The organism is Streptomyces sp. NRRL S-244 (assembly GCF_000717915.1).
In the GTDB taxonomy this organism is placed as follows: domain Bacteria; phylum Actinomycetota; class Actinomycetes; order Streptomycetales; family Streptomycetaceae; genus Streptomyces.
Genome location: NZ_JOCX01000005.1, coordinates 224315 through 281741, shown reverse-complemented (window position 1 = coordinate 281741; position 57427 = coordinate 224315). Strand labels below are relative to the sequence as shown.

51 protein-coding genes (2 of these 51 cut by a window edge) are annotated in these 57427 nt (G+C 71.2%); 26 read left to right on the top strand and 25 right to left on the bottom strand.

From position 1 onward, the window contains the following. Positions 1–386 carry the final stretch of a tetratricopeptide repeat protein gene (locus IF02_RS0108875; RefSeq protein ID WP_030155042.1) on the top strand. It extends 2902 nt beyond the left edge of the window, so only the last 386 of its 3288 coding nucleotides appear in the window; the start codon falls outside the window, past its left edge; the stop codon is at positions 384–386. 163 nt (positions 387–549) lie between these two features. Here IF02_RS0108875 and IF02_RS0108870 read toward each other — a convergent pair whose 3' ends face one another. Beyond that, positions 550–783: a hypothetical protein gene (locus tag IF02_RS0108870; protein WP_030155040.1), complete on the bottom strand. Its 234-nt coding sequence runs from the start codon at positions 781–783 to the stop codon at positions 550–552. Positions 784–785: 2 nt separating this feature from the next. Next, positions 786–1667, bottom strand: a complete 882-nt coding sequence (gene mca / locus IF02_RS0108865; RefSeq protein ID WP_037835805.1) for a mycothiol conjugate amidase Mca — start codon at positions 1665–1667, stop codon at positions 786–788. Between the two features lie 133 nt (positions 1668–1800). Between mca and IF02_RS0108860 the strand changes: the two genes are divergently transcribed. Next, a complete protein-coding gene (locus tag IF02_RS0108860; RefSeq protein WP_030155037.1) occupies positions 1801–2229 on the top strand; it encodes a DUF4307 domain-containing protein in 429 nt (142 codons plus the stop codon). Positions 2230–2365: 136 nt separating this feature from the next. Continuing rightward, positions 2366–2863, top strand: coding sequence for a transcription elongation factor GreA (gene greA, locus IF02_RS0108855; RefSeq protein WP_030155035.1), 498 nt, complete (start codon positions 2366–2368; stop codon positions 2861–2863). A 112-nt stretch (positions 2864–2975) separates the two neighbouring features. Here greA and IF02_RS0108850 read toward each other — a convergent pair whose 3' ends face one another. The 4 genes from IF02_RS0108850 to ilvA form a co-directional block, all read right to left on the bottom strand. Further along, positions 2976–3830 (bottom strand): ABC transporter permease, encoded by an 855-nt coding sequence (locus tag IF02_RS0108850; RefSeq protein WP_030155033.1) that lies wholly within the window; start codon positions 3828–3830, stop codon positions 2976–2978. Further along, positions 3827–4792 (bottom strand): daunorubicin resistance protein DrrA family ABC transporter ATP-binding protein, encoded by a 966-nt coding sequence (locus tag IF02_RS0108845; protein ID WP_030155031.1) that lies wholly within the window; start codon positions 4790–4792, stop codon positions 3827–3829. Before IF02_RS0108845 ends, IF02_RS0108850 begins: the two co-directional genes overlap by 4 nt. A gap of 182 nt (positions 4793–4974) precedes the next feature. Then, positions 4975–5481 (bottom strand): hypothetical protein, encoded by a 507-nt coding sequence (locus IF02_RS0108840; protein WP_030155030.1) that lies wholly within the window; start codon positions 5479–5481, stop codon positions 4975–4977. Between the two features lie 92 nt (positions 5482–5573). Further along, the gene (gene ilvA / locus IF02_RS0108835; protein WP_030155028.1) at positions 5574–6809 is read right to left on the bottom strand and encodes a threonine ammonia-lyase; all 1236 of its coding nucleotides are present in this window, start codon (positions 6807–6809) and stop codon (positions 5574–5576) included. A 298-nt stretch (positions 6810–7107) separates the two neighbouring features. On the opposite strand from ilvA, the gene IF02_RS0108830 reads away from it, so the two are divergent. The 3 genes from IF02_RS0108830 to IF02_RS0108820 all read left to right on the top strand — a co-directional run bounded on the left by IF02_RS0108830 (position 7108) and on the right by IF02_RS0108820 (position 8376). After that, on the top strand, positions 7108–7629 hold the full coding sequence (locus IF02_RS0108830; RefSeq protein ID WP_051696008.1) for a MarR family winged helix-turn-helix transcriptional regulator: 522 nt from the start codon (positions 7108–7110) through the stop codon (positions 7627–7629). A 70-nt stretch (positions 7630–7699) separates the two neighbouring features. Beyond that, on the top strand, positions 7700–8128 hold the full coding sequence (locus IF02_RS0108825; protein WP_030155025.1) for a sigma factor-like helix-turn-helix DNA-binding protein: 429 nt from the start codon (positions 7700–7702) through the stop codon (positions 8126–8128). Beyond that, the gene (locus tag IF02_RS0108820; protein WP_030155024.1) at positions 8125–8376 is read left to right on the top strand and encodes a hypothetical protein; all 252 of its coding nucleotides are present in this window, start codon (positions 8125–8127) and stop codon (positions 8374–8376) included. The genes IF02_RS0108825 and IF02_RS0108820 overlap by 4 nt, the downstream gene beginning before the upstream one ends. Positions 8377–8410: 34 nt before the next feature. Here IF02_RS0108820 and IF02_RS0108815 read toward each other — a convergent pair whose 3' ends face one another. After that, positions 8411–9568 (bottom strand): cystathionine gamma-synthase, encoded by a 1158-nt coding sequence (locus IF02_RS0108815; protein WP_030155023.1) that lies wholly within the window; start codon positions 9566–9568, stop codon positions 8411–8413. A gap of 82 nt (positions 9569–9650) precedes the next feature. Here IF02_RS0108815 and IF02_RS0108810 point away from each other — a divergent pair, with 82 nt between their 5' ends. The 6 genes from IF02_RS0108810 (at position 9651) to IF02_RS35900 (ending at position 14984) form a co-directional block, all read left to right on the top strand. Continuing rightward, on the top strand, positions 9651–10757 hold the full coding sequence (locus tag IF02_RS0108810) for a hypothetical protein (protein ID WP_030155022.1): 1107 nt from the start codon (positions 9651–9653) through the stop codon (positions 10755–10757). 192 nt (positions 10758–10949) lie between these two features. Further along, entirely contained in the window at positions 10950–12545 is a 1596-nt protein-coding gene (locus IF02_RS0108805) for a M48 family metalloprotease (protein ID WP_030155021.1), read from the top strand. Beyond that, positions 12545–13639 (top strand): hypothetical protein, encoded by a 1095-nt coding sequence (locus tag IF02_RS0108800; RefSeq protein ID WP_037835801.1) that lies wholly within the window; start codon positions 12545–12547, stop codon positions 13637–13639. The genes IF02_RS0108805 and IF02_RS0108800 overlap by 1 nt, the downstream gene beginning before the upstream one ends. An 88-nt stretch (positions 13640–13727) precedes the next feature. After that, complete coding sequence (msrA, locus tag IF02_RS0108795) at positions 13728–14393, top strand: peptide-methionine (S)-S-oxide reductase MsrA (RefSeq protein ID WP_030155018.1); 666 nt, start codon at positions 13728–13730, stop codon at positions 14391–14393. A 106-nt stretch (positions 14394–14499) separates the two neighbouring features. Then, the gene (locus tag IF02_RS0108790; protein WP_030155017.1) at positions 14500–14853 is read left to right on the top strand and encodes a DUF6247 family protein; all 354 of its coding nucleotides are present in this window, start codon (positions 14500–14502) and stop codon (positions 14851–14853) included. Beyond that, positions 14850–14984, top strand: coding sequence for a hypothetical protein (locus IF02_RS35900; RefSeq protein WP_267880914.1), 135 nt, complete (start codon positions 14850–14852; stop codon positions 14982–14984). Before IF02_RS0108790 ends, IF02_RS35900 begins: the two co-directional genes overlap by 4 nt. Positions 14985–14993: 9 nt before the next feature. On the opposite strand, the gene IF02_RS0108780 is transcribed toward IF02_RS35900, so the two are convergent. After that, positions 14994–16049 carry an NAD(P)-dependent alcohol dehydrogenase gene (locus IF02_RS0108780; protein WP_030155015.1) on the bottom strand — a complete coding sequence of 352 codons (1056 nt, stop codon included), beginning with the start codon at positions 16047–16049 and terminating at the stop codon, positions 14994–14996. A 166-nt stretch (positions 16050–16215) separates the two neighbouring features. On the opposite strand from IF02_RS0108780, the gene IF02_RS0108775 reads away from it, so the two are divergent. Then, a complete protein-coding gene (locus tag IF02_RS0108775) occupies positions 16216–17154 on the top strand; it encodes a helix-turn-helix transcriptional regulator (protein ID WP_051696004.1) in 939 nt (312 codons plus the stop codon). 75 nt (positions 17155–17229) lie between these two features. On the opposite strand, the gene IF02_RS0108770 is transcribed toward IF02_RS0108775, so the two are convergent. Beyond that, a complete protein-coding gene (locus IF02_RS0108770) occupies positions 17230–18504 on the bottom strand; it encodes a L,D-transpeptidase (protein WP_030155012.1) in 1275 nt (424 codons plus the stop codon). 147 nt (positions 18505–18651) lie between these two features. Next, on the bottom strand, positions 18652–18939 hold the full coding sequence (locus IF02_RS35410; RefSeq protein ID WP_234318131.1) for a hypothetical protein: 288 nt from the start codon (positions 18937–18939) through the stop codon (positions 18652–18654). 164 nt (positions 18940–19103) lie between these two features. Here IF02_RS35410 and IF02_RS0108760 point away from each other — a divergent pair, with 164 nt between their 5' ends. Then, entirely contained in the window at positions 19104–19478 is a 375-nt protein-coding gene (locus tag IF02_RS0108760; RefSeq protein ID WP_030155009.1) for a hypothetical protein, read from the top strand. Between the two features lie 81 nt (positions 19479–19559). Here the strand turns inward: IF02_RS0108760 and hutH are convergent, their stop codons facing one another. The 5 genes from hutH to IF02_RS0108735 all read right to left on the bottom strand — a co-directional run bounded on the left by hutH (position 19560) and on the right by IF02_RS0108735 (position 25437). After that, positions 19560–21101: a histidine ammonia-lyase gene (gene hutH, locus IF02_RS0108755; protein ID WP_030155007.1), complete on the bottom strand. Its 1542-nt coding sequence runs from the start codon at positions 21099–21101 to the stop codon at positions 19560–19562. Between the two features lie 99 nt (positions 21102–21200). Next, entirely contained in the window at positions 21201–22325 is a 1125-nt protein-coding gene (locus IF02_RS0108750) for a GGDEF domain-containing protein (protein WP_030155005.1), read from the bottom strand. Positions 22326–22426: 101 nt separating this feature from the next. Continuing rightward, positions 22427–23218, bottom strand: a complete 792-nt coding sequence (locus tag IF02_RS0108745) for an enoyl-CoA hydratase/isomerase family protein (protein ID WP_030155003.1) — start codon at positions 23216–23218, stop codon at positions 22427–22429. Between the two features lie 24 nt (positions 23219–23242). Then, positions 23243–24427, bottom strand: coding sequence for an adenylate/guanylate cyclase domain-containing protein (locus IF02_RS0108740; RefSeq protein WP_030155001.1), 1185 nt, complete (start codon positions 24425–24427; stop codon positions 23243–23245). A 143-nt stretch (positions 24428–24570) separates the two neighbouring features. Next, positions 24571–25437 carry a biotin--[acetyl-CoA-carboxylase] ligase gene (locus tag IF02_RS0108735; protein ID WP_030155000.1) on the bottom strand — a complete coding sequence of 289 codons (867 nt, stop codon included), beginning with the start codon at positions 25435–25437 and terminating at the stop codon, positions 24571–24573. Positions 25438–25568: 131 nt separating this feature from the next. On the opposite strand from IF02_RS0108735, the gene IF02_RS0108730 reads away from it, so the two are divergent. From IF02_RS0108730 to IF02_RS0108715, 4 genes are all read left to right on the top strand, one after another. Next, the gene (locus IF02_RS0108730; RefSeq protein WP_030154998.1) at positions 25569–27164 is read left to right on the top strand and encodes an acyl-CoA carboxylase subunit beta; all 1596 of its coding nucleotides are present in this window, start codon (positions 25569–25571) and stop codon (positions 27162–27164) included. A 27-nt stretch (positions 27165–27191) separates the two neighbouring features. Further along, positions 27192–27404 (top strand): acyl-CoA carboxylase epsilon subunit, encoded by a 213-nt coding sequence (locus IF02_RS0108725; RefSeq protein ID WP_030154996.1) that lies wholly within the window; start codon positions 27192–27194, stop codon positions 27402–27404. A 110-nt stretch (positions 27405–27514) separates the two neighbouring features. Next, the gene (mmpB, locus tag IF02_RS35895; RefSeq protein ID WP_099889787.1) at positions 27515–27646 is read left to right on the top strand and encodes a morphogenic membrane protein MmpB; all 132 of its coding nucleotides are present in this window, start codon (positions 27515–27517) and stop codon (positions 27644–27646) included. Positions 27647–27697: 51 nt separating this feature from the next. Beyond that, on the top strand, positions 27698–28315 hold the full coding sequence (locus IF02_RS0108715; protein WP_106977249.1) for a nucleoside triphosphate pyrophosphatase: 618 nt from the start codon (positions 27698–27700) through the stop codon (positions 28313–28315). Here IF02_RS0108715 and IF02_RS0108710 read toward each other — a convergent pair. Next, positions 28296–28784, bottom strand: coding sequence for a hypothetical protein (locus IF02_RS0108710; RefSeq protein WP_030154992.1), 489 nt, complete (start codon positions 28782–28784; stop codon positions 28296–28298). The genes IF02_RS0108715 and IF02_RS0108710 overlap by 20 nt on opposite strands. A 413-nt stretch (positions 28785–29197) precedes the next feature. On the opposite strand from IF02_RS0108710, the gene IF02_RS0108705 reads away from it, so the two are divergent. Next, a complete protein-coding gene (locus tag IF02_RS0108705; protein WP_030154990.1) occupies positions 29198–30952 on the top strand; it encodes an acetyl/propionyl/methylcrotonyl-CoA carboxylase subunit alpha in 1755 nt (584 codons plus the stop codon). Between the two features lie 81 nt (positions 30953–31033). Here the strand turns inward: IF02_RS0108705 and IF02_RS0108700 are convergent, their stop codons facing one another. Beyond that, positions 31034–36031, bottom strand: a complete 4998-nt coding sequence (locus IF02_RS0108700) for an FG-GAP-like repeat-containing protein (RefSeq protein WP_158708471.1) — start codon at positions 36029–36031, stop codon at positions 31034–31036. Between the two features lie 473 nt (positions 36032–36504). On the opposite strand from IF02_RS0108700, the gene IF02_RS0108695 reads away from it, so the two are divergent. Further along, positions 36505–43671 carry an RHS repeat-associated core domain-containing protein gene (locus IF02_RS0108695; protein ID WP_051695993.1) on the top strand — a complete coding sequence of 2389 codons (7167 nt, stop codon included), beginning with the start codon at positions 36505–36507 and terminating at the stop codon, positions 43669–43671. An 8-nt stretch (positions 43672–43679) separates the two neighbouring features. After that, positions 43680–44015: a hypothetical protein gene (locus tag IF02_RS33040; protein ID WP_051695991.1), complete on the top strand. Its 336-nt coding sequence runs from the start codon at positions 43680–43682 to the stop codon at positions 44013–44015. 113 nt (positions 44016–44128) lie between these two features. Here the strand turns inward: IF02_RS33040 and IF02_RS0108685 are convergent, their stop codons facing one another. Then, positions 44129–45085: a DeoR/GlpR family DNA-binding transcription regulator gene (locus IF02_RS0108685; RefSeq protein ID WP_078621961.1), complete on the bottom strand. Its 957-nt coding sequence runs from the start codon at positions 45083–45085 to the stop codon at positions 44129–44131. A gap of 174 nt (positions 45086–45259) precedes the next feature. Beyond that, positions 45260–46699 carry an NAD(P)H-quinone dehydrogenase gene (locus IF02_RS0108680; RefSeq protein WP_030154980.1) on the bottom strand — a complete coding sequence of 480 codons (1440 nt, stop codon included), beginning with the start codon at positions 46697–46699 and terminating at the stop codon, positions 45260–45262. 185 nt (positions 46700–46884) lie between these two features. Here IF02_RS0108680 and IF02_RS0108675 point away from each other — a divergent pair, with 185 nt between their 5' ends. From IF02_RS0108675 to IF02_RS0108665, 3 genes are all read left to right on the top strand, one after another. Continuing rightward, positions 46885–47322, top strand: coding sequence for a gamma-glutamylcyclotransferase (locus IF02_RS0108675; protein ID WP_030154978.1), 438 nt, complete (start codon positions 46885–46887; stop codon positions 47320–47322). A gap of 120 nt (positions 47323–47442) precedes the next feature. Next, positions 47443–48249, top strand: a complete 807-nt coding sequence (locus IF02_RS0108670; RefSeq protein WP_030154976.1) for a purine-nucleoside phosphorylase — start codon at positions 47443–47445, stop codon at positions 48247–48249. Positions 48250–48290: 41 nt separating this feature from the next. Beyond that, positions 48291–49937 (top strand): phospho-sugar mutase, encoded by a 1647-nt coding sequence (locus IF02_RS0108665; RefSeq protein ID WP_030154974.1) that lies wholly within the window; start codon positions 48291–48293, stop codon positions 49935–49937. Between the two features lie 352 nt (positions 49938–50289). On the opposite strand, the gene IF02_RS0108660 is transcribed toward IF02_RS0108665, so the two are convergent. Genes IF02_RS0108660 through afsQ1 form a run of 3 tightly spaced genes read right to left on the bottom strand, consistent with a single transcriptional unit; the run spans position 50290 to position 53049 of the window. Continuing rightward, complete coding sequence (locus IF02_RS0108660) at positions 50290–50904, bottom strand: hypothetical protein (RefSeq protein WP_030154973.1); 615 nt, start codon at positions 50902–50904, stop codon at positions 50290–50292. Beyond that, a complete protein-coding gene (locus tag IF02_RS0108655) occupies positions 50888–52318 on the bottom strand; it encodes a sensor histidine kinase (RefSeq protein WP_234318136.1) in 1431 nt (476 codons plus the stop codon). The genes IF02_RS0108660 and IF02_RS0108655 overlap by 17 nt, the downstream gene beginning before the upstream one ends. A gap of 53 nt (positions 52319–52371) precedes the next feature. Next, entirely contained in the window at positions 52372–53049 is a 678-nt protein-coding gene (gene afsQ1, locus IF02_RS0108650; RefSeq protein ID WP_180291024.1) for a two-component system response regulator AfsQ1, read from the bottom strand. 233 nt (positions 53050–53282) lie between these two features. Here afsQ1 and IF02_RS0108645 point away from each other — a divergent pair, with 233 nt between their 5' ends. Next, positions 53283–53987 carry a SigE family RNA polymerase sigma factor gene (locus tag IF02_RS0108645; protein WP_030154968.1) on the top strand — a complete coding sequence of 235 codons (705 nt, stop codon included), beginning with the start codon at positions 53283–53285 and terminating at the stop codon, positions 53985–53987. A 151-nt stretch (positions 53988–54138) separates the two neighbouring features. Here IF02_RS0108645 and IF02_RS0108640 read toward each other — a convergent pair whose 3' ends face one another. Then, entirely contained in the window at positions 54139–54837 is a 699-nt protein-coding gene (locus IF02_RS0108640) for a uridine kinase family protein (protein WP_078621970.1), read from the bottom strand. Positions 54838–54891: 54 nt separating this feature from the next. Between IF02_RS0108640 and IF02_RS0108635 the strand changes: the two genes are divergently transcribed. After that, positions 54892–55239 (top strand): hypothetical protein, encoded by a 348-nt coding sequence (locus IF02_RS0108635; protein ID WP_030154964.1) that lies wholly within the window; start codon positions 54892–54894, stop codon positions 55237–55239. A gap of 70 nt (positions 55240–55309) precedes the next feature. Here the strand turns inward: IF02_RS0108635 and IF02_RS0108630 are convergent, their stop codons facing one another. Both IF02_RS0108630 and IF02_RS0108625 read right to left on the bottom strand, forming a co-directional pair. Beyond that, positions 55310–56206: an aldehyde dehydrogenase family protein gene (locus IF02_RS0108630; RefSeq protein WP_030154963.1), complete on the bottom strand. Its 897-nt coding sequence runs from the start codon at positions 56204–56206 to the stop codon at positions 55310–55312. Then, a protein-coding gene (locus IF02_RS0108625) for an aldehyde dehydrogenase family protein (protein ID WP_030154962.1) crosses the window boundary here: on the bottom strand, positions 56199–57427 show its 3' portion. It continues 208 nt past the right edge of the window; 1229 of the gene's 1437 nt are visible here — the last part of the coding sequence; its start codon lies off the right edge, out of view; its stop codon occupies positions 56199–56201. Before IF02_RS0108625 ends, IF02_RS0108630 begins: the two co-directional genes overlap by 8 nt.

Here is a 57427-nt window from a genome sequence, read left to right as displayed (position 1 = left end):
GCCTGGAGCTGGCGGTGGTGGACGCGGGCAACGGGCGGGTGTCGCAGGCGCTGGGCCTGTGCGAGGAGGCGGCCCGGCTGTTCATCTCGTACGGGGACCGGCGCGGGGAGGACTGGGCCCGCTTCCTGCGCTGCACGCTGCTTCCGTACGCGCTCCCGGGCGCGGGCGTGGAGGAGGCCCGGGCGGAGCTGGCCCGGCTGGCCGCGGCGCCGCACGCGATGCGGGACGGGCGGCTGGAGGACGGCCTGGACACCTACGCGGTGGTGCTGGGGCGCGGGGTGGATCCGGCGGAGGGCTGGCAGGCGTGGCGGCTCGGGCTGGTCCCGAACCTGCACTCGCGGGAGATCATGGGCGTCCCGATGCCACCCGCCTCGCCGGCGGCATGACCGCCGCCCGCCTGACCGCCGACCGCCTGGCCGCTGACCGGCCGGCCGCGTAGGCCGTACGCGCAGCACGGCACGGCACGCCCCGGCCGCGGACACGCGCAGTCGCCGCCCTCCCGCAACATCGGCACGGGAGGGCGGCGGCCCACAGCCGAAGGACCGGCTCCTACGGGGCCCGGTCCGCCGCCGGGGCGGCGGCGGGCGCCGCTCCGGCCTCCGGGGCCTCCTGGAAGTCGACCCGGCCCATGTGCCGGCTCATCGACTTCATCAGGCCCCACACCGCCAGGGCCAGGGCCGCGAACACGATGAAGCCCAGGACTCCGGGGGTCACCTTGTTCTTGTCGAAGGTGTCACCCGCCAGCGGAAGGAGCTCGGTCAGTGCTGCCTGCGTAGCGCTCATAGCTACGCATTCTCCCGGATGCCCTCGAAGAGGTCGGACTCGGGGAGGGAAGTGTCGACGAGCGACTTCGCGAGCTCGTACTCCTCCGTGGGCCAGACCTCCTTCTGGATCTCCATCGGCACGCGGAACCAGCCGCCGTCCGGATCGATCTGCGTGGCGTGCGCGATGAGCGCCTTGTCTCGGATCTCGAAGAACTCCGCGCACGGCACGTGCGTGGTCAGGGTCCGCTCGGAGCGCGCGAACTCCTTCCAGCGCTCCAGCCACTCCCCGTACGGGGACTCCAGGCCGCGCGAGAGCAGCGCCTCGTGCAGGGCGACGGTGCGCGGCTTGTTGAAGCCCTGGTTGTAGTAGAGCTTCTGCGGCTGGTACGCCGGGCCGAACTCGGCCTCCGGGTACTTCTCGGTGTCCGCGGCGCCCTCGAAGGCCACCATCGAGATCTTGTGGGTCATGATGTGGTCGGGGTGCGGGTAGCCGCCGTTCTCGTCGTACGTGGTGATGACCTGCGGCCGGAAGGCGCGGATCTTCTTCACCAGGCGGCCGGCCGCCTCGTCCACGTCCTCCAGGGCGAAGCAGCCCTCGGGGAGCGGGGGCAGCGGGTCGCCCTCCGGCAGGCCGGAGTCGACGTAGCCCAGCCACTCCTGGTCGATGCCGAGGATCTGGCGCGCCTCGTCCATCTCCTTGGCGCGGACCTCGTGGATGTTCTCCTCGATGTACTTGTCACCCTGGAGCTTGGGGTTGAGGATCGAGCCGCGCTCGCCCCCCGTGCAGGTCACCACCAGCACGGGAACCCCCTCGGACACGTACTTGGCCATGGTGGCCGCGCCCTTGCTCGACTCGTCGTCGGGGTGGGCATGGACGGCCATCAGTCGAAGCTGCTCGGTCAAGACAGGATCCTCTTTGAGTCGTCAGGGCGTTCGCCTCCTATAGTGACCGAATCGGGGGGTGGAAAAATTCCGGGGCTGCCCCTGGGATCGACTGGGGTCGACGGCACACACGCCCTCCCGAAAGGAACGATCAATGAGCGCGGTACGCGAGGGGCTGCCCGAGGGTCGCTACGGCCGATCGGCGGACGAGCGTGCGGACCGCAAGCTCAAGATCGTCGGGTCGGTGCTGGGCGTCGGGCTGCTGGGCCTGGTCGGGTGGATCGGCTGGGACTACGTCGCAGGCCAGAGCGTCAGCGCCGAGGTGATCAAGTTCCAGGTGGTCTCCGACACCGAGGTGAAAGTGCACCTGGAGGTGCGCAAGGACGCCGGGGTCACCGGGGTGTGCACCCTCAGCTCCCAGAACGAGGAGCACGCCGAGGTGGGCCGCGCGGACTTCACCTTCGGGCAGAAGGACACGCGCGTGGACGAGATGCTCTCGCTGAAGACCACCGGCCGGGCCACGATGATCGAACTCGTGGGCTGCCAGGCGGCGGGCCAGGGCACCACGCCGACGGCAGGCTGACCTCTTTCCTGCTCACGGGCCCGATGACACACTTCATACACATGGTGTCCTCCCCCTTTTCTTCCCGAATTGTTAGGCTCGTGGTTTCGCCCGCCGCTGGCGGACAAGTAGTCCCCTGTACCGACGAGGAGCACCCGTGACCCAGACGAGCGAGAGCGTCACCTGGCTGACCCAGGCGGCGTACGACCAGCTGAAGGCCGAGCTGGACTACCTCTCTGGTCCCGCACGCACGGAGATCGCCACCAAGATCGCAGCCGCCCGCGAGGAGGGCGACCTGCGTGAGAACGGCGGTTACCACGCGGCCAAGGAGGAGCAGGGCAAGCAGGAGCTCCGCGTCCGCCAGCTGACGCAGCTCCTGGAGAACGCCAAGGTCGGCACCGCACCCGCCTCCGACGGCGAGGTCGCGCCCGGCACGGTCGTCACCATCGCCTTCGACGGCGACGAGGACGACACCATGTCCTTCCTGCTCGCCTCGCGCGAGTACGCGTCCTCGGACTTCGAGACCTACTCCCCGCAGTCCCCGCTGGGCACCGGTGTGATGGGCAAGAAGATCGGCGAGGACGCCGAGTACGAGCTGCCGAACGGCAAGAAGGCCACCGTCAAGATCCTCGACGTCAAGCCCTTCACCGGCTGATCACCCCACGCGTACGAGGAAGCCCCCGCCGGACCGGTCCGGCGGGGGCTTTCCCGTGCTCCCGTGCTCCCCGTGCTCCCGCGCTCCCCGTGCTCCCGAGCGGGCCCGGGGTCTACGCGGTCGCCGAGCGGTACTTGCGGACCGACAGGGTCCGGAAGACCACGACGATCAGCACCGACCACAGGACCGACGCGAGCGCCGGGTGCTGCATCGGCCAGGCCGCGGGGGCCTCGTACCCGGGCGGAAGGTTGCCGAACAGCTGCCGGGACGCCTGGACGGTGGCGCTGAACGGGTTCCACTCCGCGATGTGCCGCAGGAAGGTCGGCATGTTGTCGGAGGGGACGAAGGCGATCGAGATGAACGTCAGCGGGAAGAGCCAGATCAGCCCGCCCGAGGTGGCCGCCTCCGGGGTGCGCACCGACAGGCCGATCAGCGCGCCGATCCAGGAGAAGGCGTACCCGAGCAGGAGCAGCAGGGCGAAGCCGCCGAGCACCTCGCCGACGCTCGTGTGGGTGCGCCAGCCGACGAGTACGGCGACGACGGCCAGGACGACCAGGGTGAGGGTGGTCTGGACGAGGTCGGCCAGCGTGCGGCCGGTCAGGACCGCGCCGCGGGCCATGGGCAGCGAGCGGAAGCGGTCGATCAGGCCCTTGTGCATGTCGTCCGCGATGCCCGCGCCCGCACCGGCCGTGGCGAAGGTGACGGTCTGGGCGAAGATGCCGGCCATCAGGAATTCGCGGTAGGCGGCGGGCGAGGTGCTGCCGCCGACGCTGATCGAGCCGCCGAAGACGTAGCTGAAGAGCACGACGAACATGACCGGCTGGATGACCCCGAAGATGATCATCTCGGGGATCCGGGACATCCGGATCAGGTTCCGCTTGGCCATGACCAGGGAATCGTTGACGCCCTGGACGATGCCGCCGCGGGGGCGCGGAGCCGCCAGTTCCGGGGTCGGGGAGGTGGTCACTTGTGGGCCTCCTCGTCGTTCAGGGCGGCCGCGTGGCCGGTGAGGGAGATGAACACGTCGTCGAGGGTCGGCCGGCGCAGGGCGATGTCGTCGATCTCGATGCCGCGGGAGTCCAGCTCGCGGATGACCTCGGCGAGCAGCTTGGCGCCGCCGCTGACCGGGACGGTCAGTTTGCGGGTGTGCTGATCGACGGTGGTCCCGCCCTTGCCGAAGCCGGCGAGCACGGCGCGGGCCTCGGCGATGTGCTCGCGCTCGTGGACGACGACCTCGACGCGCTCGCCGCCGGTCTGGGCCTTGAGCTGGTCGGAGGTGCCGCGGGCGATGACCTTGCCGTGGTCGACCACGCAGATGTCGTGCGCGAGGTGGTCGGCCTCCTCCAGGTACTGGGTGGTGAGCAGCAGCGTGGTTCCGCCGGCCACGAGCTCCTGGATGACGTCCCAGAGCTGCTGGCGGTTGCGCGGGTCGAGGCCGGTGGTCGGCTCGTCCATGAACATCACGGGCGGGCGGACGACGAGTGCGGCCGCGAGGTCCAGGCGCCGGCGCATGCCGCCGGAGTACGTCTTCGCGGTGCGGTCGGCGGCGTCGGCGAGGTTGAACCGCTCCAGCAGTTCGCCGGCCCGGGCCTTCGCCGCCCTGCCCGTCATCTGGTAGAGCCGGCCGACCATCTGGAGGTTCTCGCGGCCGGTCAAGTACTCGTCGACGGCCGCGAACTGGCCGGAGAGGCCGATGGCGCGGCGGACGTCGTTGGGGCGCTTGAGGACGTCGATGCCGGCGACGACGGCCTTGCCGCTGTCGGGCCGCAGGAGGGTGGTCAGGACGCGCACGGCCGTGGTCTTGCCGGCGCCGTTGGGGCCGAGCAGCCCCAGCACGGTGCCTTCGGGGACATCGAGGTCCACGCCGTCCAGTGCCCGTACCTCGCCGAAGGTCTTGACCAGGCCTTCGGCGTAGATGGCGCCTGGCATAGGGATTCCCCCTGTGTGTATCGAGCCAGAAAACCGGTACTTTCCTAGGCAAATCTTATGGGCGCGGGTCAAGCGTCGCCTGTGCGTCGGCCCGCGTGCGCCGGCCGGTGCGTCAACCCGCGCGCGTCAACCCGCGTGTGTCAACCCGCGTGTGTCAACCCGCGTGTGTCAACCCGCGTGCGTCAACCCGCGCCGAGGTAGGTGACGTTCACGGTGAGCAGGCTCTCGCTCGATTTCAGGTTCACCGTGCTCGACTGCTTCGTGCTGCCGATCAGCAGCACCCAGTCCGTCTTCTCGTAGCTCTGCGGCGCCGTCTCCCGCCAGCCGAGGTGCTTGAGTTGCTCGCCGAGCCGCGGCAGGGCCCACTCCGCCTGCTGCGTGGTCGTGACCGCGGTCCAGTCGACCACGCTCGCGTTCTTCGTCGTGTTCGCGTCGCCCGAGCCCTTCCCCTTCTCGGGGTCCAGACCCGCCGCGCGCAGCGAGGACTTGACCTCGTCGTCCACGGCGTCGCGGCCGAGCGGCGCCCCGGTGGCCTTCGCGGAGGGCTTGGCCGACTGGGACGCGGCCGCCGCGGGCTTCGGCGCCGCCGCACCGGATCCGTCGGAGGACGAGCAGCCCGCGAGGGCGAGGACGGCCGAGGCGGCCAGAGAGATGACTGCCGCCGTTTGCGGTCTGACGCGAATGTGCACCGAGAGACTCCCACCCCATGTGAACGTGGCCGGGAGTCTCACACAAACGGCCGGATTCCGCACCCCTGTGTCACCGGCGAAGGGGACAAGAGCTAACTCATCACCGTGTATCCGGCGGCGTGGAGCGAGCGCGCGACCTCGGCGCAGTGCTCCTGGCCCTTGGTTTCCAGGTGCAGCTCCACCTCCACCTCCGTGAGCCCCAGCCGCGGGTCGGTCCGTACGTGGCTCACGTCCAGCACGTTCGCGTCCACCGTCGACAGCACCGCCAGGAGCCCGGCCAGCGCCCCCGGCCGGTCCGCCACGCGCAGCCGCAGCGAGAGGTAGCGGCCGGCCGCCGCCATGCCGTGCCGCAGGATCCGCTGGAGCAGCAGCGGGTCGATGTTGCCCCCGGACAGGACCGCCACCACCGGGCCGCCGCCCCCGTACAGCTCGGGCCGGCTCAGCAGGGCGGCCACGGGGCTGCACCCGGCCGGCTCGACGACGAGCTTGGCGCGCTCCAGGCAGAGCAGCAGGGCGCTGGAGAGGGCGTCCTCGGAGACGGTGCGGACGCCGTCGAGGAGGTCCCCGATGATGTGGAAGGGGATGTCGCCGGGGCGGCCGACCTTGATGCCGTCGGCCATCGTGACCGGGTTGTCGATCGAGACCGGGTGCCCGACCCGCAGCGAGGGCGGGTAGGCGGCCGCGCCCTCCGCCTGGACTCCGATCACCTTCACGTCCGGCCGCAGCGCCTTCACGGCGACCGCGATGCCCGCCGCGAGGCCGCCGCCCCCGATGCCGACGAGGATCGTCCGCACCTCCGGGCACTGCTCCAGGATCTCCAGGCCGACCGTGCCCTGGCCCGCGATGATGTCGCGGTGGTCGAACGGGTGGATGAACACCGCCCCGGTGCGGTCCGCGTACTCCTCGGCCGCCGCCAGGGTCTCGTCGACGACCTGCCCGTGCATGCGCACCTCGGCCCCGTACTCCCGCGTCGCCGCCACCTTCGGCAGCGGCGCCCCGACCGGCATGAACACCGTCGAGCGGACGCCGAGGAGGGAGGAGGCCAGGGCCACGCCCTGGGCGTGGTTGCCGGCGCTGGCCGCGACGACGCCGGCGGCCCGCTGCTCGGGGCGCAGGCCGGCGATGCGCACGTACGCGCCGCGCAGCTTGAAGGAGCCGGTCCGCTGGAGGTTCTCGCACTTGAAGTGGACCGGGGAGCCGGTGAGGGCGGTGAGGTGCCGGCTGCCTTCCATCGGCGTGACCCGGGCGACGCCGGAGAGCATCTTCTGGGCCCCCCGGACGTCGTCGAGGATGACCTGCGGAACGGGCACGGGCACGCGGTAGTTCATGCCGCCAGTCTCGCAGCCCCCGGGGATCACGGCTCCGGGCGGCGGGACGGGGCAGCGGAAGCAGGCAGCGGAGCCGGGCAGCGGAGTGGGCCTTCCGGACCGGGCACAGGCCCGGGGCGACCGGCGCCGGGGCAGGGATCCGGGGCCCACAGGGGGCGAAATCAGGCCATCCGGGACGGGCTCGCGGCCTCGGTCCGTACTGCCCGTATCAGTTCTCGTACGAGGCGTACGGGCCGCCCCACGGCCGCGTACTGTGTCCCCCAACCTTGTCGGACCCACGCGAAGAGAGCTCACGGCCATGCCCTCCAACCCGGCCAATTCCGACCTGCCCACGGCGGCCGAGGCGTCCGCCGAAGCCGGGCTCCTCGACGCGCTCCAGCACCAGGTGGCCGTCTTCGCCCGGCGCGCCGAGCAGACCCGCCTGGGCGGGGTCGGCCAAGCCCGCAACTCGATGGACCGCGCCGCGTACCTGCTGCTGAACCGGCTCGACCTGGAAGGCCCGATGGGCGTCAAGGCGCTCGCCGGCGGCATGGGCATCGACTCCTCCACCGTCACCCGCCAGGTCGCGCCGCTCGTCGACAGCGGCCTGGTCAAGCGCACCTCGCACCCCGAGGACGGCCGGGCCGTGGTCCTCGCGCTCTCCCCGCGCGGGCTCGCGCGGCTGGAGGAGGTCCGCTCCTCGCGGCGCGAGCTGATGGCCCGGGTGACGGACGACTGGTCCGAGCAGGAGCGCGAGTCGTTCACCGTGCTGCTGACCCGGTTCAACGGTTCGCTGTCGGAGCTGATGGGCGCCGTGTCGGAGGCGGGCCCCGCCTCCTGATCGGCCGGCTCGATCCGGAGTCCGTCCGACCTCTTGGCCGGGTGGTCCCGCTGCCCGCACTATGTGGCCTGTGGACGACCACGGGCCGGGCACCTACGCGGAGTTCGAGGCCTTCGTCGCAGGTGCGGCGGGGCGGCTCCTGCATGTCGCCGTCCTGCTGACCGCCGAGCCGCAGACCGATCCCGCCGCCGCCCGCCGGCTGCTCGCGGGCGCGCTGGCCCGTACGTACGCGCAGTGGCGCCGGGTGCGCGGCGACGACCCGTACGACTTCACCCGCCAGGAGCTGTGCGCCGCCTTCGCCCGCACCGGCTGGCGCCACCACGGCGGTACGGGGGTCCTCGCGCCGCTCGGCCCGCTGGAGCGGCTCGTACTGGTGCTGCGCGTGTACGAGGGCGTCGCCGAGGAGGTCACGGCCGCCCAGCTGGGGCTGCCGGTCGAGCGGGTGCGGGCGCTGTGCACCCGGGCCGTGGCCGCCGTGCGCTCGCGGGAGGCGGCATGAGCACCCCCGACCGCAAGGAGGACCAGGTCAGGCGGCTGCTGGAGGGGCCCCGACCGGTGGTCCCGGCCGGGCTGGCGGCGAGCGCCGCGGCCCGCGGGGGCCGGCTGCTGCGCCGCCGGCGGGCGCTGCGCCGGGTCGGCTGGACGCTGCTCGCCGCGGCGGCGGTGGCCTTCGCGGTGTGGGCCTCGCTGACCCGCCCGTGGGAGGTGCCGCCGAGCGGTGTCTCCCCGCCCCTGGAGGGCTGGTAGCCACCGCCCGGCGGCCCTCGTCGTACGGAAACGACTAGCCGAGGGCCTGGGTCAGGTCCGCGATCAGGTCGTCTGCGTTCTCGATGCCCACCGAGACGCGGATCAGGTCCGCCGGGACCTCCAGGGCCGAACCGGCCACCGAGGCGTGGGTCATGCGGCCCGGGTGCTCGATGAGGGACTCGACGCCGCCGAGGGACTCGGCCAGGGTGAAGATCTTGGTGCGCCCGCAGACCGCGACGGCCTCCTCCTCGCCGCCGACGACCTGGAAGGAGATCATTCCGCCGAAGTTGCGCATCTGCTTGGCGGCGATCTCGTGGCCCGGGTGCTCGGCCAGGCCCGGGTAGAGGACCTTGGAGACCTTCGGGTGGCGCTTCAGCACCTCCACGATCTTCTCGGCGTTCTCCGCGTGCCGGTCCATGCGCACCGCGAGGGTCTTGATGCCGCGCAGCACGACCCAGGAGTCGAAGGGGCCGGCCACGGCGCCCATCGCGTTCTGGTGGTACGCCAGTTCCTCGCCCAGCGCCGCGTCCGCGGCCACCAGCGCGCCGCCGACCACGTCGGAGTGGCCGCCCATGTACTTGGTCAGCGAGTGCACGACCACGTCCGCGCCGAGCGCGAGGGGCTGCTGGAGGTAGGGCGAGGCGAAGGTGTTGTCCACGACCAGCTTGGCGCCGGCCGACCGCGCGATGTCGGCGACGACGGCGATGTCGGTGATGCCGAGCAGCGGGTTGGAGGGGGTCTCGACCCAGATGACCTTGGTCTTCGGGGTCAGGGCGGCCCGTACGGACGCCGCGTCGGAGGTGTCGGCCACCGACCACTCCACGCCCCAGCGGGAGACGACCTTCGCGAAGAGGCGGAAGGTGCCGCCGTAGGCGTCGTTCGGGATGACCACGTGGTCGCCCGGGGAGAGCAGCGTGCGCAGCAGGCAGTCCTCGGCGGCGAGGCCGGAGGCGAAGGCCAGGCCGCGGGCCCCGCCCTCCAGCGCCGCGAGGTTCTCCTCCAGCGCGGTCCGGGTCGGGTTGCCGCTGCGGCTGTACTCGTAGCCGCCGCGGAGCCCGCCGACGCCGTCCTGCTTGTACGTGGACACCTGGTAGATCGGGGGCACGACCGCGCCGGTCTGCGGGTCCGCCGTGTTGCCCGCGTGGATCGCGCGGGTCTCGAAGCTCTGGTGCTCGTGGCTGTCGTCGCTCATGGGCAGAGCTTATGGGGTGCCGGGCCGGACGGCGGGGTGGGGCATTGGCCTTCGCGCGGGTGCGTCTGGTTCGCTGGGGGGCATGGAGATTCTGTGGTTCCTGATCGCGCTCGGCCTGCTCGTGGCCGCCTTCAGCCCGTACATACGGCGCAGGCGGGGTGGCAACCTGCGCCTGGTCGCGCCGGGCAGCCCGGACGCGGCCGACCCCGAGAACTACGGTTTCGCCCGCCAGGAGCGCCTGGACATCCGGGTCCCGGGTCCCGACGAGGACCTGATGGACGCCCTGGAGGCCGTGCAGCGCAGCGGGCAGTGGCAGGCGGCGTCCCAGCTGCTGGCCGGGACCCCGAAGGAGGGCGAGCTGCGCTGGCAGCGGGTCCAGGCCTTCGGCGGGGCGGCGGCGCTGGAGCTGGTCGCGGAGCCCGGGGTCGGCGCGCGCTGGCTGAAGGCGTGGCGGCTGGAGGCGGAGAAGGACGCGGGCGGCGCGCAGGTGCACGCGGAGCTGCTGGTGCAGCAGGCGTGGCGGCATTCGGGCGGCGTGGGCTCCACGGACCACCGGATCATCCTGGAGGAGGCCCGGGAGGCGTGCCGCAAGGCGGCGCTGCTGGCGCCGGGCGACCCGGTCCCGTACGTCACGGAGCTGGCGGTGGCGCGGGCACTGGGGTACTCGGAGGCGGAGTTCGACGCGCTCTGGGCGAAGGTCATCGACGTGGCGCCGGCGCACATGGGCGCGCACCTGGCGGCGCTGCACTACTGGTGCGAGAAGTGGCACGGCTCGCGGGAGAAGGCGGACGCCTTCGCGCACGCGGCGGCCGCCCGCGCCCCGCGGGGCTCGCTGCTGGCGGCGCTGCCGCTGTTCGCGGTGTACGAGCACGTGCCGGACGTCGTCCTGACGAACTTCTGGCAGGGCTCGGTGGTGACCCGGGCCGTGGAGGGCGCGCTGTACGCGGTGCACACCGCCCGCCAGGACGACCCGATGCTGGCGCACGTACGGCACATGCTGCTGTCGTTCCTGGTGCCGATGGAGCGCTGGGCGGAGGCGATGGAGCAGGTCCGCCACATCGACGGCTACGTCGGCGCCCTCCCGTGGTCGGCCTCCGCGGACCCGGCGGCCCAGTACGCGGTGTTCCGCGCCCTCGCGGTCGCCGGCTACGAGGCCAACGGCGGCTCCCCGGCGACCCTGCCCCACTGATCCGGCGCGGTCCGCGGGTGGGGGCTCTCCCCCCTGGCTTCCACCTGCGGAAATCCGCCACATAAGGTTGCCGTAAAGGCCTGCGGGCCGTACGGCGTCCCGGCATGACCGCCCGGAGCGGCAGCCCTGCGCCCGCCCGCAGCAACTGCACGTGCACCTGCACCACTTCATCCCGTGGGGGGATCTGTCCATATGGGCGCTTCACTGCGCGCGCTGCGCGCCCTCGTCCTGCTCGCAGGCTTCTACCTGCTCGGTTTCATCCTGCTGGCCGTGCTCGCGGCCGCCGACTGGGCCACCGTCACCCGGCTGCACGGCGGCGTCGCGTTCAAGATCCTCATCGTCTCGGTGGTCCTCGCGGTCCCGATCGTGCGCGGCATGTTCATGCTCCGCACCCCCAAGGGCGACCCGCCGCACGGCGTCCCCGTCACCGAGCGGCAGGAACCCGTCCTGTGGCAGACGGTCCGCGACATCGCCGACCAGGTCGGCACCCGCGCCCCCGACGAGATCCTGCTGATCGACGAGGTCAACGCGGCCGTCAGCGAGGACGCCCGGCTGCTGGGCCTGCTGTCCGGCACCCGCCGCCTCTACCTCGGCCTGCCCCTGATGACGGGCCTGGACGAGATGCAGCTGCGTGCCGTGCTCGCCCACGAGATGGGCCACTACGCCAACCTCGACACCCGCCTCACCCCGCTGATCGCCCGCGGCCGCGCCCAGCTGATCCGCACCATCCGGCACTTCCACGAGCGCGCCGACGCCAAGGTCGCCGGCGAGCGCGCCCGGCAGGAGAAGGCCGCCGAGAAGCGACTGGCCAAGGGCAAGAAGGCCAAGGACGTCGACACCACGGGCCAGGGCGCGATGTACCGGGCCATGGCGAAGATCTACACGGGGTACGCCCACTTCTACATGCGGGCCACCCTCTCCGGCAGCCGCCGCCAGGAGCTCGCCGCCGACCTCGCCTCGGTCCGCGTCGCCGGCCGCGACTCCGCCGCCTCCGCGCTGCGCGAGCTCAACGCCATCGGCCCCGCGCACGAGTTCTACATGGACTCGTACGCCACCCTCGGCGTCGGCGCGGGCCTGCTGCCGCGCCCCGGCCAGGTCTTCGGCGGCTTCCGGCAGCTGCTGGACGCCCGGTCGCAGGAGCTGGAGGGGCTGCGCCGGGAGCTGTCCACCGAGCCCACCTCCCCATACGACTCGCACCCCGCGCTCGCCGAGCGCGTGGCCCGCATCGAGGCGCTGCCCGACGACGGCCGCGGCGCGCAGGCGGCCCGCCCGGCGCTGGAGCTCCTCGCCTCCCCGGAGGCGGCGCTGGCCGCGCTCGAGCAGGCGGTCCTGACCCCGGAGGCGCTCGCGCTGACGCGCATGGACTGGGCGGACCTCGTCCACGAGAGCATGACCCGCTACGTCGGCAACGGCGCGCAGGAGATCCGCGAGGCCATCGCCGCCGAGGGCACGGCCCCGGGGCTGGCGGCCCTGCTGGACGCGATCGACGCCGACCCGGCGCTGCGCTGGCGGATCGCCGACCGCTTCCCGAAGTCCGAGGAGGCGGCGGCCGCCACCGGCCGCGCCGCCCGCGAGTTCACCCGGCCCGCCCTGCGGGGAGCCCTGAGCCGGCTGGTCACCGCCGAGCTCACGGCCCGCGGCGCCGCCCGCTGGCAGCTGTCCTGGTCCGACTCGGCCGCCCTGCGGTTCGCGACCGACGGCTTCGAGGAGCAGCTGGAGCCCGCCCTGGACGCCCTCGTCGCCGACCAGCCCGACACCGAACCCCTGCGAAAGCTGGTGCTTGTCTGATGCTCGGCCTGATCATCCTCGGGATCCTGCTGATCAGCGGCGCGTACAAGATGCTGCGCGCCCGCAAGGGCGGCGGCGGCGCCGGGATGCGCCGCCGGGCGAGCCGGGCCGACGGCCTGGCCGCGGTCGCGCTGGGCTTCGTACCGCCCGAGCGGCTCGATGCCGACCACGGCTGCCCGCCCGCGCCCGCCGACACGGCCGCCCTGGACGCCGTACGGGCGGGCGACTGGCAGGCCGGCGCGGCCTGGGCGGACGCGGCCGGGCAGGACTGGGACGAGCGGATCCGGCGCGTACGGGAACTGGCCGAGCTGGCCGCCGAGGAAGACGCCTGGCTGCTGGCCTGGCGCGCGGCGCGGCCGCAGGACCCGACGGCGGCGGCGGTGCACGCGGACGCGTCGGTGCTGGTGGCGTGGAACGTGCGTGGCTCGCTGACCGCGGACCGCACGACGCAGGAGCAGTTCCGCAACTTCCACCGGCTGATCGCCGCCTCGCAGGAGGCCATGCACGAGGCCCAGCGGCTCGCCGACCCGGCGGACCCGGTGCCGTACATGCTGGAGCAGCCGGTCGCCATGGCGCTGGGGTACTCGCACGAGCGGTACGGGCAGCTGTGGGCGGAGATCGTGGGGCGCGGCCCGAAGGTGCTGGCGGCGCACACGGGCGCGCTGCAGTACTGGTGCCGCAAGTGGCGCGGCTCGCACGAGGAGGCGGAGGCCTTCGCGCGGCAGGCGGCGGCGTCGGGCGCTCCGGGCGAGCTGCTGTCGCTGCTGCCGTTGTACGCGTACCTGGAGTACGAGATGTCGGAGCCGGAGCTCGACCCGAGCGTCTACTACAAGCGGCCGGAGATCGTGGCGGCGACGGACGCGGCGCTCGCGGACGTGGCGGCGGCGGACCCGGCCGACCGGCGGGTGGCCCGGGTCCGGCACATGCTGGCGTGGAACCTGTACTGGCAGGACCGGTGGACGCAGGCCGTGGAGCAGTTCCGCGCCGTCGACGGGTACGTCGGGGCGACGCCGTGGACGTACTCGGCGGACGCCAAGGCACGGTACGTGCAGGCGCGGGACTTCAGCGTGCGCCGGGCGGTCGCGCAGAAATGACGGAAGTGTGACGCGGCGGCCGGGGGCGGGCCCGGGGGAATCCCGGTCCGCCCCCGGCCGTTGAAGGGAGCACCACTAGGAGGGAATCATGTTCTCGTACCGCCGCACGCCCGAGCTCCCCACCCGCGAGGAGGCCCTCCCGGGCCGCGCGACCCCGCAGTTCTCGCTCCCGGACCGGCACACCGTCCTCGGCAACCCGCTCGCCGGCCCGTACCCGGCCGGGCTGGAGGTGGCCGACTTCGGCCTGGGCTGCTTCTGGGGAGCGGAGCGCAAGTTCTGGCAGACCCCGGGGGTGTGGACCACGCTGGCCGGCTACCAGGGCGGGTTCACCGAGAACCCGACGTACGACGAGGTGTGCTCGGGGCAGACCGGCCACACCGAGGTCGTGCGCGTGGTCTTCGACCCGGCGCAGGTTTCGTACGCCACCCTCCTGAAGCTGTTCTGGGAGTCGCACAACCCCACCCAGGGCTTCCGCCAGGGCAACGACGTCGGCACCCAGTACCGCTCGGCGATCTACACCCACTCCGAGGCCCAGCAGGCGGAGGCCGAGGCCTCCCGCACCGCGTACCAGCAGGTCCTGGTGTCGTCGGGCTACGGCGACATCACCACGGCGGTCCTCCCGGCGGCGGAGCGCCCCTTCTGGCCGGCGGAGCCCTACCACCAGCAGTACCTGGACAAGAACCCGGACGGCTACTGCGGCATCGGCGGCACGGGCGTCAGCTGCCCGATCGGCGTAGCCAGGGCCGACGGCTGACCTTTCCCGGCGAGTCCGGCGCGGCCTCACCCTTTCGGGCGGCCGCGCCGGAGTTCCGCTCCGTAGGCTGGCGCCTGGGCCCAGGATCTCGCCCATGGGAGCATTTGTGACCACGTCCGCTGCCGGGCAGCCTCTCATTCCGCAACCGCCCTCGACCGTGACCGCACTGCGCCAGGCCGGCGCGCAGATCGCCCCGGCTGCGATGCCCGCGTTCACCCGGGAGCTGGACGAGGCCGCGGACCAGGCCCGGCAGGGCTCCGACCTGGCCCCTCTGCGGCGTTTCGTCGCACAGTGGGCCGTGTACGTACACGTCCAACGCCAGCCGCGTCTCGCCGAGGAGCTACGGCGCTGGGAGGACGCCGCAGCCACGGGCAACGCCGCCGAGGCCCGCCATGCGGCCAAGGAAATCGGCCGCATCCTCGACACCGCCCACGCGGCCCTCGCAGCGACCGATCGGTGAGCGCCGACTGGCGCTGGGAGTACGACCCGGACCGGATGAGTGCGGCCGACGGCTGGTTCTACTTCCTCGCCGCACCCCGCGCCCGACTGATCGTCGTGGTCCGGATCATCCCGCCCTTCGACGCCCTCTAGGACATGTCGTCAGATCGTCGAGGCGTCGATCACGAAGCGGTAGCGGACGTCGCTGGCCAGGACGCGGTCGTACGCGGCGTTGATCTCGGACGCGGGGATCAGTTCGATCTCCGAGCCCAGGCCGTGTTCGGCGCAGAAGTCCAGCATCTCCTGGGTCTCGGCGATGCCGCCGATCATCGAGCCGGCCAGGGTCTTGCGGCCCTGGATGACGGAGAACAGGTTCACCTCGACCGGCTCCTCCGGGGCGCCCACGTTCACCAGCGCGCCGTCGACCTTCAGCAGGCCGAGGTACGCGTCGAGGCCGAGCGGGGCCGAGACCGTCGAGACGACCAGGTCGAAGCTGCCGGCCAGCTTCTCGAAGGTGGCCTCGTCGCTCGTGGCGTAGTAGTGCGAGGCGCCCAGCCGCAGGCCGTCCTCCTGCTTGCGCAGCGACTGCGAGAGGACGGTGACCTCCGCGCCCAGGGCCGCCGCGATCTTCACGCCCATGTGGCCGAGCCCACCGAGGCCGACGATCGCGACCTTCTTGCCGGGGCCCGCCTGCCAGTGCTTCAGCGGGGAGTACAGGGTGATCCCGGCGCACAGCAGCGGGGCCGCGACGTCGAGGGACAGGCCGTCGGGGATGCGGACGGTGTAGTTCTCGTCGACGACGAGGTGCGTGGAGTAGCCGCCGTACGTGGGCTCGCCCTGCTTGTCGAGGGCGTTGTACGTGCCGGTCATGCCCTTGACGCAGTACTGCTCCTGCCCGCGCAGGCAGTAGTCGCACTCCCGGCAGGAGTCCACGAAGCAGCCGACGCCGACGTGGTCGCCGACCGCGAACTTCGTGACGCCCGGGCCGACTTCTGCGACGACACCGGCGATCTCGTGCCCCGGGACCATCGGGTAGATGCCCTCGCCCCAGCCGTCGCGGACCTGGTGGATGTCGGAGTGGCAGATGCCGGCGTACTTGATCTCGATGAGGACGTCGTGCTCGCCGACGGGGCGGCGCGGCACGGTGGTGCGCTCCAGCGGGGCCTTCGCGGCAGGGGCGGCGTAGGCGGCGACCTGGGTGACCTGGGTGACGGACATGGGTGAGGACTCCTCGAACGCTGCTGCTGACGATCTGCTGCACCGAACGATCCCCGCTCGGGCCGCCGGCAGCCACGCCCCTGTCCTGCCTAGGACCGGCGGTCCTACCCCTGGCGGGGTCAGGAACACGGTCCCGGCGCGCCGCCCGCCCGGCGATACTGGCGTCATGGACCAGCTTGATCAGCGTGCCGAACTGGGTGAGTTCCTCCGCTCCCGCCGTGCGCGGCTGCGCCCCTCGGACGTCGGCCTGCCGGACTACGGGCGCCACCGGCGCGTGCCCGGGCTGCGCCGCGAGGAGCTGGCGCAGCTGGCGGGCGTCTCGGTGGCGTACTACACGCGGCTCGAACAGGGGCACGGCCAGAACGTGTCCACGGAGGTGCTCGACGCCATCGCCCGGGCGCTGCGCCTGGACGGCACGGAGACGGCCCACCTGACCCACCTGGCCCGCCCCAGACCCCGCAGGCAGCGCGCGAAGCAGTACAGGGCGGAGCACGTGCGCCCGGAGCTGCGGACACTGATGGACGCGATGGACGGCGTACCGGCGTACCTCCTGGGGCGGCGGCAGGACGTCATCGGGTGGAACCGGCTGGCCGCGGCGGTGTTCGGGGACTTCGGCGAGCTGCCGCCCCAGGAGCGGAACCTGGTGCGGCTGGTGTTCCTGGACCCGGCGGCGGCCGAGCTCTACGCGGAGTGGGACTGCCTGGCCTGCCGGGTCGTGAGCAGTCTGCGCATGTACGCCGGCGAGCACCCGGACGACGAACAGCTGTCGGCGCTGGTCGGTGAGCTGTCGGTGAAGAACGAGGAATTCCGGCGGCTGTGGGCGGCGCACACGCTGGCGGACAACAAGACGCACGGGGTGAAGAAGCTGCGGCACCCCTTGGTCGGCGAACTGTCCCTGTCTTTCGAGACGCTGGCCCTGCCGGGCGACTCGGCGCAGGTCCTGGTCACCTACCATGCGGCGCCGGGTTCCCCCTCGCAGGACGCGCTGCGGATGCTGGCCTCCTGGTCGGCGCCTGCCGCTCCGTCGGCTCCTTCCGCCCCTTCCGCCTCTTCCTCGACCGCCTCGTCCCCGACCGCCTCGTCCTCCGACGGGGCCACGGCCTGAGTCACGACGGATGGCGGGGAGCCCGCCGTTTCCGGGGGCTCCCCGCCATCCGCGAGGTTCGGTCGAAGCCGGAGGTCAGGAGGCCGTTCCGGCCTTCCAGTCCGCCCAGCTCATGTTCCAGCCGTTGAGGCCGTTCTCCGGCTTGATGGTCTTGTCCGGCGAGTTGACCACCGTGACCACGTCACCGATGAGCGAGTTGTCGTAGAACCAGGCGGCGGGCTGGTTCGGGTCGTTGGCACCCTGGGCGTCGTTCAGACCGACACAGCCGTGGCTCGTGTTCGCGCTGCCGAAGACCGAGTCCGGTCCCCAGTAGTTGCCGTGGATGAACGTGCCGGACTGGGACAGCCGCATCGCGTGCGGGACGTCCTTGATGTCGTACTCGCCCTTGCCCTCACTGTTCTTGAAGCCGACAGTGGAGCCGTCCATCCGGGTCTCCTTGAACTTCTCGGAGATCACCATCTGGCCGTTGTACGTCGGGTTCTCCGGGGAGCCCGCCGAGATCGGGATGGTCTTGAGGACCGCGCCGTCCCGGGTGACGGTCATCTTCTTCGTCTTCGCGTCGACCGTCGAGACCTGGCTGCGGCCGATCTTGAAGGTGGCGGTCCGGTTCTGCACGCCCTGGACGCCGGGGGCGCCCTGCACGCCTTCCAGCGCCAGCTTCAGCGTGACGGTGGAGCCGGCCTGCCAGTACTGCTCGGGGCGGAAGTCCAGGCGCTGCGCGCTGAACCAGTGCCCGACGACCTCCTGGCCGCTGCTGGAGCTGACGGTGATCGCCGCCTGGACCGCCTTCTGGTCCTTGATCGGCTTGTTGAACGTGATCGAGACCGGCATGCCCACGCCGACCGTCTGGCCGTCGTCCGGTATGAACGAGCCGACGAAGCTGTTCTCCGGGGAGACGGTGGTGAAGGACGCGTTCTCGTGCGCCTCCTTGCCGGCCTCGTCCTTGGCGGTCGCGGCCAGGACGTACTTCGTGGAGCGCTTCAGCGCGGCGTCCGGCTTCCAGGTCTTGCCGTCGGCGGCTATCTTGCCGGCCACGGCCGTGCCCTCGGAGGTCTTCAGCTCGACCGCCGTGAGGGTGCCGTCGGCGACGGCGACGTTGGTCGCGTCGTTCAGGCCGACATTGGTCGCGCCGTCCTTCGGCGTTATCGTGATCTTGGCCTTGGAGGCGTCCTTGGCCGCGGCCGCGTCCACGTCCGACTGGGACTTGCTGCCGCTCGCGTCGCCGCCCTTGGCCTTGCCTTCGTCGCCACCACCGCAGGCCGAGAGCACCAGCACGCCACCGAGTACGGCGGATATGGCCACCAGGGACCTTCTCCGCCGCTTCTTGTCCGTCCTCACACGCCACTCCATCGTTGCCAGAACCCCCGAGCTTCCCCCGGCCAGCGCCGGGCGGTGCCCCGATCAAGGCAGGGAGACACGCCCCCTGCCTCGCACCAGTCAACGCGTTGAAGGCCCGGATCGGTTCCACATCCCGTTTGAATGTGGGCAACCACACGGTCAGGCGTTGTCGGTCGTCTCTTCGTCGTACTCCCCATCTTCCTCGCCCAGGTCCCACTCCATGGACTCGGGGTCGTATTCGACGGGCTCGCTGCTCCAGGAGGCCTGCGCCAGCTCCACCCCGGGGATGTCCGCGACCAGGTCAGTGGGGTCGACGAGGTACGCGAGCGCCTCCGATTCGTCTTCCCGTACCGCCGATTCGGCGTGGCCGCGCTCCTCGTCCGGCATGAACTCGTCGGCTTCGATGTGCGCGAGCGCGGCGCCGGTGAGCGCGTCGACGTCGGGCACTTCCAGCACCAAATCCACTCGAAGCCGGACGTATCGTGATGTGTCAGAAGGGTTCATACGACGGAGCGTAAGCCCGCGGCAGCCCCGACTTTCCCACGACCCGCCCTTGTCCGTAGCATCACCGCACACGGCCAATTCGCTGCGTCCGCAAGGGGGATCGCACCGTGTCCGCACGTCGACCGCTGCTCACCGCTCTCGGGGCGACCAGCCTCCTCGCCGCCCTCTGGTTCGTGCCCTCGGCGAACGCCACGGCACCGGGGTCCGCGGGGTCCGAATCCTCCATGTCCTCCGGTTCCGGTTCTGGTTCCGGTTCCGCCGCGCCGGAGTCCGCGAACACCGCGGGTACCGGGTCGGTGACCACGCTGGTGCCGAACTCCCCGGACGCTTCCGGCGACACCGCCCAGAGCGCCGGCCAGGTTCCGCTCGGGCTCGCCGACACCGGCGGGATCGACACCACCCCGTACCTGCTGGGCGGCACGCTCTGCCTGGGCCTCGGGGCCGGGTTCGTCACCTACTCCGTACGCCGCTCGCGCGCGTAACGCCCGCAGCCCGCGTACGGGCACACGCCGAAGGGCCGCCCCCGGACTCCCGGGAGCGGCCCTTCGCGGTACGCGTACGACTCAGGCGAGCGGGCCCGTCACCGGCTCCACCGCCGCGACGAGGCCGCCACTGCGGACGAACGCGTCGGCCGCGGCCAGGTCGGGGGCGAGGAAACGATCCGGCCCGGGACCCTCCACACCGGCCGCCCGGGCCGCCGCGATGGCGGCCCGGCTCGCCGGAGCCGGGGTGAGCCCGTGCCGCAGCTCGATGGCCCGGGTGGCCGCGTACATCTCGATCGCGATGATCCGGGTCAGGTTGTCCACGGCGGTACGGAGCTTGCGTGCGGCCGACCAGCCCATCGAGACGTGGTCCTCCTGCATGGCGGAGGACGGGATCGAGTCGGCGGAGGCCGGCACGGCCAGCCGCTTCATCTCGCTGACCAGGGCGGCCTGCGTGTACTGGGCGATCATCAGACCGGAGTCGACACCGGCGTCGTCCGCCAGGAACGGCGGCAGCCCGTGCGAGCGGTTCTTGTCGAGCAGCCGGTCGGTGCGGCGCTCCGCGATGGAGCCGAGGTCGGCCGCCGCGATCGCCAGGAAGTCCAGGACGTACGCGACCGGCGCGCCGTGGAAGTTGCCGTTGGACTCCACGCGCCCGTCGGGCAGCACCACCGGGTTGTCGACGGCGGAGGCCAGCTCGCGCGAGGCGACGAGGGCGGCGTGCGCCATGGTGTCGCGGCCGGCGCCGGCGACCTGCGGGGCGCAGCGCACCGAGTACGCGTCCTGCACGCGCGGGGCGGACTCCTCCTGGAAGTGCCCGGTGAGCCCGGAGCCGTTCAGGACGGCGGCCATGTTCGCGGCGGAGGCGCCCTGGCCCGGATGCGGGCGGATGGCGTGCAGCTCGGGCGCGAGCACCTTCTCGGTGCCGAGCAGCGCTTCGAGGGTCAGCGCGGCGGTGATGTCCGCGGACTTGTAGAGCTTGTCGAGGTCGGCGAGGGCCATGACCAGCATGCCGAGCATGCCGTCGGTGCCGTTGAGGAGGGCGAGGCCCTCCTTCTCCTTGAGCTCGACGGGCTGGATCCCGGCCTCGGCGAGCAGCTCGCCGGCGAGTCGCACGACCCCGTCCGGACCCTCTGCGTCGCCTTCGCCCATCAGGGTGAGCGCGCAGTGCGAGAGCGGCGCGAGGTCCCCGGAGCAGCCGAGCGAGCCGTACTCGTGGACGACGGGCGTGATGCCGGCGTTGAGCACGTCGACCATCGTCTGCGCGACGGACGGCCGGACGCCGGTGTGGCCGGAGGCGACGGTCTTCAGGCGCAGGAACATCAGGGCGCGCACGACCTCCCGCTCGACGCGCGGGCCCATGCCGGCGGCGTGCGAGCGGACGATGTTGCGCTGGAGCTGGGCGCGCAGCTCGGGGCTGATGTGCCGGGAGGCGAGGGCGCCGAAGCCGGTGGACACCCCGTAGACGGGTTCGGGCTTGGCGGCGAGGGCGTCGACGATCTCGCGGGCGCGGGCGAGGGCGGCGAGCGCCTCGCCGGACAGCTCGATCCGCGCGTTGCCGCGGGCGACGGCGATGACGTCCTCGGCGGTGGTCCCGGAGGTCCCCACCACGACAGTGTGCATATCCATATTCAGCACCCTACGGACTGAATCGCTTCATGTCACCCCTCTTCACGCGCACCTCGCGCGGCAAGCGCCACGCCGCCCCGGCGCGGGAGCGGGTCAAGGGCGGCCACGGAAGCGGCGCCGCTCCCCCGGCACCTCTTGCGCGGCAGCGGCAGCGGCATCGGCCAGCCGGACGACGGCGGTGTCGCGGCCGGCGACCACGGGCTTCGGGGAACGGGCGGCCTTGGCCTTGTACTGGGCGGCGTCGGCCAGCCGGAACAGCCGCCGGGAGGACTTCACGGGCCCGATCGGGTCCCCGGTGGACGCCACCCCGCAGGCCACGCCCTCCCCGAGCTCCAGCTCGGCGGCGCGCAGGCACAGCTCCTCGGTGACCCGCACCACCTCGTCGGCCGGGGGCCCGACGCTGACCAGGCAGAACTCGTCACCGCCGAGCCGGGCGACGAGCGCGCCGGGCAGCATGGCCCCGCAGAGGCTGAGCACCGACCCGAACCGCTCCAGCAGCCGGTCGCCCATGGCGTGCCCGAGGGTGTCGTTGACCTTCTTGAGCCCGTTCAGGTCGCATACGACGAGGCTGACCACGGCGGCGGCGCGCCGGTGCTCCTCCAGGGCCTCGTCGAGCCGCATGTCGACGGCGCGCCGGTTGGCGAGGCCGGTCAGGGGATCGGTGAAGGCGAGGCGGCGGGCCTCCTCCAGCCGCTCGTTCTGCGCGAGGCCGGCGGCGACGACGGCGGCCAGTACGGTCGCGAACTCGGCGTCATCGGCGTCGAAGTCGGGCAGGCCCGCGTCGCGGGCGACGTACAGCTCGCCCCAGGCGCGGCCGCTGAGCACGATGGGCGCGACGACGCAGGTCCCGCGGCCGCGGCGGCGCAGGGCCTCGCCGCGCCGCCCGGGGCGGCCGCCGCCGGCCCCTTCGACCCAGGCGTGCGGCCCGCCGCCCCCGACCCACCGCTCGTGCAGGAACTCGGTGATCTCGGGAAAGTCGTGGACGGGATAGGACTCGTCCTCGGGAAACTCCTCTTCCCCGCCCCGCAGCCCGCCCTCGTTGACGAGCACGCGCAGCCGGCCGCGCTCACGCTCCCAGGCGGAGATCGCGGCGAAGGAGCCGTCCATCGCGAGCCGGGCCCCGCGGGCCGCGGCCCGTACGCTGTCCCGCGGTGCGCATGCGGCTGCCATGGCCTGCGCCAGCCCCACGACGGCTCGCAGCCGCCCGTCGACTCCCATCACCCCAGGTTAGGGAGTTTTGTCAGATTTGCCGACAATCGCCGCCATCTTCGACCCGGAGCCACCGGCCGGCGGCCCGGCTCGAACCCGCGCGCCGGTGCCTAGCGGCCCGGCCAGTTGGGGCGGCGCTTTTCGTTGAACGCCGCCACGCCCTCCGCGCGGTCCCCCGAGAAGGCCACCGTCCGCCAGGCCGCGTCCTCGATCTCCAGGCCCGCCGTCAGGTCCATCCCGTGGCCCAGGCGCAGGGCGCGCTTGGCCGCCCGCAGGCCCACCGGGGAGTTCGCCGCCATACGGGCCGCCAGCGCGAGCGCCTCGGCCCGGTCCGTGCCCGCCGGGACCACCGAGTCGACCAGGCCCAGCGACAGCGCCTCCGCCGCCTCCACCCGCCGCGCCGTGAAGATCAGCTCCGCCGCCCGCGCCGCACCCACGCGCCGCGGCAGCAGCTGCGTGCCGCCGCCGCCCGGGATCACGCCCACCGAGACCTCCGGCAGCCCGACCACCGCCGTCTCGTCCGCCACGATCACGTCGCACGCCAGCGCCAGCTCGAAGCCGCCGCCCAGCGCGAACCCGTGCACCGCCGCGATCGTCGGCATCGGCAGCTCCAGCACGCCCCCGTACGCGCCCCGCGTGGTCGGCCGCTGCCGCACCAGCTCGGCGTCCGAGAGCGAGTTGCGCTCCTTGAGGTCCGCCCCGACGCAGAACGCCCGCTCCACCGCCGACGACAGCACGACCACCCGTACCGACGCGTCCGCCGCGAGCTCCGCGCACGCGTCGCCGATGGCCCGCGCCATCTCCGTCGACACCGCGTTCATCGCCTTCGGCCGGTCCAGGACCAGCTCCGCGACCCCGTCCTCATGACGGCGCACAGCCACGAACTCAGACACAGCGACCACCGCGACCCTCCCGGTTAACGAACGTTACCCGGGGATCTTAGGCTTCCGCCGCGTCAGCGACCAGGGCTCCACGACCCCCAGACCGCGCACCGGCCGCTGCCACATCGGCTGGAGCGCGAAGCGGTACGCACCGCCGCCCTCCTCCGCCTCGGCCTCCTTCTCGGAGACCGGCGCCGCGCCCGTCCGCCCCAGCTCCTCCGCCATGGCGCCGTCGACCAGCACCGCGTCCTTCGGCGCTATCGACGTCAGCCGCGAGGCCAGGTTCACGGTGGTCCCGAAGACGTCGCCCATCCGGGTCGTCACCGTCCCGAACGCCATGCCGACGCGCAGCTCCGGCATCTGGGCGTCCGCTTCCATCGTCTCGATCAGCCGCAGCGCGATCTCCGCCGCCGTCGCCGCGTCGTCGGCGCAGTACAGCACCTCGTCGCCCAGCGTCTTGATCAGCCGGCCGCCGTGCGCGGCCACCAGGTCCGCCGAGGTCGTCTCGAAGGACTCGACGAGCTCGCCGAGCTCCTCCTCCTCCAGCCGCCGGGTCAGGCGCGTGAAGCCGACCAGGTCCGCGAAGCCCACCGCGAGCCGCCGGTCGACCATCTCCTCGTCGTCCGCCACCTGCACCACCCGCCCGGTGGCCGCCGCCAGCTGGCGGCGCCACACGTAGACGAGGAACTCCTCCAGCTCCGGCAGCAGCAGCTCGACCAGCGGGTACGTGACCTCCGTACGGGTCATTCCCGGCTCCGGCGGCTCCGTCAGACCCTCCAGGAAGGAGTCGATCTGCCATTCCGCCAGCCGGGCGGTGGTCTGCCCCGTGGACCGCGCCACCTGCACGGCCATCGGCTCGCTCAGCAGCCCGGCCTCGACCAGGCCCGCGAGCCGGCGCAGCGCCAGTACGTCGGCCTCCGTCAGCGCCTTGGCCTGGCCGATGTCCGCGAAGCCCATGGCCCGCCAGAAGCGGGAGGCGAGCTCCATGGAGACACCGGCGCTGCGGGCCGCCTGGAACGGGGTGTACCGCCGCTCCGCGCCCAGGATCAGCTGCTCCAGCCGGATGGCGAGCGGGTCCGCCGTCGGCTGTGCGGTGTGGTCCACCTCGTGGTGGGGAGTGTGCTGGTCGCGCCCGATCGGGGTGCCCGGACCGGTGGACCCGGGGCCGGCCGGCCCCGGACCACCCGTCCGTGGGGCGGACGCGCCGGACGTAGAGTCGTCGACGGTCAAGGGCCGCCTCCTGTCCATATCCGTGCGCACTGCCCTGCCGAACCGGGTGATCACCGGGAGGACCGGGATCGCCTAAACCATACGGCAGGTGTGCCGTAGCTCACTCCCCACTCCCCGCAGCCGTGGCCGCGGCGCCGGGCCGGCTACCGCACCGACCGCAGATGGACGACGTCCCCGGCCCCCACGGCCTCGTGCTTGTCCTCGGCCGTACGGATCACGAGCCGCCCGTCCGCGTCGACCGCTTCCGCCGTCCCGGTGAGCGTGCGCCCGCCGGGCAGGTCCGCCCGTACGTGCCGGCCGAGGGTCACGCAGTCCGCCGCGTAGGCCTCCTGGAGCCCGCTGGCGGCCGGGTCGCCTGCCGCCGCGCGCCAGTCCCCGTACCACTGCTCCAGGGAGCGCAGTACGGCCTTCAGCAGGGGCTCCCGGTCCGTGACGGCGGCCTTGGCCAGGATCAGCGAGCCGGCTTCCGGCACGGGCAGCTCGTCCTCGGTCAGGGTGACGTTGAGCCCGATCCCGATCACGACGCCCTCGCCGACCCGCTCGGCGAGGATGCCGCCGGTCTTGCGCTCCTCGCCGTTCACGGTGACGAGCAGGTCGTTGGGCCACTTGAGTGCCGTGTCCACGCCGGCGGCCCGGGACAGCCCGGTCGCGGCGGCCACCCCGGCCAGCAGGGTCAGCCACCCCCACCGCTCCTGCGGTACGGAGTCGCCCGGCTTGAGCAGGACGGAGAAGAACAGCCCGGACCGGGGCGGCGCGACCCAGCTGCGGTCGAGCCGCCCGCGCCCGGCGGTCTGCTCCTCGGCGACGAGCACGGCCCCCTCGGGCAGCCGTGCGGCCCGGGCGGCGAGATCGGTGTTGGTGGACCCGGTGGCGGCGACCACCTCGACCGAGCTCCACAGCCCCCCGCCGGCGACGAGGGCCCGCTCCAGCGCGGCGGCGCTCAAAGGCGGCCGCTCAAGGCTCGACCAGCGGCCGGTGGAAGCCGCACCTGATGCATCTGATGGCGTCATGCAACCCACAGTAGGTGTGTCAAACGCCGCACTGCCGAGCGCCATGCCCGCCGATACGCTACGCACCAGTAGCCAGCAGTAGTCAATCAATTGACCAGGCAGTTGACACCACACAGGGAGCCGCGACCCCGATGTCACAACCCTCAGAGCCGATCGACATGCACACGACCGCGGGCAAGATCGCGGACCTGCAGCGCCGCATCGACGAAGCCACTCACGCCGGGTCCGCGCGCGCGGTGGAGAAGCAGCACGCCAAGGGGAAGCTGACGGCGCGTGAGCGGGTCGCCCTGCTGCTGGACGAGGGGTCCTTCGTCGAACTCGACGAGTTCGCCCGGCACCGGTCGACCGCCTTCGGGCTGGAGAAGACCCGCCCCTACGGCGACGGCGTCGTCACCGGCTACGGCACGGTGGACGGCCGCCCGGTGGCCGTGTTCTCCCAGGACTTCACGGTCTTCGGCGGGGCCCTCGGCGAGGTCTACGGCCAGAAGATCATGAAGGTCATGGACTTCGCCCTCAAGACCGGCTGCCCGCTCGTCGGCATCAACGACTCCGGCGGCGCCCGCATCCAGGAGGGCGTCAGCGCGCTGGGCATGTACGGCGAGATCTTCCGCCGCAACGTGCACGCGTCCGGGGTGATCCCGCAGATCAGCCTGATCGTCGGGCCCTGCGCCGGCGGCGCCGTGTACTCCCCCGCCATCACCGACTTCACCGTGATGGTCGACCAGACCTCGCACATGTTCATCACCGGCCCGGACGTCATCAAGACGGTCACCGGCGAGGACGTGGGCTTCGAGGAGCTCGGCGGCGCGCGCACCCACAACTCCACCTCCGGCGTGGCCCACCACATGGCCGGGGACGAGAAGGACGCCATCGAGTACGTCAAGTCCCTGCTGGCGTACCTGCCGTCGAACAACCTCTCCGAGCCGCCCGCCTTCCCCGAGGAGGCGGACACCGACGTCTCCGACACCGACCGCGAGCTCGACGTACTGATCCCGGACAGCGCGAACCAGCCGTACGACATGCACACCGTGATCGAGCACGTGCTCGACGACGGGGAGTTCCTGGAGACGCAGTCGCTGTTCGCGCCGAACATCCTCACCGGCTTCGGCCGGGTCGAGGGCCACCCGGTGGGCATCGTCGCCAACCAGCCGATGCAGTTCGCCGGCTGCCTGGACATCAACGCCTCCGAGAAGGCCGCCCGCTTCGTGCGGACCTGCGACGCCTTCAACGTCCCGGTGCTGACGTTCGTGGACGTTCCGGGCTTCCTGCCGGGCACGGACCAGGAGTACAACGGAATCATCCGGCGCGGCGCGAAGCTGATCTACGCCTACGCCGAGGCCACCGTCCCCCTGATCACCGTCATCACCCGCAAGGCCTTCGGCGGCGCGTACGACGTCATGGGCTCCAAGCACCTCGGCGCTGACCTGAACCTGGCCTGGCCGACCGCGCAGATCGCCGTCATGGGCGCGCAGGGCGCGGTCAACATCCTGCACCGGCGCGCCATCGCCGAGGCGGAGGAGGCGGGCACCGCCGAGGAGACGCGGGCCCGGCTCATCGCCGAGTACGAGGACACGCTGCTGAACCCGTACACGGCCGCCGAGCGCGGTTACATCGACGCGGTGACCATGCCGTCGGAGACCCGGGCCCACGTGGTCAAGGGGCTGCGGCAGCTGCGCACCAAGCGGGAGTCCCTGCCCCCGAAGAAGCACGGCAACATCCCCCTCTAGGACGCTACGACGCTAGGAGGCAGTCCCGTGGTCATCAAGGTCGTCAAGGGGAACCCGACGCCCGAGGAGCTGGCCGCCGCACTGGCGGTGGTCCAAGCGCGCGCGGCGGTGCTGGCGTCGGCACCGTCGGGCGGCGCCGCGCCGGTGGCGGACGAATGGTCGGCGCCGGCCCGGGTGGCCCGGCGGACGATGCCGCAGCCGGGGCCGCGCGCGTGGGCCCGTACGTACTGGCCCGGTTAGGCGGGGTCCGGACGGGCCCCCGTCCGGTCGTGAAGATGGTGTGAACGGACCGTGGCGCCTGAGTACCCGTACTCAGGCGCCACACCGGTCCGCGGGGTCAGGATCGGGGCATGCTCTGGTCAGACCCGAAGAACGAGCCGCCCAAGGACATGCGCGACGCGCAGGCGATGGTCCGGCGGATGACCGTGGTGGTCGTCCTCGCGATGCTGGTGGTCGTGTACGTGCTGGGCGTAGGCTTCTAGCGGGCGCGAGGGCGTGTCGGGGGCGTGAGGGCCGCACCTACGATGGCGGGCATGACTGCTGCTGCCCAGGCCCCGGCCCACGCCCTCGTCCTCGCCTCCGCCTCGCCCGCCCGGCTCAACCTGCTGCGGCAGGCCGGGCTGGCCCCGCACGTGATCGTCAGCCACTTCGACGAGGACGCGCTCAGCGCCGAGACCCCGGCCGAGCTGGCGCTGGCGCTCGCCGAGGCCAAGGCGGGCGTCGTGGCGGCCCTGGACGAGGCCGCGGGCGCCCTGGTGATCGGCTGCGACTCGGTGCTGGAGCTGGACGGCGAGGCGCTCGGCAAGCCGGCGGACGCCGAGGAGGCCACCGCCCGCTGGAAGTCGATGCGCGGCCGGGCCGGGGTCCTGCGCACCGGGCACTGCGTGATCGACACCGCGACCGGGCGTCAGGTGTCGGCCACGGCCTCCACGACGGTCCGGTTCGGCGAGCCGACGGACGCCGAGGTGGCCGCGTACGTGGCGAGCGGCGAGCCGCTGCACGTGGCCGGGGCCTTCACCCTGGACGGGCTGTCGGCCCCGTTCATCGAGGGCATCGACGGCGACCCCGGGAACGTCATCGGGCTGTCGCTGCCCCTGCTGCGCTCCCTGCTGGGCGAACTGGGCGTGTCGATCACGGATTTGTGGGCTTGAGCTCCCCGAACGGCGCGGGCGGGGCGTCCCGGCCGTCAGGGGCACCCCCTGAGGCCGCCCGGTCCGCGCCCCGGGCCGCGTAGAGCATCAGGGCCAGGACCAGCAGGCACAGGATCAGCATCAGCACCGCGAAGGCGCCCCAGCCGACCAGGCCCACGGCGAGGGCGCCGAGCACCCCGTGGGTGACGGCGGCGGTGACGAGCACGACGCGGGCGAAGGTGCCGGGCGCGCGGTCGCGTACGGCCGCCACGGCGAGGAGCACGGCGCACAGGAGCAGGAACGCGCCGATGCCCGCTCCCATCGCGTACGTCGCCGCAGACATGACATCAGGATCCATGCCCGCGATGGACATCGACTGGTTGTGGGTGGTCTTGCCCAGCACGATGTGGACGAGGACCAGCACCGCCGCCTCGGCGACGAGCACGATCGCGGCCAGTCCGGCCACGAGTCTGCGCAGCACGACGCCCACGACGACCCACCCCTCCCCACAAGTCCCCGGCCGCACGTCCCCCGGCCCCACAGTGACCACAAGCCTGTTCGACGCCCTGGAGGCTACTAACGGGTAAACGTACGGACAAGGGGTCCGGGCAGCTTCGTTACGCGAGGCGCCCTCGCCGGCGATCACGCAAAGAATGTGTGGGCCGTTCGTAGGGACTCGACAAAGAATCACCGGGGCCCGCTGACCGGGGGAACAGAGACCTCGGATGGGTGACGGGGTTACTGTGCAGTCGGGGATCCCCCTGACCTGGGGCGCCACAAGGGCTTTCCTCACTCGAGGTGGACTCGAATCACACTCCGTGTGGGCAAGGTCACCTCTAGGGAAGGGTCGAAACGCCGTGTGGGCTGTCCCTAAACTCAGCTTGTTTCAAGGAGGGAGCCATCGTGCGCAAGGTGCTCATCGCCAACCGTGGCGAAATCGCTGTCCGCGTTGCTCGGGCCTGCCGGGATGCCGGAATCGCAAGCGTAGCCGTCTACGCCGATCCGGACCGGGACGCTCTGCATGTCCGCGCGGCCGACGAAGCTTTCGCGTTGGGCGGTGACACCCCGGCCGCCAGCTACCTGGACATTTCCAAGGTCCTGCAGGCCGCAGCCGATTCCGGCGCGGACGCCATCCATCCCGGATACGGCTTCCTCTCCGAGAACGCCGAATTCGCGCAGGCCGTCCTCGACGCCGGCCTGACCTGGATCGGCCCGCCCCCGCAGGCCATCCGCGACCTCGGTGACAAGGTCGCAGCCCGCCACATCGCCCAGCGCGCCGGCGCCCCGCTCGTCGCGGGCACCCCGGACCCGGTCTCCGGGGCCGACGAGGTCGTCGCGTTCGCCGAGCAGCACGGCCTGCCGATCGCGATCAAGGCCGCCTTCGGCGGCGGCGGCCGCGGCCTGAAGGTCGCCCGCACCCTCGAAGAGGTCCCCGAGCTCTACGACTCGGCCGTCCGCGAGGCCGTCGCGGCCTTCGGGCGCGGCGAGTGCTTCGTCGAGCGCTACCTCGACAAGCCGCGCCACGTCGAGACGCAGTGCCTGGCCGACTCCCACGGCAACGTGGTCGTCGTCTCCACCCGCGACTGCTCCCTCCAGCGCCGCCACCAGAAGCTGGTCGAGGAAGCCCCCGCGCCGTTCCTGTCGGAGGCTCAGAACGCCGAGCTGTACGCGGCGTCGAAGGCGATCCTGAAGGAGGCCGGCTACGTCGGCGCCGGCACGGTCGAGTTCCTGGTCGGCACGGACGGGACGATCTCCTTCCTGGAGGTCAACACCCGTCTGCAGGTCGAGCACCCGGTCACCGAAGAGGTCACCGGCATCGACCTGGTCCGCGAGATGTTCCGCATCGCCGACGGCGAGGAGCTCGGCTACGGCGACCCGGTCCTGCGCGGGCACTCCTTCGAGTTCCGCATCAACGGCGAGGACCCGGGCCGCGGCTTCCTGCCGGCCCCCGGCACCGTCACCAAGTTCAACGCGCCCTCCGGCCCCGGTGTCCGCCTGGACGCGGGCGTGGAGTCCGGCTCGGTCATCGGCCCGGCCTGGGACTCCCTCCTCGCCAAGCTCATCATCACGGGCGCCACGCGCGAGCAGGCCCTGCAGCGGGCGGCGCGCGCGCTGGCGGAGTTCGACGTGGAGGGCATGGCCACGGCCATCCCGTTCCACCGTGCGGTCGTCGCCGACCCGGCGTTCATCTCGAACCCCTTCCGGGTGCACACCCGCTGGATCGAGACCGAGTTCGTCAACGACATCCCCGCGTTCGCCGCCCCGGCGGCGGAGGACACGGAGGACGAGCCGGGCCGCGAGACGGTCGTCGTCGAGGTCGGCGGCAAGCGCCTGGAGGTCTCCCTCCCGTCCTCGCTGGGCATGACCCTGGCCCGCACGGCCGCGGCGGGCGGCGCGAAGCCGAAGCGCCGCGCGGCGAAGAAGTCCGGCCCGGCCGCCTCCGGCGACACGCTGGCGTCCCCGATGCAGGGCACGATCGTCAAGGTCGCGGTCGAGGAGGGCCAGCAGGTCAACGAGGGCGACCTGGTCGTCGTCCTGGAGGCCATGAAGATGGAGCAGCCGCTGAACGCGCACCGCTCCGGCACGATCGTCGGCCTCACCGCCGAAGTCGGCGCCAGCCTCACCTCGGGCGCCACCATCTGCGAGATCAAGGACTGACCCGCAGACCGTACGGAACGAAGTCGGCCCCCAGGACCCTTCCGGGTCCTGGGGGCCGATCTCATGTGCGGCTCCCGGCGGCTACCAGGTGCCGGGCTGTGCCGTCCAGCTCTTCGCCGGGGGCACGAACCCGCCGTCGGCCTTGGCCTTGAAGCCGAAGATCGCGTTGCTTCCGGCGGAGTAGTTGTACATGACCGCGATGTCGTCGCGACCGTCCTTGTCGAGGTCACCGGAGACCGGGTTCCCGGTGTTCTCCAGGTACCAGGAGTTCTCGGCGCTCTCCCAGCTCTTGACGGGAGCGGCGACCCCGCCGTCGGGCTTGCCCATCAGGGTGAAAGCGGCCGCGCGGCCGTTGTCGTACCTGTACAGGATGGCGGCGTCGGCCCGGCCGTCGCCGTTGTAGTCGCCCGAGGTGAGCTTGGAGCGGTTGTAGTCCCATACGCCCGGGGCGGCGCTCCACGACTTGAGGGGGGCCGCGAAGCCGCCGTCGGGCTTGCCGAACAGGGTGTACATCTCGACGGAACCGTCGCCGTGGCCGTACAGGGCGAGGATGTCGTCGCGGCCGTCCTTGTTGAAGTCGCCCGTGACGTGCTTGGACTCGTTCCAGCACCAGTTGCCGGCGCCGGAGTTCCAGCTGCCGAACTGTTGGTCGAACGTGCCGTCCGCCTTCGAGAGGAAGGTGTGCGTTCCGGTGGAACAGCCGCCGTGGTCGAACATCATGGCCACGTCGTCGCGGCCGTCGCCGTTGAAGTCACCGGCGACGAGCTTGGCCGCCTTGGCGTTCCAGTTGCCCGGGCCGACGTAGGCGCTGCGCGGCAGGCTGGTGAAAGTGCCGTCGGCGTTGCCGAGGAAGGTGAACAGACCGTTGGCGTCTTCGTAGTCGTACAGTGCGGCCAGGTCGTCGCGGCCGTCGTTGTTGAAGTCGCCGACGACCCACTGCGACTGCTTGACGCGCCAGTTCCACACCCCGCTGTTGAAGCCGAGGACCGGGGCGCCGTATCCGCTGCCGTCGGCCTTGCCGGGCGCGACGTAGAGCGCCATCGCGTCGCTGCCGAAGTCGTAGACGGTGGCCACGTCGGCCCGGCCGTCGCCGTTGAAGTCACCCCCCAGTTCGGTGCGCTTGTCCATGGTGCGGTCGTTCGCCTTGTGCTCGACGCTGACGCCCGTGGTGTGGTTGTGGCGGATGTAGCCGCCCGAGAAGTCCTCGCGGGGGCCGCCGTAGACGTCGTACTCGTCCGACTGCGGGTAGCCCAGGAAGCTCTTCTCCGCACCGCCGAGGCTCAACCACTTCTCGCGGATCGTGCCCCGGACCGACCAGGCCTTGCCCGTCGTGGTCGTCCAGTAGATGGACGCCGTGTCGGAGGTCTGCCCCTTGTGGCGGAAGTGGTTGTAGCGGCCGACGCCGTCGGGGGCGTTGGTCTCGTCGGTGGTCGGGTAGCCGAGCGGGCCGCTGGGGCCGCCGAGCTCGATGTACTTCTTGTAGATGGTGCCCCTGACGGACTGGCCACTGAATTCGAACGTGAAGTAGATGGCCCCGCCGCCACCGCCGCTGAAGGTGCTGAACCAGCCGTTGTTGTCGAAGGTCACGGCCTCGTCGGAGGTCGGGTAGCCCATGACGCCCCGTTCGGCGCCCAGGCTCATCCACTTCTGGCGGATGCCGTTGACGATGGTCCAGGCACCGGTGTTCGGGTGCCAGTAGATGGAGCCGTTGTCGCTGCTCTCGCCTTCCTTGCGGAAGTGCACGAAGCGGCCGACGGCGTCGGTCGACTCGGTGATGTCGGTGGTCGGGTAGCCGAGCGCGGCGGTGCCGCCCGCGGCGTTGAACTTCGCCAGGATCGGTCCGCACAGCTGGCGCGGGGTGGTCGTACCGGGCTTGGTGAACGCCTGGCACTCGGACCACGGCGTGCCGCCGAGGACCAGCTTGCGGCCGGGGCCGAAGACGGATCCGCCGCTCAGGGCGCGGCCCGGGAACTCGGTGATCTGGCCGTTGCCGTCGCGCGACCAGAGGTCGGCGTAGCCGTCCTTCTCGAAGTCGCCGTCGCTGGACAGGTGCGGGTAGGCGGCGCTGGTGAAGCCCGTACCGATGGAGGCCGTCCGGACGGCCGGGTCTCCGTACACCGTCAGGTCGACCAACGCGGGCGAGGTGTTGGCGGTGGTCTTCTTGCTGGTGTACTGGTGGATCTTGCCGCTGACCGTGTCGCGGGCCCAGATCTCAGGCAGCGCGTCACCGTTCAGGTCACCCGGCGTCATGATCGTCATGTTCTGCCAGTCGGCGTTGCCGAGGAGGATCGGCTCGGAACCGGGGATTGCCACCTCTCCGGTCAGCGTCCCGAGGTAGAGCCAGAGCTTGGAACCCTCCTTGATCAGCATGTCGGGCACGTCGTCGTCGTCCGTCTTGCCGTCGCCGTTGTCGTCGTTGACGCTGCCGATCGAGACCACCTGGTCGGCCTGCGCCCAGTGGTTGTGGTCGTTCACACCGTCTTCGAAGGCCGTCACTTCGAACCCCTTGGCGTCCAGGGGCTTGAGGTCTCCGTCGCCCTTGCCGGGGTAGACCCACAGCGTATTGCGACTGGGGTCGCCGTTCTGCGGCCGCAGGACGAGGAGGTCCTCGATCAGGTCCTCGCTCCAGCTGTTGCGATGACTCATCGACTTGACGTTGGCGAAGGAGGCGTGGTCCAGCTTCCTGGACAGGCCGAACGAGCCGTCGCCCTTGCCCGGGTGCACCCACAGCTGGCCGGAGCCCGGGTCGACGCTCCACAGGTCGACGGTGCCGTCGCCGTTGAGGTCGCCGGGCTTGTCGCGCACCGGCTGGCGCTTGGCGTAGAAGAGGTAGGACTTCAGATCCGAGCGGTTGTTGGAAGCATCCAGGCTACGGACGTACATCACCTGCGGGCCGGCCGCGGTCGGCTTGTACTTGACGTCCACCGAACCGCCGGGCGCGGCCGGGCTGGCCTCCTGGACCTTGGGGTCGGACTCGGTCCACCACTGATACTTCGTGATGTCGTTCTCGCCGCCCGAGGTCAGCTTGAACGTTCCCTCGGTACGGGCGTAGCCAGTGTTGTCCGGCTCGTTCTCGGGGAACTGCGCCGAGGACACGCCCGGGAGCGAGGCGGGGCGGGTCGCGTCGATGGTGAACAGACACTGTCCGGCCCAGGGGCCGTCCGCCGTCCCGTCGTTGCCGCGGACGTCCCAGCGGTAGGTGTTGCTGCCCAGGCCCGCGGCGGGGATCGTCAGCTGGGCCATGTTGCCGCTGGCCACGGGGACGCGGGCGGTCTTCAGCGTGCCGTAGTCGTTCGCGTTCCAGTAGTGGAACTCGGCGGTCAGCGAGTTGTCCTCGGCGTCGGAGACGCGGGCGCGCAGCACGACGTTGTCGGTCGTGCCCATCTGGCCGCCGTTGCAGGCGACCGACGGGCTGGAGCTGCGCTCGTACGGGGTGGTGGGCAGCGTGTTGAACTTGGTCGAGATGCGGGCGCTGTCCGGGTTGAACTTGCGCCACGACACGTCGACGTTGTCGTTCGCGGACTTCAGGCCCATGGTCCACGCCGGCCAGTGGTAACGAGCGGCGTCGGCGACCGCGGAGGTCACGTTCAGCTCGATGGTGTCACCGTCGCCGGGGCAGTTGCGGCCCCCGAAGGACTGGCCGGAGGCGTCGACCATGCGCTTCCAGGCGGGCTGGTTGTTCCAGGTGGTGCCGCCGCCGATGGCGTCGGTGTCCCAGATCTGGAGCTGACCGGACTGGCAGCTCCAGGAACCCGCGTACTTCTGCTGGATGCGGAAGGTGGATTCCAGGATCTGCTTGTCCCACATGGCGCCCATGCCGGCCTGGAAGAAGGTCTTCGCGCAGACGGTGCCGCCGTTGGCGCCGTCCTTGGCGCAGCCGACGCGGGCCTCCTTGCTGAGCGTGCCGCCGTTCCAGTAGTTGGTGTTGGCGGAGTTCGCGTAGGCGGTGTGCTTGTAGGCGATCGCCCAGGCCGACTTCCAGTCGTCCCGCCACACCGGGTCGATGACGACCGGGTAGGTGGTGGCTGCGTCCGTGAGCAGCTTGCGGTCGGGCTTCAGGGTGAGCTTGGAGCCCTTGAGGTCGACGCCGAGGTCGGCCTCCTTGGACCCGTTCGAGATGCCGTCGACGGCGGGCACCGGCGGAACCGGGGCCGGGGCCTGGGCGGCGGCCCCGGCGGCCGGGGCCGCCTGCAGGCCGGAGGTCTTGGCGGCGTCCGCGGCCTTCGGAGCGGCAGCCTTCGGGGCCGGGGCGGGCGCCGGGCCCGTCGTTCCGGCAGTGGACTCGGGCAGGATCTTCTCGGCGCCGGAGTCCCACATCTGCGGCTTGGCGGCGCTGAAGAGGGTCTGGCCGGCCGGATCCACCGCGCGGAGCTCGCCGCTCGCCTCCTTGCGGATGGTGACGCCCTTGCCCTCGAGGCCGAAGTCGAGGCTGGCGAGGGCCGGGTTCTCGGCGGCCTTGCGCGTCTTGACGACGATCTGGTGCGAGAAGCCGCTCACGTCGGCGCTGATGCGCAGGTCCACGTCCTCCAGGACGTTCGTGTACGTGGCGCTGTTGCCCTCCAGCTTCGGCGCGGGCAGCGGCGTCGGCCAGGTCAGGGAAACGTCCCGGCCGTCCTTGCGCATGGTCGCCAGCGCGCCCGTGCCCCCGCCGGAGAAGGACAGGCCGACGGCTGTCGCGGCCGGGGCTATGCGCCCGTCCGACTGCTTGGCCAGGGTGGCGTCCGCGTCCACGAGCTTGCCGCCGCGGTACACGCGTACGGGCACGAGCGCGTGATTGGCAGTCAGCGTTCCGTCCGGGTTCGCCCAGACGTCGTCCGTCTCCGTGCGCTTCGACTCGATCTCGACGGGCTTACCGGACTTCTTCGCCTCGCCCTTGGCCTTCGTCTCCGCGGCGGCGTCGGCCAGGCGCTCCTTGACCTTGTCGCCAGCGGCGGCGCCGGACTTGCCCGCGGCCACGGCGGGCAGACCGCCGAGCAGTGTGGAGGTCAACGCGGCGGTCAGCACGGTCGCCGTGGCGAGCACCGGCGTTCTGCGGGAGGGCGGATCGTCGACGCGGGCGCGCGTCGTGAATGGTCTCACTGACAGGTCCTCAACGGGTTGGTGCGGTGGCCGCGCCGGAGCGGCGACCGATGACTGGGACGACCTCCCGCCGCGGACGACTTTGAGCCATCCTGACGGTCGGCCACCCGACTGTTCGAATGATTTGTAGCAGCCGACGGCACCCTTTCCGGACGGAAATCCCCGATGGGCCGGGACCGTCGGAGGTTCCACAAGATTCCCGCGAGAACTTCGACACTTTCGCTGTGCAACCTTTTCGCAACTCGCTGACCTGCACCCGGAGGCCGGAATTCCGTTTATAAGCACACCGGAAGCCTTCGACGCACCGCGTGCTCCCTTGTTAGGTTCAGCGCCGTTGGCCCATTAGCGCGGTGGCCGAACCACCGCGCGCGACGGCTTGGAGTGTTCGAATTTTGAAGAGATCCCAGGCGCACGCTTTGCGTGCGCCTCTGAGGCGTGTCTGGCGGTGGCCGATACCGGTCCTGGCGCTCAGCATGCTGACCGCCGGGCTCACCGCCACCCCCGCCATGGCGGCCGGTTCCGACCTGAAGAAGCCGGGACTGCAGAAGCTCACGAAGGTCGGCGGAGCACCCGTCACCGGGAAGCCCGCAGCGGGCCCCGCCGAGTCGCAGAAGAAGGCGTGGAAGTCCTCCGCGCCGAAGATCGCCTGGCCGAAGGCGGGTTCGGCGGAAATCGCCCTGCCTGACGCGTCCGCACCGCCGGTCGTCAGCCTGAAGTCGGCCCCCCAGGGCACGGCGGGGGCATTCGCCCTCGGCCCGTCGAAGGCCGCGGGCAACCCCGTCAAGGCGGGCACCCTCCCGGTGACGGTCGCCGCGCTCCCGGCTTCGGCAGCAGCGGGCCCGAAGGCCGGTGCGAAGTCCGGCGCCGCCCCGCAGAGCCTTGCGGCCGACGCGCCCGCCGAGCAGGTGAAGCTGAAGGTCGACCTGCTCGACCAGACGGCGGCCAAGAAGGCCGGCCTGGCGAACAGCCTGCTGCTGAACGTGAAGCGCACCGACACGGGCAAGGCGGCGGCGCCCGTCTCCGTCGAGCTCGACTACGACGCGTTCAAGAACGCGTACGGCGGCAGCTGGGGTTCCCGACTCCGCTTCACGGCCGTTCCCGCCTGTGCGGTGACGACGCCGAACAAGCCCGAGTGCAAGGGCAGCATCCCGGTCACCACGAAGAACGACCCGGTGACCGGCAAGCTCATCGCGACGTTCACGGCGTCCTCGTCCTCCACCCCCGCCCAGTCGGCCGTCCCGTCGGACAAGGCCGACATGAACCTGTCGGCCGCGAACACCGCGGTCTCCGCGGCCGCCGCGGGCAGCCAGGGCATGACGCTGGCCGCGAGCCCGGGCGCCGACGGCGCGAACGGCACGTTCAAGGCCACCTCGCTGAACCCCTCGGGCTCCTGGCAGGCCGGCGGCTCGGCGGGTGACTTCTCCTGGTCCTACCCGCTGGACATCCCCGCCTCCCTGGGCGGTCCGAGCCCCTCGCTCTCCCTCGGCTACTCCAGCGCCCAGATCGACGGCCGTACGTCGGCCTCCGCGCAGCAGACCTCGTGGGTCGGCGACGGCTGGGACCTGGCCTCGAACTACATCGAGCGGGGCTACGTCCCGTGCAGCCAGGACAAGAAGGCCGGCTCCGGGTTCAACAACCCGAAGGACGACACCGGCGACCTGTGCCACGGCGCACCGATGGTCACCATGTCGCTGAACGGCGGCTCCACCCAGCTCGTCCTCGACGACACCACGAAGAAGTGGCGGCCGGCGAAGGACGACGGCTCGCGCATCGAGCTGCTCCAGGGCGCCTCGAACGGCGACAAGGAGGGTGACCACTGGAGGTTCACCAACCCCCAGGGCATCCAGTTCTACTTCGGTCTGAACAAGGTCCCGGGCTGGACGACGGGCAAGCCCGTCACCAACTCCACCTGGAACGTCCCGGTCTACGGCAACCAGCCCGGTGAGCCCTGCTACAACGCGACGTTCGCCGACGCGGTGTGCGACCAGGCCTACCGCTGGAACCTCGACTACGTCGTGGACCCGCGCGGCAACGCGATGACCTACTGGTACCAGAAGGAGGTCAACCACTACGGCTCGAACTACAAGATCGCGGGTGGTTCGACCGCCCGGGCGTACGACCGTTCCGGCTGGCTGGACCACATCTCGTACGGTCTGCGCAACGACAACCTGTTCGCCGAGGCCCCGGCCCAGGTGAACTTCGGTGTCGCCGAGCGCTGCCTCGTCACGTCCTCCTTCGACTGCGACCCGGCGAAGCTGAAGCCGGAGGTCGCCTGGGACATCGCCAAGAACTGGCCCGACACCCCCGGTGACCAGCTCTGCGCGGCGGGCGAGGAGTGCAAGGGCCGGTTCACGCCGACCTTCTTCACCCGCAAGCGCCTGACCGAGGTCAGCACCTCGGTGTGGAACGGGACCGCGCGCAAGCCGGTGGACTCCTGGAAGCTGACCCAGGACTTCCCGATGACCGGCGACGGCACGGACTACCCGCTGTGGCTGGGCGAGATCAAGCACACGGGCAAGAACGGCACGGACACGGCGCTGCCGCCGGTGAAGTTCCGCGGCAAGCAGCTCCCCAACCGCGTGGACGGCGCCGCCGACGGCAAGCCGCCGTACCTGCGCTACCGCATCGAGGCGATCGACAGCGAGACCGGCTCGACCATCCTGGCCCACTACAAGGACCCGGAGTGCCGCGCGGCCAACCCGCGCGTCATGCCCACCTCGCCCGAGACGAACACCCTCCGCTGCTACCCGGTGATCTCCGAGATCCCGGACCCGACCGATCCGCAGCACGAGAAGAAGCTCTACGTCACGGACTGGTTCCACAAGTACGTCGTCGACTGGGTCCAGGAGGAGGACCGCAACGGCAACTCCCCGACGCGGCGCACCGAGTACGAGTTCCTCGGCAACCCGGCGTGGGCGTACGACGACGAGACCGAGATGATGCGTCCCAAGACGCGCACCTGGTCCCAGTGGCGCGGCTACGAGAAGGTGCGCACCTTCATCGGCCAGGCCCCCGACAAGCGCTCCATGACGGAGACGCTGTTCTTCCGAGGCCTCGACGGTGACCGGCTCGCCCCCTCGGGCGGCAAGAAGTCGGTCAAGGTCAAGGACTCCGAGGGCAACGAGATGGCGGACCACCGCCTCTACGCCGGCCAGACCCGCGAGGTCCTGGCGTACAACGGCGAGGGCGGCGCGCTCGAAGCGGCCACGACCTACACCCCGTGGCTGTACGGCCCCACGGCGACGCGCCAGCGCAAGGGCGCGGTGCCCGAGGAGGACATCGAGCCCCAGCAGTCCTTCGTCCAGCAGACCACGGGGGTCAACTCCCGCATCCTGCTGTCCGACGGCCGCGGCTGGCGCCGTACGGCGATGAGCACGACGTACGACAACCGGGGCTTCGCCCAGTCGGTGTCGAACCTCGGCGACGTCGCGGACCCGTCGGACGACAGCTGCACGCGCTACGAGTACGACGAGGACCAGACCCGCTGGATCATCGCCCGCCAGAAGCGGGTGGAGACGGTCGCGAAGGCGTGTGACGCGGCGAACGTGCAGCGCCCGGCGGACGTGACGTCCGACGCGCGGATGTACTACGACGCGGCGGGCAACCTGAAGTCCACCGAGTCGCTGTCCGGATACTCGGGCGGCAACCCGGTGTACACCACGGACGGCAGCGCGACCTTCGACACGTACGGCCGCATGAAGACGACGACCGACGTCTTCGGCAAGACCTCCAAGGTCGACTACACCCCCGCCTCGGGACAGATCGTCACCAAGGTCGTCACCACCAACTCCGCCGGTCACACCCAGACGACGGAGACCGACCAGGGCCGCGGTTCGGTCCTGGCCAAGCAGGACACCAACGGCCGCCGCCAGGTGATGGAGTACGACGGCCTGGGCCGGCTCCTCAAGGTCTGGTCCCCGGACCGCGACCCGCTCTCGAAGTCCCCGGACGGCGAGTTCTCGTACGACGTCCGCACCGACGGTCCGGTCGTCATCTCCAACAAGAGCCTGCTGGACGACGGTACGTACCGCACCAGCTACGACATCTACGACAGCAGCCTGCGCATCCGCCAGACCCAGATGGAGGCCCTCGGAGGCGGTCGGCTCATCACCGACACCTTCTACAACAGCCTCGGCCAGGTCTGGAAGAGCAACGGCGCCTACTACACCGCCGGCGCTCCGTCCGGCGTCCAGTGGGAGCCCAAGGACAACGAGGTCCCGTCGTCGACGGTGACCGAGTACGACGGCTCCGGCCGCTCGACCGCGCAGATCTCGCGGAAGTTCGGTCTGGAGACCTCCCGTACGACCACCTCGTACGGCGGCGACAACATCACCGTCGACCCCCCGAAGGGCGAGACCCCGACCCGGGCCTTCCTCGACGGCGCGGGCCGCAAGACGGAGCTGCGCTTCTTCCGCTCGGACTCGCCGACGGGGGCGTACGACAAGACGACGTACGCGTACAACCAGCGCGGGGCGCTGGAGTCGGTCGTCAACCAGGCGGGCGACAAGTGGGGCTTCGAGTACGACATCCGCGGTCGCCAGACCAAGCAGACGGACCCTGACAAGGGCACGACGACGATGACGTACGGCCAGGGCGACCGGCTGGCGACCACGACAGACGCACGCGGAAAGGTCATCGCCCCGGAGTACGACGACCTGGGCCGCGTCGTTGCCACCCATGACGGCTCGGTGACCGGCCCGAAGCTCACCTCGACCACGTACGACACCCTTCCGGGTGCCGTCGGCCTGCCGGTGTCCTCGACACGCTATGTCAACGGCAACGCCTACACGCAAGAGATCACCGGCTACGACAGCGAGTACCGCCCGACGGGCTCGAAGATCACCATTCCCGCGTCGGAGGGTGCCCTCGCCGGTTCGTACAGCTTCGCCAACGGCTATCGGCCCAACACTGGCCTGACGGCGTGGACGAGTCAGCCCGCAATCGGTGGACTGCCCGCCGAAACGACCACCATGAAGTACAACCACCTGGAACTGCCCACCATCATGGGCGTCCAGGGCAAGACCTTCGTCGGCAATGTTGACTATTCGCCGATGGGCGACGTGCTGCGCACGGAGTCCGGCCCGGCCGGATCCCAGGTCTACTCGACGAACTTCTACGACGAGCAGACACGCCTTCTCACCCGGACGGTCAACGACAAAGAGCAGTCGCCCAGCCGGATCAACGACACGTCATACGACTACGACGCTGTCGGCAACATCCTGAAGGTCACCGACAAGGAAGGCCCGGCCGCCACTGCCGACGTGCAGTGCTTCGCGTACGACTATCTGCGCCGCATGAACGAGGCCTGGACGGCTACGGACGACTGCGCGGCCCAGCCGAACGCGGCCGGCCCCGGCTCCAAGCCCCAGGTCGGTGGTCCGAGCGCGTACTGGAGCTCGTACAGCTTCGACGCAGCGGGCAACCGCACCAAGGAAGTCCAGCATTCCCCGATCGGTGACCTCACCAAGGACGTCACCCGCACCTACACCTACGGCACGGCTGGTCAGGCCGGTGCGAACGGTCTGAAGAAGGTCGACACCACCGGCCCGGGCGGCGCCCGTACCGAGTCCTACACCTACGATGCGGCAGGCAACACCAAAACCCGCACCATCCAGGGCGACACCCAGAATCTGGAATGGGACGCCTCGGGTCAGCTGACGAAGGTCACCAAGGGTGCGGAGGCGACGGACTTCGTCTACGACGCCGGCGGCAGCCGCCTGATCAAGCGTGAGCCGTCGGGCACGACGCTTTACCTGCCGGGCACCGAGGTCAAGCTCACGGCGGCGGGCAAGCTGGAGAGCACGCGTTACTACGGCCACCCGGCCGGCCCGACGATGGTCAAGACGGCCAAGGACGGCGTCATCACGACGTCGTACCTGATGGCCGACCACAACGGCACAGCGACCACGACCGTGGACGCCACCACCATGGCGGTCACCCGGCGCAAGTTCACACCGTATGGCGAGGTCCGCGGTGCGGCCCCCTCGCTGTGGCCCGGCAAGAAGGGCTTCGTCGGCGGAGAGGTAGACGAGACCACCGGGCTCGTGCATCTAGGTGCACGTGAGTACGACCCTGCGACAGGCCGGTTCCAGTCGGTCGACCCCATCGTCGACTACAACGAGCCCAAACAGATGAACCCGTACGTCTACGCGAACAACTCGCCGGTGACGTTCAGCGACCCCAGCGGCCTGTCGATCGCGCCTCCTACGATGCCGATCAAGGACTTCTCGGACGCCGAGGCGGCCTGGGCGAACATGATCCAGGGCAAGAGTGCCCTGGACATCGCGCTCGAAGTCGCGATGGGCATCCTGAAGGACGCCTCGGGGTACAACGACATCCGCGACTGCCTGGGCGGCGACTGGGGCGCGTGCGCCGGCCTCGCCCTGGATGCGGCATTGCCCTTCGCGGGCCGTGCCAAGCGCATCCTGAAGGCACTGGACCGTGCGTGGGATGCCTTCAACAGCTGGTCGCACAAACTCGCCCTGGCGCGAGACATCCTCAGGCGGGTCGAGCGCTACCAGCAGGCGATGGCCAAGTACGCCGAGGACCTGGCCGAGTGGAAACGGCAGATAGAGGAAGCCGCCGAACGCGCGAGAAAACTGGAGGAGGAGGCCGCAGCGGCCCGAAGAAGGGTCCAAGAGGCAGCAGCTGCGGCCGCGAAGAAGGCCGACGAAGCCAAGGCTACGGCGGCCAAGCAAGGCAAGTCCTCCGCGACGAAGGCCAAGAAGGCCGACGGCGACGGCAAGGCGTCGAAGTCGTCGGAGGCGAAGAAGGGCGACGAGCCGAAGAAGTCGAAGGGCAAGGAAGACGATTCCGGCGGCTCTCAGACGAACGAGGGCTGCAACAGCTTCGTACCCGGTACGCAGGTCCTGATGGCCGACGGCTCAGCGAAGCCCATCGAGGACGTACGACTCGAGGACAAGGTCCTGGCCACCGAGGCTGAGACGGGCGCCACTACCGGCGAATCCGTCGCAGCTTTGATCATCGGTGAGGGCCAGAAGAAGCTGGTCGAGATAACAATCGACACCGACGGCGCGAAGGGCGAAGCCACCGAACACCTCACCGCCACAGACGGCCACCCGTTCTGGGTCCCGTCCATGGGCAAGTGGCTTAACGCCACCGACCTCAGCGCCGGTCAGTGGCTGCGCACGTCCTCGGGCAGCTGGGTGCAAGTCACCGAGGTCAAGCGGTGGACCGAGCAGAAGAAGGTCCACAACCTCACGGTGGCTTCGAAGCACACCTACTACGTGCTTGCGGGATCCTCGCCCATCTTGGTCCACAACGCCTCGTGCAAGGTTGTGTACGAAAACGATGGTGGGCGCTTCGGCGACTTGGACCCGGGTGTGCCCGGCGATGGCCTGGAGGCCCACCACATGCCGCAGGCCGCCCTCGAACACACCGACCGCAAGGACGGTGGTGCCGTGGTGATGAAGCGTGAGGATCACAAGCTGACCCGTACCTACGGGGGCCGAGGCGGTGCGACCAAGCGGGCAGACGCCAACCTTCCCTTCAGGACGGTGCTCGCCATGGACATCTGGGACATGCGCCGAATAGGGAAATTGCAGTACAACGACGCCAGCTACTTCAACAAGGGAATCCTGGAGATGATGGCTTACTATCGGCGCATCGGAATGATCTAGGGGATCACATGGGAATCCGAAAGGAAGTTCAGGATCTACTTGACGCAGGCCCGTTCCCGTCCGAGGAAGCCCCTGTAGAGGAGATCACTGAGACAGAGCACCTGCTCGAGCAGATCCCGGAACCGGTCACGGATGAAGAAGCTCAGGCTCTGACAACGATCTTCGGCTCCGACGACTGCTTCGGCCTCTCGATGACTTTGCTACATGTGATCGAGACCGCACCAAGCGCTCAGACGGCAGACTACCCACTGAACACAGACAACATGTGGGTGGAATTGCTGAACCGCCGTGTCGCCTTTGCCCGAAAGCTGGCAGAGGAGGAGCACCGCTCAAGCAGCTCATGATCGGCAAGCGCTGATCAAGTGACGGGTCGCCGGATCTTCCGGCGACCCGTTTCTGCCAGCCGCGTAGATATGGCGGTAGAAACTCCGACAGATCGCGGCGCCGCACACGCTCCTCACCGCCGCCGCATGTCCGCCACCCTCGCGCGCTCCCGCTCCCCCGGCTGGGGGTCCGGGAGGGGGCCCGCGCTGCGGAGTTGAGCGGTGGGGCCGCCGCGGCGCTGCACCGGGAGGGGGGACTCGCGGCGCGGGCGGCGGCCCGCCATGCCGTCGGCGTTCCCGCCGGGGGCCACGGCGCCGGCGATGGTGATCTGGACGCCCTGGTCCGCGAGGGCCTGGAGTTCCGTGGCCGCGCGGTCGTCGTGCGGCGGGGGCTCGTCCGTGACCAGACGGGTCATCACATCGGTCGGCACCGTCTGGAACATGGTGTCGGTGCCCAGCTTCGTGTGGTCCGCGAGGACCACCACCTCCGCCGCCGCCTGGACCAGGGCCCGGTCCACGCTCGCCGACAGCATGTTGGACGTGGACAGACCGCGTTCCGCCGTCAGGCCGCTGCCGGACAGGAAGGCCCGGGAGACCCGCAGCCCCTGGAGGGACTGCTCCGCCCCGCTGCCGACCAGCGCGTAGTTGGAGCCGCGGAGGGTGCCGCCCGTCATCACCACCTCCACCCTGTTCGCGTGGGCCAGTGCCTGCGCGACCAGCAGCGAGTTGGTGACGACGGTCAGTCCGGGCACCCGGGCGAGCCGGCGGGCCAGCTCCTGGGTCGTGGTGCCCGCGCCGACGACGACGGCCTCGCCTTCTTCGACGAGGCCGGCCGCCACGTCGGCAATGGCGGTCTTCTCCGCCGTCGCGAGATGGGACTTTTGCGGAAATCCGGACTCCCGCGTGAAACCGCCCGGCAAAACCGCACCGCCGTGTCGGCGGTCGAGGAGTCCTTCGGCCTCCAGCGCCCGCACGTCCCGCCGTACGGTCACTTCGGAGGTCTGGACGACGCGGGCGAGCTCCCGGAGCGACACCGCTCCGTTGGCCCGCACCATTTCGAGAATCAATTGGCGACGTTCTGCAGCGAACACGAAACTGACAGTAACCCCAACGACCGTCTTGTTTCAGCTCCTTGCGCCGGAATACCGAAGTTGTCCATAAAGCAGGGCGACTAGTGGTATACGCGGCGGGGCGGTTGAGTGAACGTCACTCCACCCCCGCTGGGGCCGCCCCAAGTCCCCTTCGACCTGGGGCGGTTGCCGTCCTCAGGCCTCGCCGGCGGTCTTCCGCGTGTGCAGCTGGCGCGCCACCTCGGCGATCGAACCCGACAGCGAGGGGTACACCGTGAACGCGTTTGCGATCTGCTCGACGGTCAGGTTGTTGTCGACTGCGATCGAGATGGGGTGGATCAGCTCGCTCGCCCGCGGGGAGACCACCACGCCGCCGACCACGATTCCGGTGCCCGGGCGGCAGAACAGCTTCACGAACCCGTCCCGGATGCCCTGCATCTTGGCCCGCGCGTTGCGCAGCAACGGCAGCTTCACGACACGGGCGTCGATCTTGCCGGCGTCCACATCGGCCTGGGTGTAACCGACAGTGGCGATCTCCGGGTCGGTGAACACGTTCGACGAGACCGTCTTGAGGTTCAGCGGGGCCACCGCGTCGCCGAGGAAGTGGTACATCGCGATGCGGCCCTGCATGGCGGCGACGGAGGCCAGCGCGAAGATCCCGGTCACGTCGCCGGCCGCGTACACGCCGGGCGCGGACGTACGGGAGACCTTGTCGGTCCAGATGTGCCCGGACTCCTTGAGCCGGACCCCGGACTCCTCCAGGTTCATGTCCTTGGTGTTCGGGATCGCGCCGACCGCCATCAGGCAGTGCGTGCCGGTGATGACGCGGCCGTCGGAGAGCGTGACCTCGACCCGGTCGCCGACGCGCTTGGCGGACTCGGCGCGGGAGCGGCCGACGACGTTCATGCCGCGGCGCCGGAAGACGTCCTCCAGCACGGCCGCCGCGTCCGGGTCCTCGCCGGGCAGCACGCGGTCGCGCGAGGAGATCAGCGTCACCCGGGAGCCGAGGGCCTGGTACGCGCCGGCGAACTCGGCGCCGGTGACGCCCGAGCCGACCACGATGAGCTCCTCGGGGAGCTCGTCGAGGTCGTAGACCTGGGTCCAGTTCAGGATCCGCTCGCCGTCGGGCATGGCGTCCGGGATCTCGCGGGGGTGGCCGCCGGTCGCGATCAGCACGGCGTCGGCCGTCAGGATCGTCTCGGTGCCGTCGGCCGCGGTGACGATGACGTCGCGCGTGCCGTCGATGCCCTGCGGGCCGCCGAGCTTGCCGCGGCCCCGTACGACGCGGGCGCCGGCCCGGGTGACGGACGCGGTGATGTCGTGCGACTGGGCGAGCGCGAGGCGCTTGACGCGCCGGTTCACCTTGCCGAGGTCCACCCCGACGACGCGCGCGGCCTGCTCTATGTGCGGGGTGTCGTCGGCGACGACGATGCCGAGCTCCTCGTACGACGAGTCGAAGGTCGTCATGACCTCGGCGGTCGCGATGAGGGTCTTGGAAGGTACGCAGTCGGTGAGGACGGAGGCGCCACCGAGGCCGTCGCAGTCGACGACGGTCACCTCCGCGCCGAGCTGGGCCCCCACGAGGGCCGCCTCATACCCGCCGGGTCCGCCGCCGATGATCACGATCCGGGTCACGAAAACTCCGCCTCACGTCTACCCGGCCGGCTGCCGCCCCGGCCGGGGCTTCCGGGGGTCTCCCCGGGGGATGCATTCCGTGCCCCATTGTCCCGCACGCTTCAAGGTGCTTCTCCCCCGGTCCGCCCATCCGTGAGGACGACCGGGCACGCGGCCCGCCCCGCCCCTCCCGTACCCTCGACCTCATGTCGCTCTACGCCGCGTACGCCGGCAACCTCGACCCGCGGCTGATGACGCGCCGCGCTCCGCATTCGCCGCTGCGCGGCACGGGCTGGATCAACGACTGGCGGCTGACCTTCGGCGGTGAGCAGATGGGGTGGGAGGGCGCCCTGGCCACGATCGTCGAGGCCCCGCGCCACCAGGTGTTCGTCGCCCTGTACGACATCGCGCCGCTGGACGAGGACTCCATGGACCGGTGGGAGGGCGTCGGGCTCGACATCTACCGCCGGATGCGGATCCGCGTCCACACGCTGGACGGCGAGGAGGCGGCCTGGTGCTACGTGCTGAACGGGTACGAGGGCGGCCTGCCCTCGGCGCGCTACCTCGGCGAGATCGCCGACGCGGCCGAGGCGGCCGGGGCCCCGCACGACTACATGATGGAACTCCGCAAGCGCCCCTGCTGAGGCCGGGGGGACGTCGCCGAGGCCGAGGGGACGTTTCGGCGGAAACGACAAGGCAACGATCCGAACACCGTGAGCTGCGCCATCTACGCGCGTAGGCAATGCTCGGCTACGCTCGTCTGCGTGAACGCATCTGTTACCGACCCCTTCGCCGACGCCACCGCCGCAGCCGCCCGCCTGCGTGAGCTGACCGGCGCCGAAACCCACGATGTCGCCCTCGTCATGGGCTCCGGCTGGGCCCCCGCCGCAGAGGCGCTGGGCGCCCCCGAGGCCGAATTCCCCGTCACCGAGCTGCCGGGCTTCCCGCCCGCCGCCGTCGAGGGCCACGGCGGCAAGATCCGCTCGTACAAGATCGGCGACAAGCGCGCGCTGGTCTTCCTCGGCCGGACCCACTACTACGAGGGCCGCGGCGTCGCCGCCGTCGCCCACGGCGTGCGCACCGCCGTCGCCGCCGGCTGCAAGACCGTCGTCCTGACCAACGGCTGCGGCGGCCTGCGCGAGGGCATGAAGCCCGGCCAGCCCGTCCTGATCAGCGACCACCTCAACCTGACGGCCACCTCGCCGATCGTCGGCGCGAACTTCGTGGACCTGACCGACCTGTACTCGCCGCGCCTGCGCGCGATGTGCAAGGAGATCGACGAGACCCTCGAAGAGGGCGTCTACGTCCAGTTCCCCGGCCCGCACTACGAGACCCCGGCCGAGATCAACATGATCCGCGTCATGGGCGCCGACCTGGTCGGCATGTCCACCGTGCTGGAAGCCATCGCCGCCCGCGAGGCCGGCGCCGAGGTGCTCGGCATCTCCCTCGTCACCAACCTGGCGGCGGGCATCTCCGGCGAGCCGCTGAACCACGAAGAGGTGCTCCAGGCCGGCCGCGACTCGGCCGCGCGCATGGGCAAGCTGCTGACGCAGGTCCTCGCCCGCATCTGAGGCATCGGCACCGTACGAGAGACAAGGCGGAAGCAGTGGCAGTGCAGGAACAGGACGACCTGATCACCCGGGCGCAGGCCTGGCTGGCGGAGGACCCGGACCCGGAGACGGCGGCCGAGCTGGCCAAGCTCATCGAGGCCGGGGACGTCGCGGAGCTCGCGGACCGGTTCTCCGGCACCCTGCAGTTCGGCACGGCCGGACTGCGCGGCGAGATCGGCGCGGGCCCGATGCGGATGAACCGCTCCGTGGTCATCCGGGCCGCGGCCGGCCTCGCGGCCCACCTCAAGGCCCAGGGCCACGCCGGAGGCCTGGTCGTCGTCGGCTACGACGCGCGGTACAAGTCCGCGGACTTCGCCCGCGACACCGCCGCCGTGATGACCGGCGCGGGCCTGCGCGCCGCCGTCCTGCCCCGCCCGCTGCCGACGCCCGTCCTCGCGTACGCCATACGGCACCTGGGTGCCGTCGCCGGCGTCGAGGTGACCGCGAGCCACAACCCGCCCCGGGACAACGGCTACAAGGTCTACCTCGGCGACGGCTCGCAGATCGTGTCCCCCGCGGACGTCGAGATCGCTGCGGAGATCGAGCGCGTGGACACCCTCGCCTCGGTCCCCCGCCCGGAGTCCGGCTGGGAGGACCTCGGCGACGAGGTCCTGGAGGCCTACCTGGCCCGTACCGACGCCGTCCTGACCTCCGGCTCCCCCCGGGGCGTGCGGACCGTCTACACGGCCATGCACGGCGTCGGCAAGGACGTCGTCCTGGCGGCCTTCGCCCGGGCCGGCTTCCCGGAGCCGGTGCTGGTCGCCGAGCAGGCGGAGCCGGACCCGGCGTTCCCGACGGTGGCCTTCCCCAACCCGGAGGAGCCGGGCGCGATGGACCTGGCGTTCGCGACGGCCGCCGCGGTCCAGCCCGACATCGTGATCGCGAACGACCCGGACGCGGACCGCTGCGCGGTGGCCGTCCCCACCGCGGACGGCTGGCGGATGCTCCGCGGCGACGAGGTCGGCGCGCTGCTGGCCGCCCATCTGGTCCACAAGGGCGCCCGCGGCGTCTTCGCCGAGTCCATCGTCTCGTCGTCCCTCCTGGGCCGGATCGCGGAGGCGGCGGGCGTCGGCTACGAGGAGACCCTGACGGGCTTCAAGTGGATCGCCCGCGTCGAGGGCCTGCGGTACGGCTACGAGGAGGCGCTCGGCTACTGCGTCGACCCCGAGGGCGTCCGCGACAAGGACGGCATCACGGCCGCCCTGCTGGTGGCGGAGCTGGCCTCGGAGCTCAAGGAGCAGGGCCGCACGCTGACCGACCTGCTGGACGACCTGGCGATGGCCCACGGCCTGCACCACACCGACCAGCTGTCGGTCCGCGTCTCCGACCTGTCGGTCATCGCCTCGGCGATGGCCGCGCTCCGGGCCGAGCCGCCGGTATCGCTGGCGGGGCTGCGGGTGGTCTCGGCGGAGGACCTCAACCAGGGCACGGACAAGCTCCCGCCCACGGACGGCCTGCGCTACCACCTGGAGGGCGACTACAAGGCCCGGGTGATCTGCCGCCCCTCCGGCACCGAGCCCAAGCTCAAGTGCTACCTGGAGGTCGTGGTCCCGGTCTCCGAGGCCTCCGACCTGGCGCCGGCCCGAGTCCGCGGCCAGGAAGTCCTCGACGGAATCAAGAAGGACCTCTCGGCGGCCATGGGCATCTGACCCCGCCCCGCACGGCTCGCCCCTGGCGAGCCCCCCGGCTCCGCGCCGCTGCACCGGACTCCGTCCGTCGGGTGCAGTCCCAAGGGCATCAGCCCTCGTCCGGCCCCCTCAGCTCCCCCTGAGGGGGCCGTCGACGTTGCGGGGGGGCGGTACGTCGCGTGCGGCGCGGGCCGGCTGTCTCCCCCGAGGTGCCGGGCTCGGTCGGCACCTGCCCACCCGCCCCCGGGTGCAGGTCCGGCGCCGGGGAGCCGTGTCCCCCTGGCCCGCATCGGAGTGGGTTTGGGGGTTTCCCGTCAGTCCCACCGCCCTTCCGGTTCGCGCCGGCCCGTCAAGGGCGCTCCCTGCGGTCGCGTCAGGAAGAGCCGGGCGACGGCGACGGGCGGACCAGTTCGCCCAGGGTGGGGACCGACTCGGGGCGGGAGCGGACCGCCTCCGTGCACTCCCAGGTCCGCGGCGGGTCCGCGTCGGGGCCGCCCAGGACCACCGGGCCCGGGCCCGCCGAGACGGCCTCGCTGCCCGCCAGCGTGCACACCACCTGTGACAGCGCCACCGGCGGCAGGTCCTCCGGCTTGCGGCTGATGCGTATCGTCCCCGCCGGATCACCGGTCCGCGCCGGCGCGACCGTCAGGCCGTCCGGAACCCCGGTCGTGAAGCCCGCGTCCCGCTCCTCCGACGACGGCTCCCGCTCCAGCGCCTCCAGCAGCGCCTCGGCGACCAGCATCACGGGATCCCGTACCGGCTTCTTCTCCGGTACCGGCACCACCCGTTCCACGCCGACCAGCTGCGATCCGCAGACCAGCTCCACCGTGGCCCGGAAGCCCTGCACCCCGGTCTGCGGACCCGGCGTATCGCACGACACCCGCGAAGGCGCCGCGCCGACGTCCACCGGCACCGTCGTCGCCCTGATCCCGCACGCCGAGGTCAGCAGTACGAGGAGTACCGCCCCGGCCCTACGCGTCCGCTTCACCGGCGATCACCTTTCCCACGTCCACCGGCAGCCGCAGCGTGAACAGCGCCCCGCCCTGCGGCCCGTTGGCCGCGGTGATGTCACCGCCGTGGATGTGCGCGTTCTCCACCGCGATCGACAGGCCCAGCCCGCTGCCGTCCGACTTCGGCCGCGAGGCGCTCGCCTTGTAGAACCGGTCGAAGACGTGCGGCAGCACCTCCTCCGGGATGCCCGGCCCGTTGTCCTGGACCGCGATCGCCAGCCACTCCCCCTCGACGACCACCGACACCCGCACCGGCGAGCCGCCGTGCTTGAGCGCGTTGCCGATCAGGTTGGCGAGGATGACGTCGAGCCGGCGCGGGTCGAGCCGCGCCACGATGCCCCGCTCCGCGTCCAGTTCGACCGCGTCGAGCCAGGCCCGCGCGTCGATGCAGGCCGTGACCTGGTCGGCGACGTCCACGTCGTCCAGGACCAGCTTGGCCGTCCCCGCGTCGAAGCGGGTGACCTCCATCAGGTTCTCCACCAGGATGTTCAGCCGCCGCGTCTCGCTGACCACCAGCGCCACCGCCGGCGCGATCATCGGATCGAGGTCTTCGACCTCCTCCTCCAGCACCTCGGCGACCGCCGTCAGCGCCGTCAGCGGAGTGCGCAGTTCGTGCGACATGTCCGCGACGAAGCGCCGGCTGGCCTCCTCCCGCGCGCTCATGTCGGCGACCTTCTTCTCCAGTGCCTCCGCCGTCTTGTTGAACGTGTGTGAGAGGTCCGCGAGTTCGTCGGTCCCCGATACGTCGAGCCGGTGGTCCAGCTCGCCCTCGCCGAGCCGCCGCGCCGCGTCCCCCAGCCGCTGCACGGGCTTGAGCACGGTCCGGGCGGCCGCCTGGGCCAGCAGTGCGGAACCGAGCAGCGCGAGGCCCGTCGCGATGGTCAGCGACCAGCCGAGCGCGTTCAGGTCGTCCCGCTCCTGCGCCAGGGACTTGTACATGTAGCCGGTCGGCCCGCCGCCCACGATCCGCGTCCCGCCGACCAGGTACGGATTGCCGCGCGGCTTCGTCCGCTGCCAGTACACGTGGTACTCGGCGTCGTTCGCGGCCGTCGCCTTCTGCCGGTCGTTCACCGCGCGCTGCAGCGAGCCCGGTACGTCGTCCAGCCCGAAGGAGTCGGGGCCGGCCGCGCCGAACACCTTGCGGCCGTCCTTGCGCTCGTCGACCAGCAGCACGCTGTAGCCGGGGCTGCTGCCCGCCATCAGCTCGGCGGTGCGCTGCATCTCCTCGGGCGTCGGGTCGGCGGGCAGCGCCGCGGCCCGGTTCTGCATCTCCTGGCGGAAGTCACCGAGGGCCGCGTCCTGGGTACGGGTGAGCACGGCCTCGCGGTTGAGCCAGTACGCGATCCCGGACGCGGACACGGCGGCCACCAGCGCGACCAGGGAGAACACCATCAGGAGCCGCAGCCGCAGGCTGGTCCAGCGCCGGCCCGCGAACAGGGCTTTGATCACTGTGGCGAGTCCAGCCGGTAGCCGACACCACGCACGGTCCGGATGAGGGTGGGCGAGGACGGTACTTCCTCGACCTTGGCGCGCAGCCGCTGTACGCAGGCGTCCACGAGCCGGGAGTCGCCGAGGTAGTCGTGCTCCCAGACGAGGCGCAGCAGCTGCTGGCGGGAGAGCGCCTGCCCGGGCCGGCGGCTGAGCTCCAGCAGCAGCCGCAGCTCGGTCGGCGTGAGCTGGAGGTCCTCGCCGTTCTTGGTGACCGTCATCGCCGCCCGGTCGATGACGAGGGAACCGAACACCGCGGAGTCGCTGGCCTCCCGTTCCCCGCGGCGCAGGACGGCCCGGATCCGGGCGTCGAGCACCCGGCCCTGGACGGGCTTGACGACGTAGTCGTCGGCCCCCGACTCCAGGCCCACGACGACATCGATGTCGTCGCTGCGGGCGGTCAGCAGGATGATCGGCAGCTGGTCGGTGCGGCGGATCCGCCGGCACACCTCGAAGCCGTCGATCCCGGGCAGCATGACGTCCAGCACGATCAGGTCCGGCCGCTGCTCGCGCAGCAGTTTCAGGCCGTCCTCGCCCGTCGCCGCGGTGGCCACACGGTGGCCCTGGCGAGACAGGGAGAGTTCGAGGGCCGTGCGGATGGCGTCGTCGTCCTCGATCAGCAACAGGAAAGGCACGGGCTCATTCTGTCCCATCGACCGTTCGGAGTTCGACCGTCGGGCCCACGGGATCCGACCGGGGACCCACACCGAACCCACGCCCGACCCACACCGGACCCACGCCGGACCCACCGGAGCCGCTGTGACAGGCCTGTGACAGTCGGCGGACACCCCGGTTAAGTCGGCCGGGCAGTCTTTTACCAACGAAACCGAGCAGGATCCGAAGCAGACTCCACGACGGGGGGCGCGAGATGAACACGCTGCACAGCACCACCACCAGCGCGGTTGTCACGCGGCTGCACGATGTGAACCGCCGGGCAGGTGTCCGTTCGGTGACGGTCGCCCGTCCGCGGCCGGCGCACACGGTGGCCATCGACGCGAACACGTACCAGTCCGCCGTCCCGGTGCAGCGCACGCCCGAGCTCTCCGCCACCTCGGAGGCCGAGTTCACGGCGTACGTCCAGGAGCGGCGGGCCGCCCTCTACGCGACGGCCTTCCACCTGACCGGTGACCGTTACGAGGCCGAGGACCTGCTCCAGAGCGCGCTGTTCTCCACGTACCGCGCCTGGGACCGGATCAGCGACAAGGCCGCCGTCGGCGGGTACCTGCGTCGCACGATGACGAACCTGCACATCAGCGCCTGGCGCCGGCGGAAGCTGAACGAGTACCCGACCGAGGAGCTCCCGGAGACGGCCTCCGACACGGACGCGATGCGGGGTACGGAGCTGCGCGCGGTGCTGTGGCAGGCACTGGCCCGCATCCCGGAGCCGCAGCGCACGATGCTGGTGCTGCGGTACTACGAGGGCCGTACGGACCCGGAGATCGCGGAGATCCTGGGGATCAGCGTCGGCACGGTGAAGTCGAGCATCTGGCGGTCGCTGCGGCGGCTGCGGGACGACGAGGTGCTGAGCTTCGGCCGCGACGAGGCGGAGTCCTTCGAGGAGCTCGTCGCGTAACGCGGCACACCACAGACCATGGGCCAGGGGGCCCGTCCTACGGGGGTGGGACGGGGGCCTGCGGGGGGAGAAGGCGGGATCAGGCGGCCGGGGGTCCGCGTGGTCCCGCCTTCTCGTATTGCCGCTTCTCGTATTGCCGCTTCTTGTATTGCTACGCCGGGGCGGTCGTGCGGTGGCGGCCCGCGGCGCAGGCGGCCAGCCGCCCGAGGGCCTCGTCGCGGGCGCAGGCGTGGGCGCCGAGGGCGGTGTGGCGGGCCACGATGCCCCGCTCCGCCCGCATCAGCCGCCATCCCCTGCGCAGCAGGAACGGCAGCGACTTGCGCCCCTCGCGCAGATCCCGCGCGAGCCTGCGCCGGAACGTCGTCGACGGCCGGCCGCGCAGGCAGATGGCATCGGCGAGCAGCCCCATCTCATGACACCGGGCCACGATGTCGGCCGCAAAGATCCCCTCCGCGATGAACAGCGGGGTACGGGAGATGTCCAGCGTCTCCGTACCCGAACGGGAGGAGGTGGCGATGGAGTACACCGGCACCTCGGTCCGGCCGCCCGCGCAGAGCTCCCCGATCGCGGCGACCGCGGCGTCGGCGTCCCACGACAGCGGGGAGTCCCAGTCGATGTCGGAACTGCCCTCGACCAGTGGGAGGGTCGGGTCGTCGCCCTCCTTGTAGAAGTCGTCCAGGCGCAGCACCGGCAGCCCGGAACGGGCAGCCAGCCTGGACTTGCCGGACCCCGAAGGCCCGGTCAACAGGACGACACGCGTAGGCAAAGGAGAGGAGGAGCTCACGGGACACCAGTGTGAACCATTCCCCCGCGCAGGGGATGCCTCCGGTGGCCGGTTGGTATCCAGGATCACACCTCAACTACGCTGCGTGCGCACGCGACTACGACCTCAGGCGGGATCCCCATGGCACGTCACGCAGCAGCACCCGGCAGCTCCGCGCTGCGCTCCGCAGGCATCACGCTCTCCATGGCCGGTGCGGCCCTGGCCATGGCCGCCGGTGGCGCCCAGGCCGGTGAGCTCTCGGTTCCGGCGGCCCTCGCGGGGGTCACCGACCCCGTCGCGAACCTCAAGGTGAACCCGCTGGCCCACACCGGCGTGGACCCGCTCGACAACGGCGTGGCCACGCGGGTCGCCGACTTCCCGGCGGTCGGCACGACCATGGTCACGGGGATCCTGACGCAGGGTCCGTCCGTCGGCGAGCTGCCCGAGGCGGCCGCGTCCTCGCTGCTCGGCCCGCTGCTGCCGAAGTAGTCGTAAGGGGGCACGGGAAGGCCCCGGCAGCGCGGGGGACGCTGCCGGGGCCGGTTCCGGAGGGGGTCCTCTAGTACGAGGATCCGCCCGAGCCCAGCGAGCCCGTCGGGTGCCAGACCGTCTTCGTCTCCAGGAACGCCGTCATGCGCGACGTGCCCGGGTCGGCGCTCCAGTCGTCCACAGGCTGTGGACGCAGGACGCGCTTGAGGTTGTCGGCCGCCGCGATCTCCAGCTCCTTGGCCAGCGCCGCGTCGGCGCCCGCCAGGTCGATCGCGTTGACGTCCTGGTGGGACGCCAGGTGCGGGCCCATCTCGGCGGCCTTGCCGGACAGGATGTTGACGACTCCGCCCGGCAGGTCGGAGGTGGCCAGCACCTCGCCCAGGGACAGGGCGGGGAGCGGGGACTTCTCCGAGGTGATCACGACGGCCGTGTTGCCCGTCGCGATGACCGGGGCGATCACCGAGATCAGGCCCAGGAAGGACGAGTCCTGGGGGGCGATCACGGTCACGACGCCCGTGGGTTCCGGGGTGGAGAGGTTGAAGAAGGGGCCCGCGACCGGGTTGGCCCCGCCCACGATCTGGCCGATCTTGTCGGTCCAGCCCGCGTACCAGACCCAGCGGTCGATGGCCGCGTCGACGACCGCGCCGGCCTTCGACTTGGACAGGCCCTCGGCCTCGCCGACCTCGCGGACGAACTGCTCGCGGCGGCCCTCCAGCATCTCGGCGATGCGGTAGAGGATCTGCCCGCGGTTGTACGCCGTCGCGCCCGACCAGCCGCCGAAGGCCTTGCGGGCCGCGACGACCGCGTCACGCGCGTCCTTGCGGGAGGACAGGGGGGCGTTGGCCAGCCACTTGCCCTTGGAGTCCTGCACCTCGTACACCCGGCCGCTCTCGGAGCGGGGGAACTTGCCCCCGACGTACAGCTTGTAGGTCTTGAAGACGTTCAGACGGGTCGACGACTCAGACATCGAGGTAGCCCTCCAGGCCGTGGCGACCGCCCTCGCGGCCGAAGCCCGACTCCTTGTAGCCGCCGAAGGGCGAGGTCGGGTCGAACTTGTTGAACGTGTTGGCCCAGACGACACCCGCGCGGAGCTTGTTCGCGACCGCGAGGATGCGCGAGCCCTTCTCCGTCCAGATGCCGGCGGACAGGCCGTACTGGCTGTTGTTGGCCTTGGCGACGGCCTCGTCGGGCGTACGGAACGTCAGCACGGACAGCACCGGGCCGAAGATCTCGTCGCGGGCGACGGTGTGCGCCTGGGTGACGTTCGTGAAGAGCGTCGGGGCGAACCAGTAGCCGGAGGACGGCAGCTCGCACGCCGGGGACCAGCGCTCGGCGCCCTCGGCCTCGCCGGTCTCCGCGAGCGCGGTGATCCGGGCCAGCTGCTCGGCGGAGTTGATCGCGCCGATGTCGGTGTTCTTGTCGAGCGGGTCGCCCAGGCGCAGGGTGCTCAGGCGGCGCTTGAGGGAGTCCAGCAGCTCGTCGTGGATCGACTCCTGGACCAGCAGGCGCGAGCCCGCGCAGCAGACCTGGCCCTGGTTGAAGAAGATCCCGTTGACGATGCCCTCGACGGCCTGGTCGATGGGGGCGTCGTCGAAGACGATGTTGGCGCCCTTGCCGCCCAGCTCCAGGGTGACCTTCTTGTCCGTACCGGCGATCTGGCGGGCGATGGCCTTGCCGACCGCGGTCGAGCCGGTGAAGGCGACCTTGTTGACGTCCGGGTGCTCGACGAGGGCCGCGCCCGCGTCGCCGTAACCCGTGAGGATGTTGACGACGCCCTTGGGCAGGCCCGCCTGGCGGCAGATGTCCGCGAAGAACAGCGCGGTGAGCGGGGTGGTCTCCGCCGGCTTCAGCACGACCGTGTTGCCGGTGGCCAGCGCCGGGGCGATCTTCCACGCCAGCATGAGGAGGGGGAAGTTCCAGGGGATGACCTGTCCGGCCACGCCGAGCGGGCGCGGGTTCGCGCCGTAGCCCGCGTGGTCGAGCTTGTCGGCCCAGCCCGCGTAGTAGAAGAAGTGGGCGGCGACGAGCGGGAGGTCCGCGTCGCGGGTCTCCTTGATCGGCTTGCCGTTGTCCAGGGTCTCCAGGACGGCCAGCTCGCGGCTGCGCTCCTGGATGATCCGGGCGATGCGGAAGAGGTACTTGGCGCGCTCGGAGCCGGGCAGCGCGGACCAGGTCGCGAAGGCCTTGC

Bases quoted from the DNA above. Each gene is read 5' to 3' on its own strand.
- IF02_RS0108870 (WP_030155040.1), bottom strand. From the start codon at position 783: ATGAGCGCTACGCAGGCAGCACTGACCGAGCTCCTTCCGCTGGCGGGT.
- IF02_RS0108860 (WP_030155037.1), top strand. From the start codon at position 1,801: ATGAGCGCGGTACGCGAGGGGCTGCCCGAGGGTCGCTACGGCCGATCG.
- IF02_RS0108845 (WP_030155031.1), bottom strand. From the start codon at position 4,792: ATGCCAGGCGCCATCTACGCCGAAGGCCTGGTCAAGACCTTCGGCGAG.
- ilvA (WP_030155028.1), bottom strand. From the start codon at position 6,809: ATGAACTACCGCGTGCCCGTGCCCGTTCCGCAGGTCATCCTCGACGAC.
- IF02_RS0108830 (WP_051696008.1), top strand. From the start codon at position 7,108: ATGCCCTCCAACCCGGCCAATTCCGACCTGCCCACGGCGGCCGAGGCG.
- IF02_RS0108820 (WP_030155024.1), top strand. From the start codon at position 8,125: ATGAGCACCCCCGACCGCAAGGAGGACCAGGTCAGGCGGCTGCTGGAG.
- IF02_RS0108815 (WP_030155023.1), bottom strand. From the start codon at position 9,568: ATGAGCGACGACAGCCACGAGCACCAGAGCTTCGAGACCCGCGCGATC.
- IF02_RS0108810 (WP_030155022.1), top strand. From the start codon at position 9,651: ATGGAGATTCTGTGGTTCCTGATCGCGCTCGGCCTGCTCGTGGCCGCC.
- IF02_RS0108805 (WP_030155021.1), top strand. From the start codon at position 10,950: ATGGGCGCTTCACTGCGCGCGCTGCGCGCCCTCGTCCTGCTCGCAGGC.
- IF02_RS0108800 (WP_037835801.1), top strand. From the start codon at position 12,545: ATGCTCGGCCTGATCATCCTCGGGATCCTGCTGATCAGCGGCGCGTAC.
- msrA (WP_030155018.1), top strand. From the start codon at position 13,728: ATGTTCTCGTACCGCCGCACGCCCGAGCTCCCCACCCGCGAGGAGGCC.
- IF02_RS0108780 (WP_030155015.1), bottom strand. From the start codon at position 16,049: ATGTCCGTCACCCAGGTCACCCAGGTCGCCGCCTACGCCGCCCCTGCC.
- IF02_RS0108775 (WP_051696004.1), top strand. From the start codon at position 16,216: ATGGACCAGCTTGATCAGCGTGCCGAACTGGGTGAGTTCCTCCGCTCC.
- IF02_RS0108770 (WP_030155012.1), bottom strand. From the start codon at position 18,504: ATGGAGTGGCGTGTGAGGACGGACAAGAAGCGGCGGAGAAGGTCCCTG.
- hutH (WP_030155007.1), bottom strand. From the start codon at position 21,101: ATGCACACTGTCGTGGTGGGGACCTCCGGGACCACCGCCGAGGACGTC.
- IF02_RS0108750 (WP_030155005.1), bottom strand. From the start codon at position 22,325: ATGGGAGTCGACGGGCGGCTGCGAGCCGTCGTGGGGCTGGCGCAGGCC.
- IF02_RS0108735 (WP_030155000.1), bottom strand. From the start codon at position 25,437: ATGACGCCATCAGATGCATCAGGTGCGGCTTCCACCGGCCGCTGGTCG.
- IF02_RS0108730 (WP_030154998.1), top strand. From the start codon at position 25,569: ATGTCACAACCCTCAGAGCCGATCGACATGCACACGACCGCGGGCAAG.
- mmpB (WP_099889787.1), top strand. From the start codon at position 27,515: ATGCTCTGGTCAGACCCGAAGAACGAGCCGCCCAAGGACATGCGCGAC.
- IF02_RS0108715 (WP_106977249.1), top strand. From the start codon at position 27,698: ATGACTGCTGCTGCCCAGGCCCCGGCCCACGCCCTCGTCCTCGCCTCC.
- IF02_RS0108695 (WP_051695993.1), top strand. From the start codon at position 36,505: ATGCTGACCGCCGGGCTCACCGCCACCCCCGCCATGGCGGCCGGTTCC.
- IF02_RS33040 (WP_051695991.1), top strand. From the start codon at position 43,680: ATGGGAATCCGAAAGGAAGTTCAGGATCTACTTGACGCAGGCCCGTTC.
- IF02_RS0108675 (WP_030154978.1), top strand. From the start codon at position 46,885: ATGTCGCTCTACGCCGCGTACGCCGGCAACCTCGACCCGCGGCTGATG.
- IF02_RS0108655 (WP_234318136.1), bottom strand. From the start codon at position 52,318: ATGGTGTTCTCCCTGGTCGCGCTGGTGGCCGCCGTGTCCGCGTCCGGG.
- IF02_RS0108645 (WP_030154968.1), top strand. From the start codon at position 53,283: ATGAACACGCTGCACAGCACCACCACCAGCGCGGTTGTCACGCGGCTG.
- IF02_RS0108635 (WP_030154964.1), top strand. From the start codon at position 54,892: ATGGCACGTCACGCAGCAGCACCCGGCAGCTCCGCGCTGCGCTCCGCA.
- IF02_RS0108630 (WP_030154963.1), bottom strand. From the start codon at position 56,206: ATGTCTGAGTCGTCGACCCGTCTGAACGTCTTCAAGACCTACAAGCTG.